Here is a 55,710-nt window from a genome sequence, read left to right on the forward strand (position 1 = left end):
CGGGCCTTCGACATCGTCGTGCAGGCCCTGGCGGTCCCGATCAGAGGGCTCAGCGACGAGGCGGCCAGGAAGGCCGTCGGCGCGGAACTGGCCCGGCCGCGCAGCGGATGGCTCAGCCTGGTGCTGCAACTCGCCCAGATCGCGGCCGGGGTGGCCGGACTGCCGGCCGCGGTGGGCTACGTCCTGCAACTGCTGCCGCTCGCCGAGCAGAGCGGCGTGCTGGCGCGCACCAGGCTCGGGCTGTCGCCGGTCCTGCGCGGCCGTACCGCCGGGGCCGGGCTCGGCCTGCTCGTCGCCCTCAACCGCGCCTACCACGAGGGTCTGCCCGGCCAGCGGGGCTTCGCCGAGCAGTTCGCCTGCCGTGCCCTCATCGACGATCTGCGCCGCTGCTACCGCGGGAAGGACTGGGCCGTCCGCAGCCTCGTCCTCCTCGACAACGTCGACAACCGGCTCGGCCGCGACGTGCTGCGGCTGCTGCGCGAGGCCCGTACGTCGGACACCGATCCCCTGGTCGTGCTGGCCACGGCCGGCAGCTACCCGCAGGGACTGCCCGCCGTCCCCGTCGGCCCGCAGTCCGGCCCCGCCTTCACCCCGCAGCCGATCGACGAGGGGCTGATGGTGGGCCGGCTGCCCGATCTGACGCGGGCCGAGGTGGACCTCCAGGCCAGGGACATCATGGAGGAGGCGGGCGCGGTTCCCCCGCCCCGCGTCGAGAACGGCACCCGCTGGCTGGGCTGGGCCGTGTACGAACTGACCCGCGGCCAGCCGGAGGGCACCCGGCAGGTGCTGGCGGCACTCCTCGCATGCGACCGCTCCCTGCCCTGGGAGGTACGGCTGCGGCAGGTCTTCGCCCCCTCCGGCGGGCTCGCCGCCCGGCTGCTGGAACGACTGCTCCCCATCGGGCTCGATCACCAGGAGAGCGAGCTGTACCAGGCCCTGTTACGCGCCTCGGTCGTCCCCGACCTGGCCCAGGCCCAGGTGACCCCCGAACTGCTGGGGGCGGGCGTGGCCCTCCAACAGTCCTTCAACGCGTTCTGCACGGATCCCCTGCGCACCCTGCACCACGACACCGGTGACGAGGCCGCCGACGGCCCCGTCGAGACGCCCCACCCCCTGCTGCGCCGCCTTCTGCGGTCCGCGCTGGACGATCCGGCCGCGGTACACGCCGAACGGCGCGCGGAGGCCGAGGGGCTGGACGAGCCGCGAGCGGCCGCGTACCACGCTCTGGCCTGCGGCGACCTGCCCGCCGCGGCCACCTTCCTCGACGGGCTCATCGACCGGGTGGGCCCCCACGACTGGTACGCGGAACTGACCCGGCTGCGCAGGGCGCCGCTGCCCGCGTCCGTGGTGGGCGGCGAGGCGCCGGGCACCCTGACGGGGCCCTGGGGGCCGTTCGAGCGGTTCGTGCGGCACCTGGGCGACGAAGGCGTCGACCCGCGGCTGCGCACCGTCACCCGGCTCCTCGCGGCGAGCTGGATCGCTCCCGAGCCGCTGGAGCCGGACCGGGCGGGCGACCCCTACCGGGACCCGCTCGGCGACCCGTACGCGGAGCTCTACACCGAGGTCAACGCCCGGCTGCACACCCTGGTGACCGCCGACACCCATGTCCTGCCCGACCGGGTGGCCTGGGCCTCCGTGCTGCTGAACAAGGCGGGCCACTTCAGGGAGATGCCGTGGCAGTGAACCAGCGGGTGATCCGCCTCCCGAAGGAACCGCCCAACTGGGGCCTGCGGACCGCCGTCGTGCTCGTGGTGGCCGCCGCCCTGGTCTTCGGCGCGTCCCAGGTGTACCGGAACCGGACGCAGTGTGCCGACGGCGTGGCCAGGACGGGCGGCGGTGAGTGCGTCGGCGTCAGCGACGGCTCGTACGCCTTCCCGGGGCTGGCCGACATCAGCGCCCGCATCCACCAGGAGAACCGCAGGGTCGACGCGTCGGGCGAGCGGTCGGTGACCGTCGCCTACATGGAGTCCATGTCGGGCGGCGGTGAGGACCGCGGCCGCGAGACGACCCGCCAGGCGGTGACCGGCGCCCATCTCGCGCAGCTCGCCCTCAACGCCGACCGGGACACCCTGCCGCGTATCCGGCTGCTGCTGGTGAACACCGGCCGGGGCGACGCCCACGCCGAGAAGGCCGCCGCCATGCTGGTCGAACGCCGGGCCGAGGACCGGCTGGTCGCGGTCGCGGGGATAGGGCAGAGCAACGCGCACACCAAGCGGGCCGTCGAGCGGCTGCGGGCGGCGCAGATTCCCACCGTGGGCGCGACGGTGGCCGCCGACGCGCTCGCCACCACTCCGCCCGAGTTCTTCCGGGTGTCCTTTCCGGCCAGAATGCAAGCCGCCGCCGCGGTCCGGTATCTGAAGCAACTACAGGCCAAGGATCCCGGGTTCCGGGTCCAGGAGGTCCGGGACTGGAAGAAGGGCGACGAGTACAACTCCACCCTGGACGCCGGGTTCGACGCCGCCGCCGCCAAGGCCGGCCTGAAGGTCGAGGAGGAGGTCATCCCCTTCCGCTCCGGCGGCGACGGAGGCGCGGGCAACGCGCTGCTGGGGGTCGCCGACAAGATCTGCGACGCCGAGGACCCGCCCGACGCCGTGTTCTTCGCGGGCCGCGGCCGTGAGATCCGCAGGCTGATCGAGGCCGCGGGCCGGGGCGGCCGCCGCTGCCCCGTGATGGTGCTGTCCGGATCGAGCACCGTCGGCGTCTACTTCGACACCGACCTGGCCTCCGCGTCCGCCGCCGGCGGGCCGCCACCGGGCTCCGAGCTCCAGGAGCTGGACCGGCGCTGGCGGGACAGCGGACTGCGGGTGCGCTACACCGCGTACACCCATCCCCAGGTGCCGGCGCGGTTGTACGGGAAGGGCGGCAGCCCGTACGCCGCCTTCGCGGAGAGCTACCTCCGGGTGAACGGCGGTACGCCCAAGGACCTCGGTGACGGACAGGCGATGCTCGGCCATGACGCCGTCTACACCGTGGGCACCGCCGCCCGCCACGCCCTGGAGACCTACGGCAGGGACCGGGTGAACGCCGAGACCGTCCGCAACGAGCTGGGGCAGATCAACCGCGGCAACCCGGTACGCGGGGTCAGCGGCCCCATCGCGTTCGACCAGGCCACCGGCGAACCCGCCGGCCGCCCGATGGCGCTGGTGGAGCTGCGCGCCTGGGGCGCGGTCCGGCCCGCGGACGAGTGGGGCAGATACCACTTCGTGAAGCTGCTGGACTAGGGCGAGCCCCTGGGGGACGGCTCCGCCCCCTGGCGCTGTGCGGTGCCAGGGGGCGGGAGACGGGCCGGGCCGGGAGTCGTCAGCCGATGAGCTGCTCGTACGCCGGGAGGGTGAGGAAGTCCGCGTAGTCCTCGTCCAGCGAGACCTTCAGCAGCAGGTCGTGCGCCTGCTGCCAGCGGCCCGCGGTGAACGCCTCCTCGCCGATCTCGGCGCGGATCGCGGCCAGTTCCTCCGCCGCGACCTGGCGGGCCAGCTCGGGGGTGGCCTTCTCGCCGTTCTCGAAGACCACGCCCGCGTTGATCCACTGCCAGATCTGGGAGCGGGAGATCTCGGCCGTCGCCGCGTCCTCCATCAGGTTGAAGATGGCCACCGCGCCCAGACCGCGCAGCCAGGCCTCGATATAGCGGATGCCGACCTGGACGGCGTTGCGCAGGCCCTCGTAGGTCGGGCGGGCGTCCAGCGAGTCGATGGCGATCAGATCGGCGGCGGCCACCGAGACGTCCTCGCGCAGCCGGTCCTTCTGGTTCGGCTTGTCGCCGAGGACCGCGTCGAAGGAGGCCAGCGCGATCGGCACCAGGTCCGGGTGGGCCACCCAGGAGCCGTCGAAGCCGTCACCGGCCTCGCGGTCCTTGTCGGCCTTGACCTTCTCGAAGGCGACCTTGTTGACCTCGGCGTCCTTGCGGGACGGGATGAACGCCGCCATGCCGCCGATGGCGTGCGCGCCGCGCTTGTGGCAGGTGCGCACCAGCAGTTCGGTGTAGGCGCGCATGAACGGGGCGGTCATGGTCACCGCGTTGCGGTCCGGCAGCACGAAGCGGCGGCCGCCGTCGCGGAAGTTCTTGACGATGGAGAACAGGTAGTCCCAGCGGCCCGCGTTCAGCCCGGCGGCGTGGTCGCGCAGCTCGTAGAGGATCTCCTCCATCTCGTACGCGGCGGTGATCGTCTCGATCAGCACGGTGGCGCGCACGGTGCCCTGCGGGATGCCCACGTAGTCCTGGGCGAAGACGAAGATCTCGTTCCAGAGGCGGGCCTCCAGGTACGACTCGGTCTTCGGCAGGTAGAAGTACGGGCCCTTGCCCAGGTCGATCAGGCGCTGGGCGTTGTGGAAGAAGTAGAGCCCGAAGTCGACCAGGGCGCCCGGGACCGGGCGGCCGTCCACGGTGAGGTGGCGCTCCTCCAGGTGCCAGCCGCGCGGCCGCATCACCACCGTGGCCAGCTCGTCGGCGGCCTTGAGGGCGTAGGACTTGCCGCTGCGCGGGTCGGTGAAGTCGATCTTCCGCTCATAGGCGTCGATCAGGTTGAGCTGGCCGAGGACGACGTTCTCCCAGGTGGGCGCGGAGGCGTCCTCGAAGTCCGCGAGCCACACCTTGGCCCCGGAGTTGAGGGCGTTGATCGTCATCTTGCGGTCGGTCGGGCCGGTGATCTCCACCCGGCGGTCCGTGAGCGCGGCCGGCGCCGGGGCCACCTTCCAGCTGTCGTCCTCGCGGAGCTGTGCGGTCTCCGGGAGGAAGTCCAGGGTGCTGGTACGGGCGATCTCCGCGCGGCGTTCGGCCCGGCGGGCCAGCAGCTCGTCGCGCCGGGGGGTGAACCGCCGGTGCAGCTCGGCCACGAAGGCCAGGGCGTCGCCGTTGAGCACCTCCTCCTGCCGGGGCAGGTTCTCGGCGGCCTCGACGATCGCTGCCGGGGTCGGCGCTGGTGCGGACATGAGCTGTCACTTCCCTCTCAGCGGGGGCATGGGCGCGGCGCCGGGGGTGACCGCCGGATATCGCGTACGGCACTGAGTGCCGCACGCGCCGGGACGCGGCCACGGGCGCCTTCTGACGTTCAGACGCTTCTGATCAGTGGATACTAGTTTCCTTATGGTGGAAGTTCAAGAAGTGTTGATGTCGAGATTCTCCGGCTCGACAGAAGGTGGCTCTCGGTGCCACCGCCCTCACCCGCCGCCACCGGGTCCTGGGAAGGGCGGCCGTCAGGTGAGCCGCCGCAGGTCCTCGGGCGTGTCGATGTCATACGGCTCCGCCACATCCCCGCACTCCACCAGCGTGATCTCCGGCTCATGCGCCCGTAGATAGGCGCGTGCCCCGCGGTCGCCGGACGCACTCTCCGCCACCGCCGCCCAGCGGTCGGCGCCCAGCAGCACCGGATGGCCGCGCCTCCCTCCGTACGAGGCCGTCGCCAGTGCCCCGCGCGAGCGGTACGCGGCGGCCACCCGGGCCATCGCGGCCGGGCCGATCCCCGGCTGGTCCACCAGCGCCACCAGGGCCGCGTCCGTCTCCGTACCCGCCAGCGACTCCAGCCCGGCGCGCAGCGAGGAGCCCATGCCCTGCTCCCAGTCCGGGTTGTCCACCAGGACGCAGCCGGGCGGCAGTTCGGCGCGCTCCCGTACGGCCCCGGCCGCCGCGCCCAGCACCACCTGCACCCGTACGCAGCCGCCCGCCCGCAGCGCGGCCACCGCGTGCTCGACCAGCGGCCGCCCCCGGTGCTCCAGCAGCGCCTTGGGCCGTCCGCCCAGCCGCCGCCCGCCGCCCGCGGCCAGCAGCAGGCCCGCGATCCGCGGCGGTCCTTCCTTCCTCGTCCCAGTCATAGGGGACTGCATACCGCAGCCGCGCCGCCGGGTCGCCGAGAGAACAGCGCCGGACGGTGAACGGATGACTCCGGCTTGGATAGGGTGCGGTATCCGAACGTGAGAACGCACGACGCCGTACGGGGGCGAGAACGATGAGTGGTGGTCCGTCACGTCAGGGCACCGTCTTCCAGCCGTTGCAGGAGGACGACCCGCGTGCCGTCGCCGGATACCGGCTGGCCGCCCGGCTGGGCGCCGGCGGCATGGGCAAGGTGTACCTGTCGTACACACCGGGCGGCCGGCCCGTCGCCATCAAGGTGATCCGGCCCGACTTCGCCGAAGACGCCGAGTTCCGGCGGAGGTTCGCCCAGGAGGTGCAGTCCGCCCAGCGCGTCCAGGGCCTCTACACCGCGCCGGTCATCGACGCCGACACCGACGCCCGCCAGCCCTGGCTGGCCACCGCCTATGTCCCCGGCCCCTCACTCGCCGACGCCGTCCAGGCGCACGGCCGGCTCCCGCTGGACACCGTGCTGCTGCTGACCGCCGGGATCGCCGAGGCCCTCCAGGTCATCCACGGTGCCGGGATCGTGCACCGCGACCTCAAGCCGGCCAACGTCCTGCTGGCCGCCGACGGCCCCCGGGTCATCGACTTCGGCATCGCCCGGGCCGCCGACGCGACCTCGCTCACCGGCAGCGGCGTCACCATCGGCACCCCGTCCTTCATGGCGCCCGAGCAGGCGGCCGGGCAGTCCGTCACCCCGGCCACCGACATCTTCGCCCTCGGCCAGATCGCCGCCTACGCGGCCGTCGGCAGCCCGGCGTTCGGCGAGGGCACCTCGCACGGGGTGCTCTACCGGATCGTGCACGAGGAGCCCCGGCTCGACGGACTCCCCGGCGAACTGCGGGACCTGGTCACCCGCTGCCTCACCAAGGACCCCGCCGCCCGCCCCTCGGTCGCCGAGGTGCTGACCCTGTGCCAGACCGCCAACGGCGAGACAGCGCTGCGCCGCCCGGAGGAGTGGCTGCCCGGTGCGGTCGCCGCCGACATCACCACCCGCGCGGCCGCGCCCGCGCCCAAGGCGGCCACCACCCCTCCGCCGCCCGCCCACGCGCCGGCCCCGACCACCCCGCCGATGCCGAGCGCGCCCGCCCACGCACCCGCTCCGACCGCCCCGCCGGCCCAGGCCCCCACGGTCCCGCCGGCCGGTGCCCCGGCCACGCCGCAACCGACCGCCTACGCCGCACCGGCCACCCCGCCGCCCGGCTTCGGCCCGGCCCAGCAGTCCACCCCGCCGCCCGGCTTCGGTCCCGCGGCACAGACCACCCCGCCGCCGGGGCAGGGCCCCGCCCCGGCCACCCCGTTCCCCGGCTACGGGCCCGCTCCGCAGCAGGCCGGGCCGGCCGCCTACGGCTACCCCCACCCCGCACCCGCCCCCGCCGCCTACGGCTATCCGCACCATGCGTCCGCCGACCCCGGCCCGGGCCAGACGACGGGCACCGCCGCGGCGGCCACCGCCCCGCCCGCCAAGCGCCGCCGGCTCGGCCGCACCCTCGGGCTGGGGCTGGCCGGAGTGCTGACCGTCGCCGCACTCGCCGGTGGCGGCGTCTACTACCTGACCTCCGGCAAGGACACCGGCGACCAGGCGAAGGGCGGCGGCGGAAGCCCGGCCCCCAAGACCAGCGGTAAGGCCGCGCCCGCCGCGGGGGACTCCTCGGACGCGACGCCCTCGGCCGGGGCCCCGTCCACCGGGGGCGACGGAGCCGGTGACGACGAGGGCGGCGGGCAGCAGCCGGTCGCCGACCCGACGCCCGCCACGTACACCGGACTCGACCTGGTGGACGAGTACCACCTCACCCTCGGCGACGACCCGATCAAGCCGCTGTCCGGCGAGGCCGACGCCGATGTGGTCTACGACTGGAGCCTCGGCCGCATCGAGGTGCAAAACGGCCGGCTGATCCTGCTGCGCACCGGCCAGAGGGGCGACCTGGAGACCTGCCGCACCGAGACCCGGTACGCGGCCCAGGTGGACATGGACTCGCTCTCCAAGGGCTCGCAGTTCTGCGTGCTGACCGACTCCGGGCACATCGGCGTCGTCACCTACCGGGACATCTCCCCGGAGAGCGACCCGAGCCGGTACGTCACCCTGGATGTGACGGTCTGGCGCAACGCCATGGCGGCGACCGACGGCTCCACCTCCTAGAACCTCCTAGAACCTCCTAGAACCTCCTAGAGTCTCCGCCCGCGGCTCACGGCCGCCCACCGCCGTCCCGTACGGCGGTGGGCGGCCGTCTCCGTCCCCGGTCCCGTCGCCGTCCCCGGTCCCGGCCGAAGGGTGTCGTTTTTCCGCCAGGGGAGTGGCGCCGGACGGCCCCGATGGCGTTAAGTACAGGTGGCGTTGAGTGTGGGCACGACCGCAGAACGTGATGCGCGCGAGGGGCGGGAGCAGCTGTTGTCGCAGGGTACGGAGCGCAGGTGTGCGACGAGTACCGGTCAGGACCCGAGGGTGGCGGAGCTGAGCGCCGCCGTCGCCCGGCTCCGCCGCGAACTGGCGGGTCAGCCGCAGGGGTTCGCCGATCGGGGAATCGCCGAGGAGGAGTTGGCCGCGCTGGCCGCGATGGCCGTCGAAGGGGTGCCCGAGGTGCGCCGGCTGCGCCGCTCGCTGTTACTGGTCGCCGGGGCGGTCGGCTCGGTCAGCCGACTGGCCGCCGCGCTGTACGAGGTGCGGGCCGCGGTGGAGCTCTTCGGCGAGCCCACGCGGTAGCCGGGTGGCCGGTGGCGGCGCCGGTCGCCGGGTGCCGGGTGCCGTCCGGCGGCGGACGATGGTGGGGGAGGGGTCGACCGGACCGACCCGAGCAACCGGAGGTGGGCCGTGACCACGCTCCATATCGAGCACGCGGTGACCGACTACGCGGAGTGGAAGGCGGTGTTCGACCGCTTCGGCGACTTCCGCCGGGAGGGCGGGGTGCGCGGCTACCGCGTGCTGCGGCCGGTGGACGACCGGCGGTATGTGGTGATCGACGTGGACTTCGACGACGCCGCGACCGCGGAGGGCTTCCTCTCCCTGCTGCGGACCCGGGTCTGGGGCTCCGAGGAAGGGAACCAGGCGGTCGCGAGCACGCCCCGCACGGCCGTCCTCGACCAGGTGGACGCGGGCGGCCCGGGCGACTGAGCGGCCGACCAGAAGGTCGCATGATCCACCAGGCAGTGCCTAACCCTGGGTGGCCGACCCCGTGGTGCTGGCCAGGGCGGCGGAGAGTTCGCGGGCGACGCCCTGGAGGACGGGCACGATGGTCTCCTTGGCCGCCTCCGTCACCCGGCCCGCCGGGCCCGAGATGGAGATGGCGGCGGCGGTGGGGGAGTCCGGGATGGAGACCGCGATACAGCGCACCCCGATCTCCTGCTCGCTGTCGTCCATCGCGTAGCCGGCCGCGCGGACCTGCTCCAGGGCGCCCAGGAAGCCGTCCGGGGTGGTGATGGTCTTCTCGGTGGCCGCGGGCATCCCGGTACGGGTCAGCAGCGCCCGCACCTCCTCCGGCGGGACGTCCGCGAGCAGTGCCTTGCCCACGCCGGTGGAGTGCGGCAGCACCCGGCGGCCGACCTCGGTGAACATCCGCATCGAGTGCTTGGAGGGCACCTGGGCGACGTAGACGATCTCGTCCCCGTCCAGCAGCGCCATGTTGGCGGTCTCGCCGGTCTCCTCGACCAGCCGGGCCAGATAGGGCCGGGCCCAGGTGCCGAGCAGCCGGGAGGCGGACTCGCCGAGCCGGATCAGCCGGGGGCCCAGCGCGTAGCGGCGGTTGGACTGCTGGCGTACATAGCCGCAGGCGACCAGGGTCCGCATGAGCCGGTGGATGGTGGGCAGCGGCAGCCCGCTGCTGGCGGAGAGCTCGCTCAGCCCGACCTCGCCGCCGGCGTCGGCCATCCGCTCCAGGAGGTCGAAGGCGCGCTCCAGGGACTGGACGCCACCGGAGGCGGCGGGCTTGGCGGCGTCGGTGGTGCTGGCGCTGGACGTCGGCACGGCGGCGGGTCCTTTCGAGGCGGATGGGCAAGTCAGCAGCCTACCGGGCCGTCCGGCGGGGCATCCGGCCCGAGCTGGGGCGTCATGGCCGGTCGGCGGGCGGTCGCGGGGCGGTCGGGGGGTGTTTGTCCGGGTGTCCGCCGGGGGGCGGCCCGCCGCCGCCCCGGATGCCGCTGTGGGGACCTACGTTCCTCTTCGCGGAATTACACTTCCACTTCATGGAATCATCCAAGTCGCGTTCACGCCACCCCGATCCGGCCGGGCGACCCTTGACGGCTTGCCCTCAGGAGTGAAGACTCCTTCAACAGTTCGTTGAAGTTCGGATCGGCGGGGCGAGGAATCCGCTGGTACGGACGGTGGTAGTGGGAGGTTGCGTGGACGGCCGAGAGGATGGGGGCATGACGGTGGAGGACCGCTCGCGGGCCGCGGCGGAGGGCGCCGGGGCGCCCACCGCGGAGGTGACGCTGGTACTGCGCTCGACCCGGGTGGTCACCCCCGAGGGCACCCGGGCCGCGTCGGTCGCGGTCGCCGGCGAGCGGATCGCCGCGGTGCTCCCGTACGAGACCGAGGTGCCCGCCGGGGCCCGGCTGGAGGACGTCGGCGACCATGTCGTGCTGCCCGGCCTGGTCGACACCCACGTCCATGTCAACGATCCGGGCCGCACCGAGTGGGAGGGCTTCTGGACCGCCACCCGGGCCGCGGCCGCCGGCGGCATCACCACCCTGATCGACATGCCGCTCAACTCCCTGCCGCCCACCACCACGGTGGCCAACCTGCGGGTCAAGCAGGACACCGCCCGTCCCAAGGCCCATGTGGACACCGGCTTCTGGGGCGGGGCGCTGCCCGACAACGTGGCCGATCTGCGCCCGCTGCACGACGCCGGGGTCTTCGGCTTCAAGTGCTTCCTGTCGCCCTCCGGCGTGGACGAGTTCCCGCAGCTCGACCAGGAGCAGCTGACCGCCTCGCTCACCGAGATCGCCGGCTTCGGCGGGCTGATGATCGTGCACGCCGAGGACCCGCACCACCTGGACTCCGCCCCGCAGGTGAGCTCCCCGCACTACGCGGACTTCCTGGCCTCCCGCCCCCGGGACGCCGAGAACACCGCCATCGCCCAGCTGATCGACCAGGCCCGCCGGCTCGGCGCCCGGGTCCACGTACTGCATCTGTCCTCCAGCGACGCGCTGCCGCTGATCGCCGCCGCCCGCCGCGAGGGTGTGAAGGTCACCGTGGAGACCTGCCCGCACTTCCTCACCCTCACCGCCGAGGAAGTCCCCGACGGGGCCACCGAGTTCAAGTGCTGCCCGCCCATCCGCGAGGCCGCCAACCAGGACGCCCTGTGGGACGGCCTCGCCGACGGCACCATCGACGCCATCGTCTCCGACCACTCGCCGTCCACCGCCGATCTGAAGACCCCCGACTTCTCCACCGCCTGGGGCGGCATCTCCTCCCTCCAGCTCGGCCTGCCCGCCATCTGGACCGAGGCCCGCCGCCGCGGCCGCACCCTGGACGACGTCGCCCGCTGGATGTCCACCGCGCCCGCCGCGCTCGCCGGGCTGGACGCCAAGGGCGCCATCGAGGCCGGCCGCGACGCCGACTTCGCCGTCCTCGCGCCGGAGGAGACCTTCACCGTCGACCCCGCCGCCCTGCACCACCGCAACCAGGTCACCGCCTACGCGGGCAGGACCCTGCACGGGGTGGTGAAGTCCACCTGGCTGCGCGGTGTGCGCATCGCCGACCAGGGCGCCCCGGCCGAGCCCACCGGCCGCCTGCTCACCAGGACGACGTGACCGACCGAAGGAAGACGTGCCCGCCCGAAAGGAAGAAGTGACGCAGTGACCGCGCAGAACTCCGCGCAGGACCCCGTCCGCAACACCGCGCAGACCCCCGCCGTCCAGCCCGAGGCCGAGGCCCAGGCCCCGGCCGGGGCGGCCCCGGTCCGTTTCACCGGCGACGCCCGCCCGTACGGCGGCGGCGACCCCTACGCCGACTACCGGACCGCCGACTTCCCCTTCACCGGACTGGTGGACCTGGCCGACCGCCGGCTCGGTGCGGGCGTGATCGCCGCCAACGACGAGTTCTTCGCCGAGCGCGAGAACCTGCTCAAGCCCGAGCCCGCCGAGTTCGACCCCGAGCACTTCGGCCACAAGGGCAAGGTCATGGACGGCTGGGAGACCCGCCGCCGCCGCGGTACGGACGCCGGCACGCCCCACCCGGTGGACGAGGACCACGACTGGGCCCTGGTCCGCCTCGGCGCCCCCGGCGTCATCCGCGGCCTGGTCGTGGACACCGCCCACTTCCGCGGCAACTACCCGCAGGCCGTGTCGGTGGAGGCCGCCTCGGTGGCCGGCTCCCCGTCCCCCGAGGAGCTGCTCGCCGATGGCGTCGAGTGGACCGTGATCGTGCCGCGCACCGCGGTCGGCGGACACGCCGCCAACGGCTTCACCGTCGAGACCGGCAGGCGCTTCACCCATCTGCGGGTCAACCAGCACCCCGACGGCGGCATCGCCCGCCTCCGGGTCTACGGCGAGGTCGTCCCCGACCCGGTCTGGCTCGGGGTGCTCGGCGCCTTCGACGTGGCCGCCCTGGAGAACGGCGGCCTGGTCGAGGACGCCTCCGACCGGTTCTACTCGCCCGCCACCAACACCATCCAGCCGGGCCGCTCCCGCAAGATGGACGACGGCTGGGAGACCCGCCGCCGCCGCGACAAGGGCAACGACTGGATCCGCTACCGCCTGGTCGAGCAGTCCGCGATCCGCGCCGTGGAGATCGACACCGCGTACCTCAAGGGCAACAGCGCCGGCTGGGCCGCCCTCTCCGTACGCGACGGCGCCGACGGCGACGACTGGACCGAGATCCTGCCCCGCACCCGGCTCCAGCCCGACACCAACCACCGGTTCGTGCTGCCGGAGCCCGCCGTCGGCACCCATGTGCGGATCGACATCTACCCCGACGGCGGCATCTCCCGCCTGCGGCTGTTCGGCTCGCTGACGGACGAGGGCGCCAAGCGCCTGGCCGCCCGCCACGACGAGCTGAGCTGAGCCGGGGCCCGGCCGGGCCCCCAACTGCGGCCCGCCGACACGGGCCGCGCCCACCGGGGCGGGAACGACACCCGCCCGTACGCCGGGGGCGCACCGGAAGGACAGCACCGGTGCGCCCTCGGGCCTGCCCACCCCCGCGTGGCTACGCCGCGTGGCCGCCGTCCACCGAGAACTCGGCGCCCGTCACATACCCGGCCTCCTCGCCCGCCAGATACGCCACCAGCGAGGCCACCTCGTCCGCCGAGCCGAACCGGCCCAGCGCGGTGAGCCCGATCTGCCCCTCGGCCATCGGGCCGTCCGCCGGGTTCATATCGGTGTCGATTGGACCGGGGTGCACCACATTGGCGGTGATGCCCCGGCCGCCCAGTTCACGGGCGAGCGCCTTGTTCAGCCCGATCAGCGCCGACTTGCTCATGGCGTACAGCGTCCCGCCCGGCCCCGGCACCCGCTGGGTCATACAGCTGGCGATGGTGATGATCCGCCCGCCGCGCCCCATCAGCCCGGCCGCCGCCCGCGCGGCCACGTACACCCCGCGTACGTTCACGGCGAGCACCCGGTCCACATCGGGGAACGAGATCGTCTCGATCGGGCCGAGCACCCCCACCCCGGCGTTGTTGACCAGCACGTCCAGCCGCCCGCCCAGCGCCTCCGCGGCCCGCTCCACCGCGCCCGCAGCCTCGGCCGCGTCACCCGAGTCGGCCCGCAGCGCCACCCCGCGCCGCCCGGTCGACTCGATCTTCCGCACCACCTCCCGGGCCGCCTCCTCACCGTGGACGTAGGTGACGGCGACATCCGCCCCGTCCTGCGCCAGGCGCAGCGCCGTGGCCGCTCCGATACCCCGGCTCCCGCCCGTGACCAGCGCTGTCCTGCCCCGCCTGTCCATCCCCGTCATCTCCGTCATCTGTGCCATCTCCGTCATCTCCGTGGTCCTCGTCATCCGTCCCGCCCTGTCCGGCCGAGGACTCCATCCCACCGCCGGGCACCCCTGGACGCTGGCGGGGATCGGACACCGAGCCGGGGCGGGGATCGGCGCGTTCGGGGGCGTCCGGCCGATGAGTTACGGGCACGGGGGCGGTCTGCCCTGGTATACGTCCCCGAGGGGATCCGGACCCAGCGAGAGGCGGACCGCCATGGCCACGCTCACCTTGAACGCCTTCCTCACCCTCGACGGCGTGATGCAGGCGCCCGGCGGACCCGAGGAGGACCCGAGCGACGGGTTCACCGGCGGCGGCTGGCAGGCCCCGTTCGTCGACGAGGACCTGATCCGCTTCGTCACCGGATACCTCGGCCGCGCCGACGGCATCCTGCTCGGCCGCCGGACCTACCAGATCTTCGCCGGCTACTGGCCGAAGGTCACCGACGAGGACGACCGGATCGCCGGGATCCTCAACTCCCGTCCCAAGTACGTGGTCTCCTCCACCCTCACCTCCGCCGACTGGAAGCACACCACCCTGCTCGGCGGCGACCCGGTGGCGGCGGTGACCCGGCTGAAGGAGGAGGCCGAGGGGGAGATCCAGGTGCACGGCAGCACCCGGCTCGCCGGGACCCTCGTCGCACACGGCCTGCTGGACGAGCTGAACCTGCTGGTCCACCCGGTCTTTCTCGGCCAGGGCCGCCGGCTCTTCCCCGACGGCGGCGCCCCCGCCGCGTACGCCCTGACCGGGCAGAGCACCACCGGCGCCGGGGTCGTGGTCACCACCTACCGGCCCGAAGGACCGGCCCGCTTCGGCCTCGTCGGGGAGTGAGCGCGGGCCCGGGGGCGCCGCCGGACGGTCGCCGGCGTCGGATCGCCTCGCGGTCGCCGATCCGGATCGCTCGGCGACCGGCTCCGGACCGGTGGATTCCGGTCATCCCGGGATGCTTGGGCGCGCCGCGGCCGGGGGAGGATCCGGGACGCGCCGCCCGGTCGCCGGGCCGCGCTCGCCGACCGGGGACCAGTGGGGGCTGGGGGACAGGGGGGTCACATGGGGAAGACGACGCTGGGCGACGCCGCCGCCCGGGCGGTGGCGGAAAGCGCCCCGATGGTGGAGCGGTTGCGGACCATGACGGCCGAACTCACCGGACTGCTCGCGCCGGTGGAACGGGACGGTGCGGACCCCTCCGGGCTGCTGGCCGAGGAGCGCGCGCTGCGCGAGCGGCAGGTGACCGCCCTCAAGGAGCTGGCGGGCTCCCGGCTGGAGGCCATGGAAACCTTCAACGTCGTGCTGTTCGGCCGCACCGGCGCCGGCAAGAGCACCCTGGTCGAGGCGCTCACCGGCGGCGACGGCGCGCGGATCTCCACCGGGGACATCGACTACACCACCACCGTGGACGCCTTCGGCTGGGAGGGGCTGCGGGTCTACGACACCCCCGGCACCAACGGCTGGCGGGCCGGCGGGGCCAACCGGCATCTGGAGGAGGCGGCCCGCCAGGCCGTGCTGGTCGCGGATGTGGTGCTGCTCTGCTTCGACACCCTGCACCAGCTGGCCGGCGAGTTCGACAAGGTGGCCGAGTGGGTGCTCGCCTACGGCAAGCCCGCCGTCGCGGTGCTCAACGTACGGGCCCGCAACTGGCGCGACCCCGCGGCGGTCTCCTTCGGCGATCTGCGCGTCCAGTACTCCGCCAAGGTGGCCGAACACGCGGCCGCCATCCGCGAGAGCCTGGGGCGGCACGGGCTGACACGGGTACCGCTGGTCGCGGTCAGCGCCCAGCGGGCCGCCGCCGCCCGGGCCGCCGACGACTACCGGGGGCCCGACCGGGAGACCGTCGAGCTGCTGCGCGCCCACGGCCGGGACGCCCTGCGCCGGGGCGGCCGGGACCTTCCGTACCACGACAGCCGTGAACTGCTGCTCGCCTGGTCGAACTTACCCGCGCTGGAGGGGCTGCTGGCCGAGGCGGTCACCGGGGGAGCGCTGGACCTGCGGCTCGGCGCTCTCACCGGCCGGCTCACCGGAGCCCTCACCGAGGTGGCCGGCGAGCTGACCCGCACGCTGAGCGACCCGGCCCGCGACTTCACCGTGCAGCACGAGCAGGGCCTGGAGGAACTGCTCACCCTCCTCGGCCGGCCGCCGAAGGCCGCCCCGGAAGCATCCACCGGCGCCGGCTCCGTCCAGGACCGAGCGCTGGCCGGGCTGCGGGAGGAGCTGGCGGCACTGGAACGGCTCCGCGGCGCCTCTTTTGAGGCGGCCGACGCCGGCGAGGTGCGCGGCTACCTCAAGCACCGGCTGTCCGCCCGTCTCGTCCCGCTGCGGACGGCCGCGGAGAACCTGGCCGAGGAGCTGGTGGAGACCGCGTTCCGCGACCGCACGGAGCTGTCCGAGGAGGAGTTCGCCCGGCGGGTCTTCCCCACCAAGGCCATCGACACCGCCCTCGGCACGGCGGTGGAGGAGTTCGAGACCCACCTGCGCGACCGGCTCTCCCTCACCGCGGCCGACGCCCGGGCCGACCTCGAAGCGGTCGCCACCCGGCACGTCCGGGTGGCCGGCGACGCCGGCGGCGGACTGCGCCGGATGGGCTACTGGGCCGCCGGGGCCGGCGCGGCGGGCGGGGTGGTCGGAGGAGTCCTGTCCGTCGCCGCGACCACCCAGTTCTGGAATCCGGTCGGCTGGGTGGCGATCGGCGTGATGGCGGCCTCCTCGATCGTCTACGTCGGCGGACGGCTGCTCGGGCGCTTCGGCCTCGGCAAGGCGGCGAGGGAGCGCGAGGCAGCCCGGGTCCGGAGCCGGCAGGAGGCCCGTCAGGCCGTACGCGGCTACTACGACGAGCTGCACGCCCAGGCGATCGCCCACGGCGAGGCGCGGCTCCGCGAGGTGCTGCTGAGCGCGGTGGCGCCCCAGGTCACCCAGGCCCTGGCCCTGCGGCGGATCACCGACGACACCGACCGGCTCGCCGGGCGCCTCACCCGCGAGGCCGCCGGGCTGCCCGAGACCCGCGACCCGGCCACCGTGCTGGGCGAGGCCGTGGCACGGACCGAGCGGGACCAGGGCGCCGCCGGCCCGGCGGACCGCTACTGGCTTGGGGGCTCCTGGTGCGAGGACCCGTACAACCTGGCCGAACCGGCGTCCGAGCAGGTGCTCGGCGGCCGCTCCCGGGCCACCCCGCGCTTCACCGAGAGCCTCTTCGGGCGGCTGCGCTCCGCCTTCTCCGCCGGTGACCCGGTCCCGGCGTCCGGCAGTGCGCGGCGCTGGCTGTCGCTGCTCCACCGGGAGCTGGACGGCGCCCCCGAGGCCACCGGTCTCCTCGCCGAACTGGACGCGCTCGCCGGCGACCCCCGGCCGCGCATCGTCGTCGCCGGGGCCACCAGCTCCGGCAAGTCCGCCTTCATCCGCCGGCTGCTGGTCGAGTCCGGGCTGCCGGTGCCCGACACTCTGCGCAGCGCCGCCGGCCCCGAGACCAGGACCGTCACCGCCTACGAGTGGGAGGGGTTCCTGCTCGTCGACACCCCCGGCTTCCAGAGCGGCATCGAACCCCACACGGCCGCCGCCGTCGCCGCCCTGGCCGACGCCGCCGCCGTCTTCTACCTGGTCGGCCCGGACCTCCTCACCGGTGACCGGGCCGATCTGGCGCTGCTGCTGCGGGGCGACCCGGAGAGCGGGTGCGCCGCCAAGGCGGACCGGGTCCTCTTCGTGGTGAACAAGGTCGACCAGCTGGCCGCCGACCCCCGGCTCGGCGACGTGTTCCGGACCGCGGTGGCGAGGCGGGAGGATGCCCTGCGCGTCTATCTCGGCCAGTACGCGCCCGAGGAGCCCGGGCGCGCCCGGGGCCCCCGCCATCGGATCGTCTCCATGGCGGCGGCCCCGTACGAGCTCCGCTACGACACCGCCCGCGCCTACGACGACTTCCGCGCCTGGGACGGGTTCCGCGACTTCGCCGCCCAGGTCCGCGCACTCCGCTCCGACCTGCGCCGCAACGCCGTGGACGTCACCGTGCTGCACGGCGGCCTGGCCCGCCTCGGCGCCCTCGCGGACGCCGAACGCCGGTGGGAGGAGCAGCTGGGGCGGCGCATCACCCGCCTGGGGGAGCTGGCCGAGGAGGCGGAGGGCGGCGCCCGCACCGGCCGGGTCCTGGTCGCCGCCGCGCTGGAGGACGCCCGCCAGGCGGCCCGGGACTTCACCGCACGGCTGGTGGAGGAGGCGCTCGCCCCCGATCTGGACAAGCCGACCCGGAAGGTCCGCGGCGCACGGATCGAGCACTGGTCCGCCGACCCGGAGTTCACGGCGCGCTGGGAGGAGATCCGGACCGAGGCCGCCACCGCGGCCGAGGAGTGGTTCTCCGGCGTCCGGACCGCCCTGAAGCGCCGGGTGACGTCCCAGCGGTTCGCCCTCGCCTTCCCCGAAGGACTGCCGGCCGTCGACATCTCCGCCCTGGACTCCCTGGCGTCCGGAACCGGCCTGGCCGGAGCCGGAGCGGTCGGGGGTGGTCTGCTGCCCGACACCGCCGTCGCCGTCGGCCGCCTGGCCGATGTCGACCCGGACGCCCTGGCCACCACCCTCGGCGACCACTTCGGCGTGCTGATCGGCCACGACCAGGCCGTGCACGTCCTGGACACCCTGGCCGAAGGCGGCGCCTTTCTGAAGATCCTGAACTCCGTCAGCGTGATCGCCAAGCTGCTGAACGAGCCCGAACGAGAGCGGCAGGTCGAGGGTGCGCGCAAGGTCCTGCTGAAGACCGTCCGGGACTCCGCCGAGACCTGGGCGACCGGGGTCCGCGGCGGCCTCGCCGCGGTGGAGCAGGTCTGCGGCCGGCTCGACGACCTGGGCACCCGCTTCACCGACGAGCAGAACACCGCGCTGGACCAGCTCGCCGCGGTGCGGGGGCGCCGGCGGGCGTACGAGGCGGCCGCCGCGGACGCCACCGCCCGCCTCCGGGGCGCCGGGCCCCGGCCCCCGGCGCAGCGCTCGGCCCCTCCGTCCGGAGCCCCGCACTCCTCCTCCCGTAAGGACCCGCGATGACCGCGCAGAATCCAGCCCCCGAATCCGGTGACCGGTCCGCGGACGCCCCCGGCTCGGCGGCCGACGGCGGTGACTGGACCGACCGGATCCGGGCGGCGGTCCGGGCCGCCGTCGCCAAGGCCGACGCGGACACCGCGGACGCCGTCTGGGCGGAGGCCGCGGCCCGGACCACACCGGCGCTGGTGCTGTACGGCACCCAGAACTCCGGCAAGACCACCCTGCTGCGCCGCCTGCTGGTGGATGACGGGACCGATGTGCCCGACTGGGCGGTGGTGAGCGCGCGCAAGGAGACCTACCAGAACGCCGAGATCCAGTCGGGGCCGCTGCGCTATGTGGACACCCCGGGCATCGGCGCGGGAGACGACGGCCACGCCGCGCGGGCCGCGCGGGCGGTACTGACCGCCGACGCCCTGCTGCTGGTGCTCGACCAGGTGCCAGGCGGCACCGCCGAGGCCGACCTGCTGGCCCTGATCAGCGGGGAGTTCATCGACCCCGCCCGGCCCCAGCCGTTCCCCCCGGGCGCCCTGCTGATCGCCCTCAACAAGAGCGACGCCCGCGGTCCCGCCCCGGAGACCAAGGCCTTCGGCGCCCTGGGCCCCGAACTGCGGAAGTCGGTGCACGACAGGCTCCGTGCCGTCCGGTGCCCCGAGCCGCTGCCCGAGGTCCACTTCGTCACCGCCGATCCGGACGGGATGACCGCGGACCTGCCGGTGGACCGGCTCAGCCCCCGCCACTACGACTATGCGCGAGCCTGGGACGGCATCGCCGCGCTGCGGGAGGCGCTCGCGGAACTCCCGTCCCGAGCAGTGGAGTTGCGGGCGGCGGCGGGCGTTCGCTACTGGAGCGAACGGGGCCGCCGGGCGGTCGGCCAGGCACAGCTGGAGATCGGCGAGTGCGACACCGTCATCGGCGGTGGGGAGCGCCGGCGGCAGCGCTTCGCCCTGCTGGAGAGCGAGTTGGCGGCCCTGCGGGACGCCGCCGCCGCCGAGCTGCGCCAGCTGCTGGCCGACCGGCTGCGCACCCTGGGCCGGACCTTCCCCGCCGACGCGACCGACAAGACGCTGGAGACCACCGCCTTGGAGTACATCGCGCACACCGCCCGGCTGTGGGACAGCGACTGGACGGCGAAGCTCCGCCGGCTGGCCCAGCGGGTGGACAGTGCCCGGGAGACCGTCCGCACCCAGCCGGGGAGCCAGGCGTTCGCCGCCTACGCGGACCAGGTGGCCGAGGTGCTCGGCCTCGTCGCGGCCCAGCAGCCGGCCGGCCACCCGGCCGGCCGCACCGACCAAGCGGTCTGGCTGAACGTGATGTCCATCAACGCGGCGCTCCAGCAACTGGAGTTGCGGAAGGTGGAGCACGCCCACCAGGCGGACCTGCACGCCGCCCATGAGCAGCTGAAGGCGTTCCTGGCGACCCACCGGAAGACGGAGCCGGTGGCCGCTCCCGCCGCCCCGGCGGCGGACGCCCGGGACGGCGGCGGCCCGGACCGCGCCGCGGGCGCGGCCCCGGACGGTGAGGGGTACGGGGAGGCCGGGGACGGCGAGCGGAGTGACCCTGACCAGGATTCCGGGACCGGTGCCCCGGACGGCCCGGACGGCTCGGGCGCCCCGGACGGCTCGTACGGCTCGTATGGCCCGGCGGGCGCTGACGGCGGCTTCGGAGCCGGCGGCGGGAGCACCGGGGTCGACGGGGGGCCGGGAGCCGGTGGGGGCTCAGGTCTCGACGGAGGGCCGGGAGCCGGTGGGGGCGGCTCAGGCCTAGACGGGGCCCTGGGAGCCGCGCTCCCCGCCGACGGGCACCACCATCCGGCCGTCTCCTTGGCCGGTCCCGTACTCCAGGGCGCGGCGACCATCCAGCAGCTGTGGCGCACCTACCAGGACGAGCGGCGGGGCCGGGCCCGGGAGGCGGACGAGGCGAAGCTCCGCCGACGCGTGGCGGACCTGACCGAATCGCTCGCCACCGCCGCCGAGGGCGACTGGCTCCGCGACGCCGACGGGCTCGGCAAGGCCATCGCGGCCCAGCGGCCGCCGGACGCGCTGCTCGCCCCGGTCCGGGCCCGGCGGGACGAACTCGCCTCGGCTGTGAGCCGGTTGGAGGACCTTCTCGCCAGGGCGCCGCGATGACCCCGGACGGCTCCGCGTCCGCCCAGCCGCCCGGTGGCGGAGGCCCCGGCCCCGTACCGGAGTCCTCGCCTGGGGCCGCCGAACCGCCCGCGCCGCCCCGGGTCTTCCTCTGCTACGCCACCGCCGACCGGGACTTCGCCAGAAGCCTGGGACGGGGGCTGAGGAGAAACGGGGTGGCCGCCTGGGCGGACTTCTGGGAGGTCCGATACGGCGACAGCCTGGTGCGCAAGCTCTTTGTCGAGGGCATCGCGGGCGCCGACGCCTTCGTCCTCGTCCACTCGCCGCACTGGGCGGACGACCCCTTGCTCAAAGACCAGTTGGACAACATGGCGGTGCGCCGGATCGAGCAGGGCTGCCGGCTGGTGCCCGTACTGCTGGACGGGGTGGCCCCGCCGGCGCCGCTCGCCCACCTGCTCCCCCTCAAGACCGGCCGCTCGGAGCCCGAGGCGCTGCGGGCGGCGGTGGAGATCGCCCAGACGCTCTACGGGGTCGACGACCGGCCCCCGGTCGAGGCACCGCCCTGGCTCACCGCCCCCGGGACCCCCGGGCCGTCCGCCTTGCCCGCGCCCACGCCCGCGCCGGTCGGCTCCCCGCCGCGCCCCGCCTTCCCCGGGCTGCCCGAGACGGACCTCGTCCTGCTGCGCCGGCTGCTCCGCCAGGCGCTGGACACCGGCGAACTCGGGCCGCTCTTCTGGCCGGACGCCGCCCGGGCGGACGGTGACCCGTCACCCTCCGGCGGACCGGAACGGTCGCTCGACGCGCTGGAGGCGGCCGGACTGGTCTCCGTGGTCCGCCATCGTGGCCGGATCCGCTGGTGCGAACTGACCCCGCAGGGCTACCACCGGGCGGTGCCGGCCGTGGTGCCGGACCATGACGCGCTACGGCGCCGGGTGATCGAGGCGCTGGCCGGGCACCGGCCCACATCCACGCCCCTGCGCGACACCGAGCTGGCGGCGACCGCGGGCGCCTCCCTGCTGGTGGTCCGGCAGCAGCTGGAGGAGCTGGCCGCGGACCGGCGGGTCACCCTGCTCCGGCCCCGGGTGGGACTGCTGGTGAGGGAGGTCGATCCGGTGCTGCGGGACTGGCTGCCGTGAACCGCCCCGAACGCGCGACAGGTTGGCCGTAGGGTGATCGCGACCGAGCGGAGAGGGGACGGCACATGTCCGCGCACGCGGTGCCTGTGGTGATCAACCACACGGGCCAGGACCGGAGTTGGGCCGAGTGGGTCGCCTGGGAGTTGCGGCGGGCCGGCCACCGGGTGGTGTCCGCGCCCTGGGTCTGGTCCACCCGGCTAGCCACCGATCCCCTGGACGCCGACGCCGACCCGGACGCCGTGGTGGTGCTGCTGCTGTCCCCGGCGTTTCTGGAGAGCCGCTGGAGCACGGCGGGGTGGGCCGCCGCCGTCGGCCGGGCGGCGCGGCTGGTCCCGGTGGTCGTGGAGCCGATTCCGGACGGCCTGCTGCCACCCGCGCTACGGGCCCGGCAACTGCTGCGGCTGTACTCGGCGGGCGAGCGGGACGCCGCCCGGTCGCTGCGGGACGCGGTGGACGGAGCCGTAACCGGCCCCGCCCCCCAGCCCGGCCCCAGCCGCGCACGCGGCGTCGCGGGCCCGTCGGCGGACCCGGCGTCCGGCTCCCCGCCGCCGAGGCTGCCCGCGGCCTTCCCCTCCCGGGTGGCGGGGAACATGGAGGTGTCCTCGGCCCGGGTGACCGGCCGGGACGACCTGATCGGGATGCTCCGGCGGAAGCTGACCGACCGGCACGGTGCCCTGGTGGATGCCCCGGTGGGCGCGGACGGCGTCGGCGCGGAGGAGATCGCCCGGGAGTACGCCCAGACCTACGCCACCCAGTACGACCTGGTTTGGTGGCTGCCGGCGGCCGGTCTCGCGTCGCTGCGCGACGGATACGCCGTGCTCGCCGACTACCTCGATGTGCCCGCCGGGCCCGCCGGTGACCGGGCCGCGGACCTCCTCGGCCATCTGACCGGCCGCGGACGATGGCTGCTCGTCCTGTCCGGGGCGGCGGCGCCTGGGGAACTCGCCCCGCTGCTGCCGCCCCGGTCCGGGCACACCCTGGTCGTCTCGGCCGACCCCGACTGGGTGCGGGTCTACTCCGGCCGCGGCGGCCAGGCACCGGCCTCCCCGCCGCCCGCCGGCAAGCGCGTGCTGGCCGTGGCCACCGAGTGGTTCTCCCGCAGGGGCGGCCTGAGCACCTTCAACCGGCGACTGTGCCGGGGCCTCGCCCAGGCCGGCGCCTCCGTGTACTGCCTGGTCCCCGGCTACGACGAGGAGGAGCGCCAGGACGCCCGGAAGTCGGGTGTGACCCTGGTGGCCGCCGGCAGCGAGCGGGGACCGGCCTGGGCGGGGGAGTGGGGCCTGTACCGCAAACCGCCCGTGGAAGCGCTGCCGCTGGCCCCCCAGGTGGTCATCGGGCACGGCCGGGTCACCGGACGGGCCGCCCAGATCCTGGCCGAGGACCACTATCCGCACGCCGCCCGGGTGCACATCCTCCATATGGACCCCGACGCGCTCGAATGGCTCAAGGACCACCGCGACGGAGACGCCGCGAGGGTGGCCGAGGAACGCAACCGCCTGGAGGTGGACCTCGGCACCAGCGCCGACCATCCGTTCGCCGTCGGCCTGCGGCTGTACAACGACTACGCGGCCGACTTCGAGGACCCGCCCCTGGAGGAACTGCGGCCCGGCTTCGACGGCGCCGGACTGCCGCTCCCGCCCGGCGGAGGAGACCCGCCCTCGTCGCGCCGCCCGCCGAAGGGCCACCCGAGGGTGCTGGTGCTCGGACGCACCGAGGACGTCGGGGTCAAGGGCCTGGACACGGCGGCGACCGCCCTGGGGCTACTGGTGAAGCGGAGTGCTCCGCTGGCGGGGACCCGGTTGTTCATCCGGGGCGCACCCGCGGACGGGTCCGCCGACCGCCTCAAGCGCCGGCTGGAGGAGGCGACCGAAGCACCACTGGGCATCGTGGTCAGGGAGTACAGCGCCGACGCCCGCGAACGCGCCGCCGATCTCCGCGGGGCCAGCCTGCTGGTGATGCCCTCCCGCGCCGAGGCGTTCGGGCTGTCCGCCGTCGAGGCCATCACCGCGGGCATCCCGGTCCTGGTCAGCAGCGTCAGCGGAATCGCCGTACAGCTGAAGCAGCTCCTGGGGGAGGACCGCGCCGCGCGGTTCGTCGTGCCGACCGGTGACGACGACCGGAACACCGCACGGTGGAGCCAGGCCATGGAGGCGGTGCTGACCGACCGCGAGAAGGCCTTCCGACACGCCGCCGAACTGCGGGAGCAGCTCCAGCAGGCCTACTCCTGGGCGGGTACCGCCCGCAGGCTGCTGGCCGAACTCTCCTGAGCCGCCGCGCCTTCTCCATCGGGCGGAGCCGGCGGCGCCGTCCGGGCCGCCTCGGAGACGTCCGCCACCACCTCGCTCATATCCGCCCCGTACGCCGCCGGGTTGACCACCTTCAGCAGCAGGCAGAGGACGCCCCCCGAGCCGCGCCGGTGCAACTCCTCGTGGTGGGAGGCCAGATAGCGGGCGGCGGTCTGGTTGGTGATGGCGCTCTGGCCGCAGAGCAGGAACACCGGCCGGGCATGGGCCTCTGAGGCCAGCCGGACCAGCAGGACGTACTCCTCCTGGCCCTTGACCCTGCGGTAGGTCCGCCCGGCTATGTGGATCGCCCCCTGGTCCGGGCCGGGCTCGGGGGTGGTGGTGAACCGCACCCCGGGCAGCAGCGCGGCCAGATGTGCGGCGGTGCGCTGGTTGGACGCCGGGCCGCCGACGCAGAACTCGGCCCGGGTGCCGAACCCCTGGCGGGTCTCGTCATGGGCGGCGATCTGGACCTCGGCCCCGCAGTCCTTGACCAGCGCGGCCAGTTCGAGCAGCGCGAAGGCGTCCCGCTGGTGCACCGAGCGCTGCTCCCCGCCCATATGGCGGTTGACCACGAACAGGCACTCCGAGCCGTCCGGCAGCCCGAAGAACCGCTGCTTGCGCCGGAGTCGTCGCCGCCACAGATACGTCCGGGCGGACCAGCCAAGGCCCGCGCTGATCCCCGCGGCCACCACCCCGAGCACGACTTCCAGCACCCCGTCGGTCATGCCGGGACTCTAGCGGCCCCCTCCCGCGCGGTGCAGCCCCCGCTGCCGGGCTCCCGGGCTACGCCTTGCGGACGCCGTCCGCGATCATCAGCACCAGGAAGCCGAGCACCGCGATGACGATATGGGCGAACAGCTCCCACCCCTGGAGGAAGCCCACCTTCTCGATCAGCCAGTCGGTGAACCCCATGAGGCGGAACCACGGCCACACCTCCCGGACCACACCGCAGACGCCCGCGATCAGCAGGATTCCACCCACCAGCTCCAGCAGTTTCTTCATGGTGCCGATCCTCCGCCGGGCCGGGCCGCCGCCGCGTCCGGCCTCGGCAGCGTCCCGAGGGTCCGAAAGTATCGGCCCGCTCGACTTCGGTAGCCGCCCGCCCGCCGAGCCGCCCCTTCCGGCTCCCGGCCGCTTAGCGTGGAGGGCATGACGCGAGCGGAGTACCGCTGGCTGCTCCCCTCCGACCTGGCGGACGACCCGGCGGAGGAGGCGGCGGCCGCACCACGGCAGGCCCCGACCCCGGATGCCCCTGCCACCAGGCACGAGGGCACCCGGTGGTGGCGGCCGGGGCGGCGCCGGACGGTCCGCGACTGGGTGGTGGACACCGTCGCCTTCGCCTTCGCCGCCCTCCTCGGGGTGCTCGCCGCCGAGGCCTCCCGAGGGATGGACAACGCCGCCGCGGTGGTCGTCGCCGACCAGATCGTCGCGGCCGCCGCCTGCTGCGCCCTCTGGGTGCGCCGGCGGTGGTCGGTGCAGCTGACCGCCGTACTGAGCGTGGTCGGCGTCATCGCCCCGGGGGTCGGCGGCGCGCTGCTCGTCGCCCTGTTCACCGCCGCCGTCCGGGTGCCGTTCGGCCGGCTCGCCCCGCTGGGGCTGTTCGCCATGGCCTGCTCGATCGCCCAGGCGGTGGTCCGGCCCGACCCGTCGATGGGCCTGCTCGCCGGGATCATCGCCAGCGCGGTGCTCCTTCTGCTGGTCACCGGCTGGGGCATGCTGGTGCGCGCCCGCCGCCAGCTGGTGGTCGCCCTGCGCGAACGGGCCGCCCGCGCCGAGGCCGAGGCGGAGCTGCGCGCCGAGCAGGCCCAGCGCGCCGCCCGGGAGGCCATCGCCCGGGAGATGCACGATGTCCTCGCCCATCGGCTCACCCTGCTCAGCGTGCACGCCGGGGCCCTGGAGTTCCGGCCCGACGCGGCCCCCGCCGATGTGGCCCGGGCCGCCGGGGTGATCCGGGACAGCGCCCATGACGCCCTCCAGGACCTGCGCGAGATCATCGGGGTGCTGCGCGCCCCCGGCGAGGGCGACCCCGACCGGCCGCAGCCCACCCTGGCCACCCTGGACGAGCTGGCCGCCGAGTCCCGGCAGGCCGGGATGCGGGTCACCCTGGACAACGGCGTCCCCAACCCCTCGGGCGTCCCCGCCGCCACCGGCCGCGCCGTCTACCGGGTTGCCCAGGAGGGCCTGACCAACGCCCGCAAGCACGCCCCGGGCGCCGAGGTCACCGTGACCGTGCGCGGCCGCCCCGGCGACGGGCTCACCGTCGAGGTCCGCAACCCGGCCGCCGAAGACCGCGCGGCCGGAATGCCCGGCGCCGGGCAGGGGCTGATCGGGCTCACCGAGCGGGCCGTGCTGGCCGGCGGCCGGCTCGACCACGGGCCCCTCCCCGAGGGCGGGTTCGCCCTGCGGGCCTGGCTACCGTGGCCGGTATGACCATCCGGCTGCTCGTCGTCGACGACGACCCCCTCGTCCGCGCGGGACTCACCCTGATGCTCGGCGGCGCCGACATCGAGATCGTCGGCGAGGCCGCCGACGGCTCCGAGGTGCCCGCCCTGGTGGACCGGCTCACCCCCGACGTCGTCCTGATGGACATCCGGATGCCCCGGGTGGACGGGCTCACCGCCACCGAGCGGCTGCGCGCCCGCCCCGGCGCTCCCGAGGTCGTGGTCCTCACCACCTTCCACGCCGACGAGCAGGTGGTGCGGGCGCTGCGGGCCGGGGCCGCCGGGTTCGTCCTCAAGGACACCCCGCCGGCCGAGATCGTGGACGCGGTGCGGCGGGTCGCGGCCGGCGACCCGGTGCTCTCCCCGGCGGTCACCCGCCGGCTGATGGACCGGGTGGCGGACGCCCCGCCCGGCCCCGCCGACCGCCGGGCCGCGGCCACCGCGCGCCTCGCCGTCCTCGCCGAACGCGAACGGGAGGTGGCGCTCGCGGTCGGCGAGGGCCGCTCCAACGCCGAGATCGCCGCCGTGCTCTATATGAGCGTCCCCACCGTCAAGACCCATGTCTCCCGGGTGCTGGCCAAGCTCGGCCTCAACAACCGCGTCCAGATCGCCCTGCTCGTGCACGACGCCGGACTGCTGGACGGCGACGCCGCGCCCTAGCGGACCGGCGGGTGGGCCGGGTGCCGTACCGGGGCCCGGCCGGTGCCTACAGTGGGCCGATGGAGATCATCGAACTCGCCGCGCTCGCCGAGGACTTCACCGCCGACCCGTACCCGGTGTACGCCAGGCTGCGCGGCGCCGGTCCGGTGCACCGGGTGCGCACCCCGCAGGGCCACGAGGTGTGGCTGGTGGTCGGCCACACCGAGGCGCGGGCCGCGCTGGCCGACCCCCGGCTGTCGAAGTCGCCCGCCACCGTCGGCGGCACGATGCTGGACGAGCAGGTGGTCGGTTCCAATCTGCTGGTCCTGGACCCGCCCGACCACACCCGGCTGCGCCGACTGGTCACCCGGGAGTTCACCGGGCGCCGGGTGGAGGCGCTGCGCCCCCGCGTCCAGTCGATCACCGACGGCCTGCTGGACGCCATGGCAGGCGGCGGCGAGCGGCGGGCCGATCTGGTGGACGGGCTGGCCTTCCCGCTGCCCATCACCGTCATCTGCGAACTGCTCGGGGTGCCCGCCGCCGACCGGGACGCCTTCCGCGCCTGGACCGCCGAGATCGTCGCGCCCAGCGACGACGAGGCCGAGTCCGGCGCCGTCCACGCGCTCTCCGGCTACCTGGACGAGCTCATCGAGGACAAGCGGTGCTCCGGGCCCGCCGACGACCTGCTCTCCGGGCTGCTGCGCACCCGCGCCGAGGACGGTGACGCGCTCTCCGCGACCGAGCTGCGCGCCATGGCGTACCTGCTGCTGATCGCCGGGCACGAGACCACCGTCAACCTGATCGGCAACGGGATGCGGGCGCTGCTCTCGCACCCGGAGCAGCTGGCCGCGCTCCGGGCCGACCCGGGGCTGCTGGACGGGGCGGTGGAGGAGATGCTCCGCTTCGACGGGCCGGTGGAGACCGGCACGGTCCGCTTCGCCCGGGAGCCGGTGCCCTGCGGGGACGCGGTCATCCCGGCCGGTGCCTCGGTGCTGGTCGGGATCGCGGCGGGAGACCGGGACCCGGCCCGCTTCCCCGGTCCGGACCGCTTCGACATCCGCCGGGACACCTCCGGACACCTCGCCTTCGGCCACGGGCTGCACTACTGCCTGGGCGCCCCGCTGGCCCGGCTGGAGGGCCGGATCGCGGTACGGGGCCTGCTGGACCGCTTCCCCGGCCTCGCCCTCGACCCGGCCGCCGCCCCGGCGGACTGGCTGCCCGGCCTGCTCATCCGCGGGGTCCGCCGACTGCCCGTGACCTGGTGAAGCACGGCCTGCCGGCCTTTTCGAAGACCGGCCGGCCGTCAGGGCGCCCCGTCGATCTCCGCCAGCGGCACCGGGCGCCGCTCCCGCCGGGACCGCTCGCAGGCCTCGGCGACCCGGAGCGCGGCCAGCGCCTCCCGGCCGTCGCAGGGGTTGTCCCGCTCCCCGCGGGCCAGATGGACGAAGGCGTCCAGCTCGGCCTCGTACGCCGGGGCGAACCGCTCCAGGAACCCGGTCCAGGGCCGGGTGGCCGGCGGCGGGCCGAGCGGTTCGGTGGAGGCGAGCGGGGTGCGCTCGTCCAGGCCGACGGCCACCTGGTCGCGCTCCCCGGCCAGCTCCATCCGTACGTCGTAGCCCGCCCCGTTGCACCGGGTGGCGGTGGCGGTGGCCAGCGTCCCGTCGTCCAGGGTGAGCAGCGCCGCCGCGGTGTCCACGTCCCCGGCCTCCCGGAACATCGGCGGCCCGGCGTCCGACCCGGTCGCGTACACCTCCACCACCTCCCGCCCGGTCACCCAGCGCAGGATGTCGAAGTCATGCACCAGGCAGTCCCGGTAGAGCCCGCCGGAGAGCGGAAGGTACGCGGACGGCGGCGGCGCCGGGTCGGAGGTGATCGCCCGTACGGTGTGCAGCCGGCCCAGCCGACCGCTCCGTACCGCCCGGCGGGCGGCCCGGTACCCGGCGTCGAAGCGGCGCATGAAACCGAGCTGGAGCACCGAGCCGGCCGTCTCGACCGCCCGCAGCGCGGCCAGGGTGCCAGGCAGCTCCACGGCGATCGGCTTCTCGCAGAAGGCCGGCAGCCCGGCCCGCGCGGCCCGGGCGATCAGTTCGGCGTGGGACGCGGTGGCCGAGGTGATCACCACCGCGTCCACGCCCCAGGTGAACACCTCGTCCGCGCCGCCGGCCAGCGCGGCCCCGGTGGCCTCGGCGACTCGCGCCGCCCGCGTCCGGTCGGCGTCGGCGACGACCAGGCTCCCGACCTCCGGATGGCGGGCGAGCAGGCCCGCGTGGAAGGCGCCGATCCGCCCCGTGCCGATGACTCCGATGCGCATGGGCACGACGGTGGATCGGCCCCCGGCCGCTGTCAAGCGATCACCGGGCCCGACCGTGCGTGTTCTTGACCGCTGCCCCCGCCGCCCGTACAAACGCTCGAAGGCGGCCAAACGCCCGAGGACGGCGGAGACGGGGACGGACGGGGGTGGTGGCAGCCGATGACGGGGCCGATGACTGGGCGCCGGAGCACGATGACCCATACTTGGCCGGTCGGGACGGAGCGGTCGGTGTCCCGGCGGCGAGCGGTACGGCGAGAAGGGCACGGCGGCGTGGCAAGGGCAGGCAGAACAGGACACGGGCCGATGCGGGGTATCCCGCCGCGCACCCCGGTACGCGCGGTGGGCGCGGTGCTGGCGGTGGTGCTGGCGGTGGTCCTCAGCGGATGCAGCTCCACCGGCGGCAAGCGGGCCGAGGACGCCCGCAAGGCGGCCGCCGCCCAGGGCCGCTCGGCCGTGGACACCCCCCGGTGGACCTTCGCCATGGTCACCCACTCCGGGGACGGCGACACCTTCTGGGACATCGTCCAGAGCGGCGCCAAGCAGGCCGCCGTCAAGGACAACATCGACTTCCTCTACGCCAAGAGCGACGAGGGCCAGCAGCAGGCCCAGCTGATCGACTCCTATGTGGACAAGAAGGTCGACGGGCTGATCGTCACCCTGGCCAAGCCGGATGCGATGAAGGCCGCCGTGCAGCGGGCCGTCAAGGCCGGCATCCCGGTGATCACCGTCAACTCGGGCGCCGACCAGTCCAAGGCCTACGGGGCGCTCACCCATATCGGCCAGGACGAGGGCGTGGCCGGTCAGGCCGTCGGCACCGAGCTGGGCGAGCGGGGCCGAAAGAAGGCGCTGTGCATCCTGCACGAGCAGGGCAACGTCGGCCATGAGCAGCGCTGCGACGGGGTCCGCAAGACCTTCCCCGGCCAGGTGGAGAACCTCTACGTGGACGGCACCACCATGCCGGATGTGCAGGCGTCCATCGAGGCCAAGCTCCAGACCGACCGCGCCATCGACGCGGTGGTCACCCTGGGCGCCCCGTTCGCCGACGCCGCCGTGCAGGCCAAGCGCACCGCCGGCGCCAAGGCGGAGATCGACACCTTCGACCTCAACGCCAAGGTGGCCGCCGGGCTGAAGAGCGGCGACCTCGGCTTCGCCGTGGACCAGCAGCCCTATCTCCAGGGGTACCAGGCCGTGGACCTGCTCTGGCTCTACCGCTACAACGCCGACGTCCTCGGCGGCGGCCGCCCGGTCTTCACCGGACCGCAGGTGGTCACCAAGGAGGACGCCGCGCGGCTGGAGGAGTACACCAGGCGGGGCACCCGATGACCGCCGCCGCCGAGGAGGCCGCCCCGGCGGCCCGCACCACCACCCGGCCCCCGCTGGCCCGCCGGCTGCTGGGCCGCCCCGAGCTGGGCTCGGTGGTCGGCGCGCTGGCCGTCTTCCTCTTCTTCGCGGTCGCCGCCGACGGCTTCCTGCGCCCCGCCAGTTTGGGCACGGTGCTCTACGCGGCCTCCACCATCGGGATCATGGCGGTGCCGGTGGCGCTGCTGATGATCGGCGGCGAGTTCGACCTGTCGGCCGGGGTGCTGGTCACCACCTCGGCGCTGGTCTCCTCCATGGTCAGCTTCCAGTTCACCGCCAACGTCTGGGTCGGCGCCGCCGTCTCGCTGCTGGTCACCCTGGCCATCGGCGTCTTCAACGGGGTGATGCTCACCCGGACCCGACTCCCCAGCTTCATCATCACGCTGGGCACCTTCCTGATGCTGACCGGGCTCAACCTGGGCGTCACCAAGCTGGTCGGTGGCACCGTCTCCACCAAGACCATCGCCGACATGGAGGGCTTCTCCTCCGCCCGGGCGCTCTTCGCCTCCACCTTCACCATCGGCGGCGTCGGCATCAAGGTCACCGTCCTGTGGTGGCTCGCCCTGGTGGCGCTGGCCACCTGGATCCTGCTGCGCACCCGCTTCGGCAACCATGTCTACGCGGTCGGCGGCAACGCGGAGGCGGCCCGCGCCGTCGGTGTGCCGGTGCGCGCCACCAAGACCGCCCTCTACGCGGGGGTGGCCTTCGGCGCCTGGGTCTCCGGGCAGCATCTGCTGTTCTCGTTCGACGTGGTCCAGTCCGGCGAGGGCGTCGGCAACGAGCTGATCTACATCATCGCCGCGGTCATCGGCGGCTGCCTGATCACCGGCGGCTACGGCTCCGCCGTGGGCGCGGCCGTCGGCGCGCTGATCTTCGGTATGACCAGCAAGGGCATCGTGTACGCGGAGTGGAACCCGGACTGGTTCAAGTTCTTCCTCGGCGCGATGCTGCTCCTGGCGACCCTGCTGAACGCCTGGGTCCGCAAGCGCGCGGAGGCCGCCCGATGAGCCCCGAGACCACCCCTCTGATCGAACTGGAAGGCGTCGGCAAGCAGTACGGCGCCGTGCGCGCCCTGGACGGCATCGACCTCCAGGTCCGCGCCGGGCAGATCACCTGCGTGCTGGGCGACAACGGCGCCGGCAAGTCCACCCTGATCAAGATCATCGCCGGGTTGCACCCCCATGACGCCGGCACCCTGCGCATCGACGGCGAGGAGACCCGCCTCGGCTCCCCGCGCGAGGCCCTGGACCGGGGCATCGCCACCGTCTACCAGGATCTCGCCGTGGTGCCGCTGATGCCGGTGTGGCGGAACTTCTTCCTCGGCTCCGAGCCCACCACCGGCCGCGGGCCGCTGCGTCGGCTGGACACCGCCGCCATGCGCGAGACCACCCGCTCCGCGCTCCTCCGGATGGGCATCGACCTGCGCGACGTGGACCAGCCCATCGGTACCCTCTCCGGCGGCGAGCGCCAGTGCGTGGCCATCGCCCGGGCCGTCCACTTCGGCGCCAAGGTGCTGGTGCTGGACGAGCCCACGGCCGCGCTCGGCGTCAAGCAGTCCGGCGTCGTCCTGAAGTACGTGGCCGCCGCCCGCGACGCCGGGCTCGGCGTGGTCCTCATCACCCACAACCCGCACCACGCCTACCTCGTCGGCGACCGCTTCGTGCTCCTCAAGCGCGGTGCCATGGCCGCCGCCCACACCCGCGAGGCGGTCACCCTCGACGAGCTGACCAGGCAGATGGCGGGCGGCAGCGAACTGGACGACCTCCGCCACGAACTGGAGCGCGACCCCGGAAAGTGATCCGCGCCGCCGGGCCGCCGCAACCCCGCGCCCCGGCCGCCCGGCCACCCGCACCTGGCAGAATCGGTCCCGGCGGGCGCCGTCCGCCGCCGGTGCGCCCCGTCCCGCCGGCCCCACCGACACCACCCACGCGAGGACCGTTGAGCACGTACCGAGACGTCGCCCACCGGGGCTCCGCCCGCGCCACCGTGCTGCGGACCGTCGGGACCCGGGAGCGCCGCTCGCATCTGAGCGCCCCCCGCGTCCCCACCGTGGGCATCGACATCGGCGGCACCAAGGTGATGGCGGGCGTCGTGGACGCCGACGGCCAGATCCTGGAGCGGATCAAGACCGAGACGCCTGACAAGTCCAAGAGCGCCAAGGTGGTCGAGGACACCATCACCGAGCTGGTCCTCGACCTCTCCGACCGGCACGATGTGCACGCCGTCGGCATCGGCGCGGCCGGCTGGGTGGACGCCGACCGCAGCCGGGTGCTGTTCGCCCCCCATCTGGCTTGGCGCAACGAACCCCTCCGCGACGCCCTGGAGGCCCGGCTCGCCGTCCCCGTCATGGTGGACAACGACGCCAACACCGCCGCCTGGGCCGAGTGGCGCTTCGGCGCCGGCCGCGGCGAGGACCATCTGGTGATGATCACCCTGGGCACCGGCATCGGCGGCGCCATCCTGGAGGACGGCCAGGTCAAACGGGGCAAGTACGGGGTGGCCGGCGAGTTCGGCCATATGCAGGTGGTCCCCGGCGGGCACCGCTGCCCGTGCGGCAACCGCGGCTGCTGGGAGCAGTACAGCTCCGGCAACGCCCTGGTCCGCGAGGCCCGCGAGCTGGCCGCCGCCGACTCCCCGGTCGCGTACAGCATCATCGAACGGGTCAAGGGCAGCGTCCCCGACATCACCGGCCCGCTGATCACCGAGCTGGCCCGCGAGGGCGACGCCATGTGCGTGGAGCTGCTCCAGGACATCGGCCAGTGGCTCGGCGTCGGCATCGCCAACCTGGCCGCCGCCCTGGACCCCTCCTGCTTCGTCATCGGCGGCGGCGTCTCGGCCGCCGACGACCTCCTCATCAGCCCCGCCCGGGACGCCTTCAAGCGCCACCTCACCGGCCGCGGCTACCGCCCCGAGGCCCGGATCGCCAAGGCCCAGCTCGGCCCCGAGGCCGGTATGGTCGGCGCCGCCGACCTCGCCCGGCTGGTCGCCCGCCGCTTCCGCCGCGCCAACCGCCGCCGCGTCGAGCGCCATGAGCGCTACGAGCGGTACGCCCAGGCCATCCGTACCGGCACCCTGCCCTTCAGCGGCGCGGCGGCCGACGGTACGGAAACCGAACCCACCCCTCGGGAACCGTAGCCATGTCCGTCCTGCACCAGCCCGCCACCGCCGACGAGCGCCGCCGGATGATCCGCCGCCGGGTGATCACCGCGCTGGTCATCGTGCTGCTCATCGGCATCCCGGCCGGCTACCTCGTGATCTCCGCGCAGCAGAGCCGGGACAGCGGCCGCGACAAGGCCGCCGAGTCCTCGGTGGCCGGCCTCCAGGACCAGTGGCCCTCCAAGATGAAGCGCCGGGTCTTCGAGGTGCCCATCCCGGGCGGCGCCACCGAGGTCGCCTACTTCGAGACCAGCAACTGGAAGACCAGCCGGCTGTACGTGGAGTTCACCACCAGCGGCTCCGGCCTGGACACCTTCCTGGAACGGGTCGGCACCAGCCGCTCCGCCCTGGACACCGGCAAGGTGAGCGTCGGCCACCGGGACGCCGCGACCGTCGGCTGGACCTTCCCCGGCCGCCGCGACTGGGCCGCCACCACCCACCACCTGCCCACCCCCCGCCCCGACCGGGACATCACCGTCGACCTCACCGACCCGGCCGCCCCCCGGGTCTACGTGGTCTCCACCACCACCCCCTGACGTCGGGCCCGGGTCAGTAGTCCCGGCCGTTCAGCGCCCGGTAGAGGAAGCGGGTGCCGGCCTCCACGGCCTCCTCCTCGGAGAGCTCGGGCCAGAGCCCGGCCAGCCCCTCCAGCACGGTCGTCATCAGCGCCAGACTGGTCCCGGGCGAGGCCGGCAGCCGCTCCACCGGCGCCAGATGCCCGGCCAGGTCCCCGCTCTGGTCCCGCCGGAAGCGGTCGAGCACGGCCGCGAACTCCTCGCTCACCAGCGCTGCCTGGCGCAGCGCCGCCATGGTCGGGGCGTGCGCGCGGTGGACCCGCCAGTAGGCGGAGACATGGTGGCGGACCGCCTCGGGGTCGGAGAAGTCCGCGCGGTGCGCCTCGTCCGCCGCCCAGGCGTCGCTCGCCGCGGCCACCTCCCCGAGCAGCGCCTCCAGCAACTGCTCCTTGCCTGTGAAGTGGTTGTAGAAGGAGCCCGCCGAGCGTCCGGCCTCGGCCGTGATGTCGGTGATCTTGGTGTTGAGGTACCCCTTCGCGGCGAACACCCGCTCGGCCGCCGCCAGCAGTGCCGCCCTGGTGTCGGCCGCCTGCTTCTCCCGACTCGCCCGCACGTCCGTTCCTCCTCGCCGCTTGACGAGGCACGCTAGCAGCGCGCATGCTGAATCCACATTCACTGAATTCCAATTCAGCAAATGCTCACGCCCGCCCACCGAACGGAGAACCCCATGCGCGTCCTCGTCATCGGCGCCGGACCCACCGGACTCACCCTCGGCATCGACCTCGCCCGGCGCGGAGTGGAGGTGCGGGTGATCGACAAGGCCGGATCCTTCTTCGCCGGCTCGCGCGGCGACGGCCTCCAGCCGCGCACCCTGGAGGTCTTCGACGACCTCGGCGTCCTGGACGCCGTACACCAGGCGGGCGCGCCGACCGCGCCCTTCCGGGTCCATCTCGACGGCGCGTACGCGGGGGAGCGGCGGATGGTCGAACCGGCCGCGCCCACCCCGGCCGTGCCCTACCCCGACCCCTGGGTGCTGGGCCAGTCGCAGACCGAGGCGATCCTGCGGGCCCGGCTCGCCGGGTACGGGGTGAAGGTCGAGCTCGGCACCGCGCTGACCGCCCTGGAGCAGGACCCCGACGGAGTCACCGCCCACCTGTCCACCGGCGAACGGCCCCGCGTCGACTACCTGGTCGGGGCGGACGGCGGCGCCAGCCTGGTCCGCAAGGCGATCGGGGTGGCGTTCCCGGGGACCACCGACGAGTCCTTCCGGGTCCTGGTCGGCGATGTCACCGCACCCGGTCTCGACCTCGCCCTCGGCCACTGGTTCGCCCGGGCGGAGGACCCGGTGCACGGGGTCGCCCTCACCCCGCTGCCCGGCACCGGGGCGTTCCAGTTCATCAGCCCCCTCGGCGAGGGCGACGACGCCTCCCTGGCCACCATGCAGGCCCTGCTGGACCGGTGCCGGGCCGGAGTGCGGCTGACCGGCCACGGCTGGGCGACCGTCTGGCGGCCCAACGTACGGCTGGCCGAGCGCTACCGGGTCGGCCGGGTCTTCCTCGCCGGGGACGCCGCCCATGTCCACCCGCCCACCGGCGGCCAGGGCCTCAACACCGGTGTGCAGGACGCCTACAACCTGGGCTGGAAGCTGGCGGGGGAGACCGCGCTCGACAGCTACGAGACCGAGCGGCGCACGGTCGCCGCCCGCGTCCTCGGCGCCAGCACCGCCCTGCTCGACCGGTACACCGAGGGCCGCGAGGACGCCCACCGGCGCGGCCCGGACGGCTACGGCCTGGACATCAGCTACCGCGCCCCGGACGCCGAAGGCCCCCTGGCCACCGGCGACCGCGCCCCGGACGCCCCGCTGCTGGACGCCGCCGGCCGGCCCGTACGCCTCTTCGACCTCTTCCGCGGCCCGCATGCCACCCGCCTGTACTTCGGCACCCCCGCCCCCGACGAGCCGCACGCCTACGCCGTCCTGCGCCCCGGCACCACCCCGCCCGCCCGCGGCCGCCATGTCACCGACCCCGACGGCCACGCCTTCGCCGCCTACGCCGCCGAGCCCGGCGCCGCTTTCCGTATCCGCCCGGACGGCTACCTGGGCTGACCGCCGGTGAGACACCTGGGCCCGTGACGCCCGGACCGCGATCGGTTCCGGCCCTGACTGGACTCCGTCCGGCAACTGAGCGACAGTGTCGAGGGGTGTGCGACCGGGAACACGCTGTGTCGCAGGCACCGGATCCCCCGACGTCATCGAGTACCACCGCGAACGGGACGTCTGCTCCCCGACCCGACCAGCGAAGTGCGGACGAGAACCCGTGAGTAAAAGAATCAGCACGCGGCGTGACAGCCGCCGCTTCGTCCGCGACCTCGGCCTACCGCCGGCGGACAGCATCCGGGACCTGCTGCCCCACGTGGAGAAGCGGTCGGGCCACCCGATCCGCGTCGTGCCCAACCCCCTCGGCGGTACGCAGGGCGTGTGCGGCGTGTGGATACGGACCGGGGCGGGCGTCGACTACATCTTCGTGGACGAGAAGACCAGCCGCGCCCACCAGGACCACATCATCGCGCACGAGTTGGCCCACATCCTGTGCGACCACCACGGGGCTCTCACTCCTGCGCCGGCCGTGGTGATGACCGACCAGCTCATCACCACGCTCGCTCCGGAGACGGTGCGGACCATGCTGGGGCGCAGCGACTACACGTACCAGGACGAGCGGGAGGCCGAGCTGATCGGCTCCCACCTCCAGCGCCATGTGCACGGTCCCGGCCGGCAGGTCGGAGCGCACGACCGGGTGGCGGAGACGCTGCTGCGCACCAGGAGGTAGCAGGCTCGTGCAGCAACTCCTCCATCCCGTATCCGCGATCCTCGCCTCGGCCGGATTCCTGCTGCTGCTCTGGCCGCCGCGGCACCTGCGCAAGGACCGGTCGCTGGCCGCGCTCGCCGGTGTCTACGGCTTCTGCGCCCTGTCCTTCCTGGTGTCCCTGGAGCCGGTCTGGGTGCTCCTGGGCGACTCCACCGGGCTCCCCGCCATCGGGATCCTCGCAGCGTTCACCACCGTGACGGTCCAGGTGTCCCTCCAGCCGGTCGCCCTCGCCTACTGGGTGCTCCCGCCGGGGAAGGCCGCACAGCGGGCCCGGCTGTGCCTGGGCGCCGGGGCGGTCGCCGTCCTGGGTCTGGTGGTGCTGTTCCTCCAGCTCCCCTCGTCCGGCCGGACCACTCCGCAGACCATCACCGCCCAGTACATCCACTTCGGGGCGTACCAGGCCTATCTGTCCTTGTACATCGTCACCTACACCGTCGGCCAGACCGCTCTCGCCGTGGGCTGCTGGACCGCCGCGCGCCGTACGGACCAGGCATGGGTCGCCCGCGGTCTGCGTCTCGTCGGGGCCGGCGCGGTGCTGACCCTCGGCTACAGCGCCATCCGGCTCGCCGGGATCGCCACCCGGCTGTTCGACCAGCACCCCCTGCCGCCCGCCGTGGAGGGCCTGGCGTGGATCTGCGCCGACGGCGGCAACACGCTCGTCCTGATCGGCTTCTTCATCCCGACCCTGGCGGTGCACGTCGTCCCCCGGGTACGGGCCTGGACGCGTGCGCAACGCGACTACCGGAGACTGGCGTCACTGTGGGAGGCGGTCCACCGCACCGTACCCGGCGTCGCGCTGCAACCGGCCCGCACCGTCGCCCGGCTGTACGTCTGGGACCCCGCCTGGCACCTGTACCGCCGCACGGTGGAGATCCGCGACGGCCAATGGGCCCTGCGGCACCACCTGGACGAGTCGGTACGGAGCTCGGCCGAGCGGCACCATCGGGCCGCCGGCCTCACCGGCGCCGAACTCGCCTCCGCCGTCACCGCCGACCAGCTCCGCGCGGCGCTTGGCGCCTACCGCCGCGACGAACCCCCGCGGACCCCGGCCGAGTACGCCGACGCCGGCACCCGCGAGCTCGTGCGCACCCCGGACGACGACGTCCGCGAACTGCTCCGCATCGCCGCCCACTACGACACCTCGCCGACCCGCCAGGAAGTCGCGACCCCGGGGAGCTGACGCACCACGTGGCCGACGGCCGTACGCACCGCGGAGGCCGCTCCCACCGCGGTGACCTGCCCCGAGGCGCCCTCGGCGGAACCGGGGGCGAAACGTCCCAAGGCAGCTTCCTGCACCTCCCATTGTCCTCATACCGCAAGTGGGCTGGTATGTGTGGGAATTCAAGGCGATTCCGGCGGTACGGAGCAGGAGCTGTCTTGAACTCGCTTGTGTTCACCAAGAGACAGGGGGAGTGATGCACGAGCGTGAGTTCCGGGCCTTTGTATCCGTGGCCGAAACCGGACGCATGGATCAGGCCGCGAAGGTGCTCGGCTATTCGCAACCGGCCATCAGCTACCAGATCAAGTGCCTGGAGCAGATGCTGGGCACCAAACTCTTCACCCGAGACTCCACCGGCGCGAAGCTCACCAGGGAGGGCCGCATGATACTGCCCTCCGCCCGGGCCGTACTCGTCCTGATCGACAGTATGAAGGGCGTCTGCGCCCCGGTGTGACCCCGGTGGCTTCGGTCCCCAGCACCATCCAGGCCCGGAGCCGGGTCACCCCCCACCTGCTCCAGCTGTAGTGGCAGTCAGCTGCAACTTCATGCCACCTCCGTCGCCGGGCCGCCACCCCGCGGCTGCCCATCCGGGCGCCTCGTCTACGCCGGGCGGAGGAGGTGATCCATACCTGCGCAGGAGTGCGGGGGAGGCACCGCCGCGAATAGTGTGCAGAGGACCTCCCCCCTGCTGTCGCAGAAGGAACAGCCATGACTGCCACCGACGCCCGTCCCCCCGCTGCTCTGCCGCAACCCGTCCCGCGCTGGGCCGAGTTGGCGGCCAGAGCCGTTCCCTGGTGCGTCCTGCCCTCGGGGCTGTGGCGGGTGGCCGTCATCATCGGCGTGGCCTTCGGTTGGCTGGAGGGCGGGACGAGCATCGCCGAAGAGGCGTACATGCTCGCCCTGACGGTCGTCTCCGAACTGCTCGCGCTGCTCACCCTCGGCCTGGTCCGGCCCTGGGGCGAGATCCTGCCGCGCGGGCTTCCGTTCGTGGGCGGCCGGCGGGTGCCGGTGGCCGCGGCGGTCGTCCCCGCCGCGCTGGGAGCGTTCGCCGTCACCGCCGTCTGCGTCTACTTCGTGCTGAACACCTTCATCTTCCACTTCCACCCCGAACCGGTGATCGGCACCGGCGACAAGGACCCGTCGGGCGTGATGAGCACCGGATGGGTGCTGGCCGTCTCCTACGGACCGCTGCTCGCCTGGGGGCCGCTGCTGGGCGCGGTCACCTACTCCTACTACCGCCGCCGCACGTACGCGGCGCGCACCACCGCCTGACGGCCGGCCCGGTCGCGGTGACGAGAAATCTTCGATGCCCGCGGCGTGGCCCTGGGTGACCGCGGATACCTGAAGAGTGATCACCGCACCGGCCCGCCGGCCTTGTACCCGCCGGCCGCCGGGGCTTCTCGGTGGATGCCGGCCGATGCGGCCGCCGACCGGGGCGGCGGAGGCGCCGCGCAACACCTCATTGAATTCTCCTCATTGCGAACTCTCGAACGCAGGGGTGAAGCGGTCACCGGAAAGTCTTGTCGTCCCCATTCTCGGATGCTTAAGGTTGAGCCGAATTCGGTGAGAGTTCCGGGAAGGAGAAAGCTCCATGGCCAATCCATTCGAGGATGACAGTGCCGAGTACTATGTGCTCGTGAACGACGAGGGCCAGTATTCGATCTGGCCCGTTTTCGCGGAGATTCCGGCGGGCTGGGAATCCGTGTACGGCGCGGCTCCGCGCCAGGAGTGCCTCGACCAGGTGAACGAGCGGTGGACCGACATGCGCCCGCGCAGCCTCGTCAAGGCGATGGCCGCCCAGTCGTCCTGAACGGGCCGGAAATTCCCCGCGAAACCGCATCGACCGACCGTCGAGGAGAAGGCGAATCATGTCCAACGCTGCCAGTGATCACCGCTCGGCCATCAAGGAAATAGTCTGTGACATTCTCGAAATCGAAGAGGGCGAGGTGACGGACACCAGCCTCTTCATCGAGGAGCACGGTGCCGACTCTCTGCGGGCCATCGAAATCCTGGCCGCCCTGGAGAAGGAATTCGGCATCACCATCGACCAGTCCGAGTTGGCCCAGATGATCAATCTGGAGGCGGTCTACAAGGTGGTTGCCGAGGCCCCCGTCCGCTGACCCCTGCCCAGCAGCTCTGCCGATGCAAGACCTGAAGGGGAAACAGTATGTCCTCAGTGAGCCCCGGCGCCGGAACCGGGAAACGCCGAGTGGTCCTCACCGGCTTCGGAGTGATCTCCAGTATTGGCATCGGGGCCGAGGAATTCACCGGCAGTCTGCGGGCCGGCCGTAGCGGTGTCAGCCCCATATCGGTCTTCGACGTCGAAGGCTTCGCCCATGTCAACGGCTGCGAGGTCACGGGGTTCGAACCCGAGGAGTGGATCTCCCGCATCCCCGTGCGGGAGCTGGGACGCGCCAGCCGCTTCGCCGTGGCGGCGGCGCGGATGGCGGTGCGGGACGCCGGACTGGACCCCGTGGAACTCGCCGGCCGACGGGGACTGATCTCCGTCGGCACCACGGACGGCGAGTCCTACGAGTTGGACCAGTTGGTGGCCGCCGAACTCGCCGACGGCCCTCGGAACATGGACCCCGAGGTCGTCAGGCGGGTCTCGGCGGCCCGGCTCTCCACTGCCATCGCGCAGGAGCTGGAGCTCACCGACATCGAGGCCCCCACCATCGCGACCGCCTGCTCCGCCGGCAACTACGCCATCGGCTACGGCTTCGACGCGGTGAGTTCGGGAGAGGTGGAGTTCGCCCTGTGCGGCGGCGCCGACGCGATGTGCCGCAAGACCTTCACCGGTTTCTACCGCCTCGGCACCATCGCCCCCGAGCACTGCCAGCCTTTCGATGCCGACCGCAAGGGCATTCTCACCGGCGAGGGAGCCGGGGTACTGCTCCTGGAGAGCCTGGACTCCGCGCTGGCCCGCGGTGCCACGATCTACGCCGAAGTGCTCGGCTACGGCCTCAACTGCGACGCGTACCACCAGGTCGCGCCCAACGGGGACAGCGTCGCCGAATGCATCGCGATCGCCCTGGAGAACGCCGGAGTGAAGCCCGAGGAGGTCGATCTGATCTCGGCCCACGGCACCGGCACCAAGGCCAACGACATCACCGAAGCCGGAGCGATCCGCAAGGTGTTCGGCGCCGCCACCCCCCGCACGATCTCCCTGAAGTCGATGCTCGGCCACACCATGGGCGCCGCGAGCGCACTCGGGGCGATCGCCTGCGGACTCGCCATCACCCACGGCTTCATCCCACCGACCATCAACCACCACCGGACCGACCCGGAGTGCGAGATCGACTGCGTGCCCAACCAGGCCGTCGACGCCGATCTGCGGGTCGTCCAGAACAACGGACTGGCCTTCGGCGGCAACAACGCCATCGTGGTGCTGGGCAAGTACGGGGCGGACGAGGAACTGCGATGACGTACCCGATCCTGGGAACCGGCGCCGTCGCCAGTATCGGAGCCGACCCGGTGGAGATCTTCGACAGTCTCCGCGGCGGCCGCAGCGGACTGGCACCGCTGCGCGCCTTCGACCGCTCCCGCTTCAACGCCGGGCAGCTCTTCGAGATCGACGACCGGGCGGACGGCGTCGACGAGCCGGGCCGGGCCGGCCGCCTCCTCGTCGAGGCGGTGAGGCAGGCCGTGCTGGACTCGGGGCTGTCCGAGGACCTGGCCGGAATCCCGGTCCTCGTCGGCACCGGTCTGCGCGAGCTCCGCTCCCTGGAGTTGTGGTGGCGTGACGGCATCCCGTTCGACGCCGACGGCCTGCACTTCGAGGAGGCGCTCAGGCGCCGGTTCGGCGCCGTGGACACCCACACCTACGCGGGAGCCTGCTCGGCCTCCCTCTACGCCCTCGCGCTCGTCTGGGACATGCTGGAACTCGGCGAGGCGGAGACGGTCGTCGTGGCCGGCTGCGACGTGGTGACGGAGAGCATGTTCGGCCAGGCCGACCGGGTCCAGTTCGATCCGCCGTCCTCGGTACGTCCCTTCGACAAGGACCGCCAAGGCACGATCCTCGGGGAAGGCGCGGCGGCCGTCGTCCTGAGCCGCTCCGCACCCGCGGACCGCCCGGTCCGCGGCTGGCTGCGCTCGGTGGCCGTCAACTGCGACGCCCACCACCAGACCGCTCCCGACCCGGCCGGGGTCGAGAGCGCCATCCGCCAGGCCCACGAGCGGGCCGGCGTCACGCCCGCCGAGATCGACCTGGTGGTGCTGCACGCCACCGGCACCCTGCTCAACGACCGTACGGAGGCCGCCGTGACCAGCCGGGTCTTCGACGGCCACGGCCCGGCCCTCACCGGCATCAAGTCGCTGACCGGCCACACCTCCGGCTCGGCCGGTCTGCTCAGCCTGATCGTGGCACTGCGCTGCCTGGACCAGGGGATCGTGCCGCCCATCGCGGGACTGGCCGACCCCCTGCCCGAAGGCGCGGGGCTGCGGCTGGTGGCGGGCGAGAGCCTGCACACGTCGTTGGAGCTGGCGCAGGTCAACAGCTTCGGGTTCGGCGGCGTCAACGCCGTCGCCATCGTCGGAGGTGCCGTATGACGCTCGCCGTCACCGGGGTCGCGGTGGCCCTGCCCGGCGCGGCCGATCCCCGCGCCCTGCTCGAACCCGCCCGCCCCGGGGCCGACCCGGTCGACCCGGCCGCCCTGATCGGGAAGAAGGGACTGCGCTTCAAGGACCGGGCCACCCGGCTCGGACTGGCCCTCGCCCATGCGGCGCTCACCGATGCCGGGATTCTGCGGGAGGGCGAGCGAACCGTCCCCGGGGACCGGGTGGGCACCGTGGTCAGCTCCAACCTGGGCAACGCGGACACCGTGTGCCGGGCCGTCGAGACGATAGCCAAGGAGTCCACCGGCGCCCTCAGCCCGATGGACACCCCCAACGCCTCCAGCAACATCATCGCGTCCGAGACCGCGATCCGCTACGGCCTGCGCGGCCCCAACCTCACGGTGTGCAACGGCCGTACCTCCGGTCTTGACGCGATGCGCTGGGCGGCCCTGATGCTCCGGGCCGGCCGCGCCGACCACATCCTGGTCACGGGCGTCGAACCGGACAACGAGGTGACCCGTCGGCTCGTCGGCGGCCCGGTGGCCGACGGCGGCGCCGCCGTGGTCCTCAGCCGCCACCCCACCACCCCGGCGAAGGCCCTGCTCGGACCGGTGGTCCGCACCGCCCGGCAGGCCGACACCGTCGACGAGCTGAAGCGGCGGGCGCCCGGCGCCGACCTCTGGCTCGGCACCGAGGACCACGTGCCCGACTCCGCCCGAGGCCTCGCGCTCTCCGGCTGGGGTGAGCTCTCCGGCGCACTCGGCGTCGTGCAGTGCGCCGCCGCGGCCGGCTGGTTCGCCCAGGGGGGAAGCGGCCCTGTGCATGCCCTGGCCGGCACCGCCGGAGCGGTGCTGTTCGCTCCGGAGCGCACCGGATGAAGAACGTCGTACTGCTGCACGGGCTGGCGAACAACGAGGCGATCTGGGGGTCGCTGTCCGGGCGATGGCAGCCGGGATTACGGATCCACGCGCCCCGACTGCCCTGGCACGGCGGCGGCATCGCCGACTGGAGGCACGAGGCCGACTCCGCGGCCCGGCTCCAGGACGTGCTCGACGCGGTTCCCGGCGGCCCGGACCTGGTGGTCGCCCACTCGTTCAGTTCGGTGGTGCTCCTCGAACTGCTCTGCCGCCGGGCAGCCGCCGCGGACCCGCTGAACGTACCGGCCGTCGTGCTCGTCAACCCCTTCTACCAGAGTGACGCGGACAGCTTCCACTGGGACATGATCGCCCCCACCCTGGACGACTTCCCGCGCACCATGGCCGAGTCCATCAGGCTGCGAACGCCCGGCCACCGCATCGAAGCGGAGCGCCTCGCGGACATGGCCCGGCGCATGACCGAGTGGATCGGCCCCTACGGCTGGCTCCGGTTCTTCGACACCTATCTGCGCACCCCGCTGTTCCGGGTCGACCTGGTCGACACCCCGGCCCTGGTGATCGGGGGCGCGGCCGACCGGTCCGCGCCCGCGGAGCAAGCCCGCCACCTGGCCTCCCGGCTGCCCGCCGGCCGGTCGGTGACCGTACCCGGCTGCGGTCACTTCCCGATGCTCGAACGGCCCGCCTGGTTCACCGGCACCGTGCACCGGTTCCTGGAGCAGGCTCCGGACCGCGCCCGGCCCCTGGCCGGCGCCTGATCCCGGCGCACACGGTTCCGCTCGACCCGATACGTCCCGACACGAAGGAGTCCGCCATGGGCCCGACGCCCCATCCTGCTGTCACGGCCCTGCTGGAGGCGCCGACCACAGGGAGGCTGCGCCCTCTGTTCGAAGGCAACAACATCAGCTACGCCATCGGCTTCAAGCACATCAACTACCTCGCCGAGGCAGCGGTCCTGAACCACTTCCGCGAGGCGGGGCTGCCGGCCGGCGCCCTCTACCGCCGGTTCGGGCTCGGGTTCGACGTCATCGACATCCGATCCCGGCTCGGCGCCCTGCTCGCCGTCGACGACGAGGTGGAGGCGGTGGTCACCCCGGCCGTCAAGGGCGGCTCGGACCGGCTCCGCTTCACGGTCGAGCTGTTCGTCGAGCGCGATGGCCGGCGGGTCAGGTGCGCCGGCTCCACGATCCTCGTGGCGCTGCGCGTCGACGGCCACGTCAAGGCCGCCGAGCCGTGGCCGGCCGGCCTGGAGCGCTTCACCACCGCGCGCCTGGGCACCGGGGAGCGCCTGGAGATCGCCGCCACCCCGCGGCCGTACGGCGAGTTCACGGCCGGGCGCGGCACCAGCGCCGACCCGGTCCTGAGCGAGCTCATCGGTGAGACCAACGCCTTCGGCTGGCGCTGGCGGATGGGCTACTTCTACTGCCACTTCAACGAGCGCGTCCAGATGTCCGGCTTCCTCCGGGTGATGGAGGAGGTGGAGGACCTCTTCCTCGCCGACCGGGGCCTGGCCATCAAGGAGGTCCTGGACAGCCGGGGCTGGATCCCCGTGGTCACCCAGTCCCGCATCGAGCTGCTCGACGAGACCGTGATGGAGGAGGAGCTCTACACGGTGTACACCGTCGAGAGCGTCTTCAAGACACTGCTCTACAGCACCCGCATGGACTGCTACGTGCTGCGCGACGGGCAGTTGGTGAAGACCGCCACCGGCACCATCACCCATGGCTACCTCCACGAGGCGGCCCCCAACCAGTGGGAGATGGCCGAGTTCGACGAGTCCACGGTCACCGCCCTCACCACGCCCCGCAAGGCGGCGGCATGAGTACCGCCGTGGCGCACCGCGCGGTGATCACCGGCTGGTCGGCCGTGTCCCCGCTCGGCATCGGCGCCGAGGCCCTGTCCGAGGGCCTGCGCACCGGCCGGTCCACGGACGCGCCGGTGGACACCGCACAGTGGAAGGTGCCCGCCACGCGGGCGCACCTCGTCCCCGGCTTCGAGACCCGCGAGGTGCTCGGCAGGAAGGGCACCCGCTCCATGGACCGGGTCACCGGCCTCGCCGTCGCGGCCGTCGGCTCCCTGCTCGATCAGCCCGGATCCGTACGGGAGACGGAGTCCGGCAAGAGGGCGGCCCTGGTGCTCGCGACCACCACCGGCAGTGCCGCGAGCATGATGGACTTCACCCGCAGCTCGCTGGAGGGCGCCCGGCCCTACGACGTCGACCCCGCCGTGATGCCCAACGCCGTGATGAACTGCGCGGCCGGGCAGTGTGCCATCTGGTACGGCATCAAGGGCCCCAACACCACGCTCGCCGGAGGCCGCGCGGCCGGTCTGCTCTCCCTCAACTACGCGATCAGACTGCTGTCCTCGGGCCGCGCCGACACCGTGCTGTGCGCCGCGGCCGAGGAGTACTCGGCCGCCCGCTACTGGCTGGAACGGCACAGCCGCGGAGCCGCGGCGCCGGACGTCGCACTCGGCGAGGGCGCCGCCGTGCTGCTGGTCCAGCCCGCCTCCGCGGTCACCCCCGCACGGCCCGCGCTCGCCGAAGTCCTCGCGGTGCGGACCCGGGTGGCCACCGGCGAGCAGGCCGGCCCGGCCCTGGAGGCCTGCGTACGCTCCGCCCTGGAGGCCGCGGGGACATCCGGCGACGATGTGTGGGCCGCGAGCTCGTCGGACGCGCCGGGTCGCCTCGGCCACCTGGAGCGCGAGATCCTCGGCCGCGTCTGCGGGAGCCGTGCGGTGGACCGGGTACCGGCCGTCGGCCGGCTCGGCGACGTCTCCGCCGCCTCCGGCTCGTTCCAGATCGCCATGGCCCTCGCGACCGCCGCCGGCGATCCCGCGGCCGCCGGGCGCATCGTCCTGGTGACCTCCGCCGACCGCGACGGCTCCCTCGCCTGTGCGGTCCTGAAGCTCTCGGAGGCCTCATGAGCGCCGCGCGGCCCGTGAGTCCCGTCGCCGCCGACGTACGGGTGGAGACCCGGACCGAGGAAGGGCTGACGGCCACCGCCCGTGCCGCCATCGGGCCGGGCGAGCCGGTGTTCACCGGCCACTACCCCGACTTCCCCATCTTCCCCGGGGTCTGCGTGCTGGAGTGCGTCCGGCGTGCGGCCACCGACGGGAGTGCCGCTCCCCACCCCGCCCGACTCGCCGCCGTCGAGTCGGCGCGGTTCGCCGGAGCCGTCTACCCCGGCGACACCCTCAGCCTCAGCCTCACCTGGCGCCGCACCGCCGGCGGCCTGCGCTGCGACGCCACCGCCGCCACCGAACGGGGCAGGACCGCCACCGTACGGTTGCGCTTCGCGTACCCGGGAGACACCCGATGACCGTACCCGCACCCGCCCTGCCGCTGGTCACCGATCTGCTGCCGCACCGCTATCCGACGCTGCTGGTGGACCGGGTGACCGAACTCGTTCCCGGCGAGCGGATCCGCACCGTCAAGGCGGTCACCCTCAACGAGCCCTGGTACGAGGGAATCTCCTCGGACACGGTGCTCGACTACCCGCCGGCGCTGCTCATCGAGTCCTGGGGGCAGTCCGCCGGGCTCCTCGCCTCGGCGGCCGCCGAGGCCCCGACCGGGCAGATCATGCTGTTCGGCTCGGTGGCCGACGCCGCGTTCCACCTGCCCGTACGACCGGGCGACGTGATCGAGCACCGGGTCCGCGTCGCACGGGCCCTCGTCGACTCGGTGGTCTTCGAGGGGAGCAGCCACCGCGGGAGCGAGACGGTGATGACCGTCGGGCGCATGGTGATGGCCTTCCGCCCGGCGGAGCTGCTCCGCCCCTCTGAACCCGCCCCTACGACCCCATCGCCCGCACCCGCCGGAAGAGAGAGCGCCCGATGACCGACACCCGACCCGTGGCCCTGATCAGCGGAGGCTCCCGGGGCATCGGCCGGGCCACCGTGCTGAAGCTCGCGGCGGACGGCTACGACGTCAGCTTCTGCTACCACTCGCGGCAGGACGCCGCGGAGATCCTGGCCAAGGAGGCCGAGGCACTCGGAGCACGGGTGCTGCACCGCCGTGTGGACGTGGCCGCCGCGGCCGCCGTACGCGACTGGACAGCCGCGACCGAGAAGGACCTCGGCCCCATCGAGACCGCCGTCACCTCGGCCGGTATCACCCGCGACAAGGCTCTGGTGATGATGTCCGACGACGAGTGGTCGTCGGTCGTCTCCACCAACCTCGACGGCGTCTTCCACGTCTGCCGCGTGGTCGCCTTCGCCATGATGAAGCGCCGTCGCGGCAGCATCGTCAACATCTCGTCGGTGGCCGGCGTCCACGGCAACGCCACCCAGACGAACTACGCGGCCTCCAAGGCCGGGATCATCGGGTTCTCCCGGTCCCTCGCCAAGGAGATCGGCCGCTACGGCATCCGCGTCAACTCGGTGGCACCCGGCTTCGTCGACACGGACATGGCGGCCGCCGTCTCCGAGCGCGTCCGGGGCGAAGCCCTCGCCAACGTCGCGCTCGGCCGGATGGGCACCGCCGACGAGGTGGCCGAGCTGGTCGCCTTCCTCGCCTCCGAGCGGGCCGGCTACATCACCGGATCGGTGTTCCAGATCGACGGAGGGATCGCCCTGTGAGCAGCGTCCACCGCAGGAAGAAGCACCCGAGGTGGTACTTCTCGCTGCGCAGCCCCTACTCGTGGTTCGCCTACCGGGACCTCAGCGAGAAGTACCCGGACGTCCTCGACCGGATCGAGTGGATTCCCTACTGGGAGCCGGACGAGGAACTCACCCGGCTGCTCGCCGAGGCAGGGGTCACCCTCCCGGTGATGCCCATGCACCGCTCCAAGAACTTCTACATCCTGCGCGACGCACGCCGCTGGGCGCACGCCCGCGGCTGGCAGGTGACCTGGCCGGTCGACCGGGCGCCGCACTGGGAGGTGTCCCACCTCGCCTATCTCGCGGCCGAGGAGCAGGGGCTCGGACGGCAGTTCGTCGACCTCGCCTACCGGGCGCGCTGGAACAAGGGCCTGGACCTCTCGGAGCGCGCCACCATCGGCGGCATCGCGCACGAGCTCGGCCTCGACCCGGCGATCGCCGATTCGGTCGACGACCCCGGACTGCGGAAGAGGGGGGTGGACTGCCTGGTGGCCGCCTACCACGACGATGCCTTCGGGGTCCCGTTCTTCCTGCACGGCCGCGAGGCGTACTGGGGCGCCGAGCGGGTCGGGGCGTTCGTGGCCGCCGTCCGCGGCGAGGTGTGGGACGGGGCCAGCGACGCGCCGTTCCACGCGTCCTCCTTCACGGCCATCCCGGAAGACGGCCGCACGGCGTGACGGGAGAGCGATGACCAGCGCAGGAACCCGCCGGCGGAACATGCCGCACCGGACACCCGCCGGCGCCGGCTCCGCGGGCCCCGGACCCGCGTCCGCCGGGAGCTCCCCGGTCCGCGGCCGAGGACGGGAACGCGCCGGATGAGCGCCCATGACTGGCTGATGGACCAACTGGAGCGGAACCAGGCACGCTTCCGGGTCATCCACCACGCCGCGGAGGGGCGCACGGGACCCGCGAGCGTCCTCCGCCGGCACGCCGTCGCCCAGGCGGCCAAGTGCCTGGTGATCCGCGTCGCCACGGGGCGGCGCTCCCGGCGCTACGTCCTCGCGGTCGTGCCGGGTGACCGCAGGGTGGACCTTGACGGGCTCCGGGCCATGTACGAGGGTGTGGAGGCCTCCTTCGCGGCGCGTGACGTGGCCGAGCGGTTGGCGGGCAGTGTCAGCGGCTCGGTGATGCCCTTCGCCCGGCACCCCGATCTGGACCTGGTGGTGGACCCGGACCTGCTCCTCCACGACGAGATCTTCTTCAACGCGGCCCGGCTCGACAGGTCGGTGGCCCTCGCCACGGACGACTATGTGGCGCTGGCCCGGCCACGGGTGGAGCCCATCGCCCAACAGCCCCTCACCAGCGGATGACAGCCCGGAGGATCGCAGCATGAACGTCGGAGCCCACCGCACCGCACCGCCGGCAGCCGTGGACGGCGACCGGTGGTTCCGCCGGTACCGACCGGCGGCGGTGCCTCGCCGCAGGCTGCTCGTCCTGCCGCACGCGGGAGGTTCGGCGAGCTTCTTCCACGCCTGGGGTACCGCGTTCGACCACGGCACGGAGGTGCTGGTCGCGAGGTATCCCGGGCGGCACGACCGGCTGACCGACCCGTGCGTCCACTCCATGGAGGAGCTCGCCGACCGGGTGACCGCGGCGATCACCCCCCTGCTCGACGTCCCGCTCACCCTCTTCGGGCACAGCATGGGTGCCTCACTCGCCCATGAGGTGGCGCTGAGGTTGTGGCGCGAGCACGGCGTGTCCCCCGCGGCGCTCCATGTGTCCAGCCGCAAGCCCCCGCACCGGCTGACCCCGCACCAGGTGTACAAGGAGGGCGACGAGGCCCTGATTGAGGAGGTCCTCCGACTCGGCGGCACCGACGAGGCCCTGCTGGCCGACCCGGACCTCCGGGAGGTGGTCCTGCCGGCGATCCGCGCCGACTTCACGATCGTCGGAACCTACGGCCCCCGCCCGGCCGACCCGGTCCGCTGCCCGGTGTACGCCTATATCGGGGACCAGGACCCGTCCCTGTCCGCGGCCGACATGAGTGACTGGAGCGAGGTCACGGCGGAGGAGTTCCGCCTGGACGTGCTGCCCGGGGGCCACTTCTACCTGCTCGACCAGCACGAGAACCTGATCCGGAGGATCGCGCGGCGCCTCTCGGCCGGCGACTGACCGCGCCTCAGGAGCCGCCCCGCATCGCTGTGTAGAGGGCCCTGAGCATGAGGATCGCACTCACCGCCAGAAAGTGGTATCCGATCAGCGGGTACAGCTCCAGCTGCTGCGAGACCCGCGGACCACGGCCCGAACCGAACACCATCAGCATCACGCCCATCAGACCGGTGCAGGTCGCCAGCAGGGTGACCGTCACCTGGTGGATCAGACCGGAGATGAACCGGCGCTCCCGCTGGTCCGCGAGCACCCGGACGCGTACCCCCAGCCTGCCCTCCTCCAGCGAGGCGCTGATCCGCTCGGCCCGCCGCGGCAGTCTGCGAAGCATCGGCAGGACCGCCAGCACCTCCCCGGCCACCGCGTGCAGCGCGGACGTGGCGGCCGGCGCCGGTCCCGCGCCCGTCGCGCCGCCGCCGCCACCACCGGCGCCACCGCGCCCCGTCAGCCGGGAGGTCAGCCTGTTCGTGCGCAGCCCGAGGGCGTAACCCCGCGCCTCCTCGACGAGGTTGAAGCCGGGAGCCAGCCGGGTGAGCGTGCCCTCGATGGTGGCCAGCGCCCGGAACACCGCGGCGACCTCGGGGGGTACCGCCAGGCCGAACTGGGCGAACATGCGGAACAGCGCGGTGAACATCTCCGTGTCGGCCTGGGCGGTCACTCCCAGGTGCCGGGCCATGAAGCGGCCCAACTCCCTCTCCAGCAGCAGAGGGTCCGGCATGAGCTCCTCGTGTGTGGTGGCCCGGGTGCCGAGGAGGCTGATCAGCGCGTCGTGCAGGCCGGCCGGATCCCCCCGGTCCACCGACAGCAGCAGTTCCTGGATGGCCATCCGCACCGACGGGTCGATGCGTCCGACCGACCCGAAGTCGATCAGCCCGACCCGCCCGTCCTCCAGCAGCAGCATGTTGCCCGGGTGGGGATCGGCGTGGAAGACGCCGACCTCCAGGATCTGGTGGAGTATCGAGTCGAACGCGGTGCGGGCCAGCGCGTCGCGGTCCAGGCCGGTCTGGTCGGCGACCTTGGCGGCCCGGTCGAGGGTGACGCCCTCCAACCACTCCTGCACCAGGACGCGTGGTGAGGTGCACTCGTAGTGCACGTGGGGGATCCGCACGGGCGCGTCGAGCTCCAACCCGCCGGTTGCCTTGGCCACCGCGCTTGAGTTCCGCGCCTCGATGCGGAAGTCGAGCTCCTCCCGCACGGACTGCACGAAGCCGTCGCCCAGTTCGCTCAGGCCCAGCGCCTGGGCGGAGCGGATCCCGCTCTGCGCGCTGCGGCTGATGGCGAGCACGATGCCCAGGTCCCGTTCGACCGCTTCCCGGATGCCGGGACGCTGGACCTTCACCACGACCGTGGGTCCCCCGCGCAGCCGGGCCCGATGGACCTGGGCGATGGAGGCGGCGGCCAGCGGCACGTGTTCGATCCACTCGAAGACCTGCGAGACCGGCTTGCCCAGCTCCTTGTGGAGCACCGCCTCCACCTCGGGCCAGGGCGCCGGGGGCGCGTTGCTCTGCAGCCGGCTCAGCTCGTCGATGAAGTGGGGCGGCAGGAGGTCGCGCCGGGTGGAGAGCACCTGACCGAGCTTGACGAGCACGCCGCCGCATTCCTCCAGGGCCAGCCGGGCCGACCGCGCGCACTGCTCGCCGTACGGCCCGGGCTGCATGGCGCGGTGCCAGCCGCCCCGTCCGCGCAGCATGCGGCCCAGTCCGTGCCGTACGAAGATCCGGCTGATCTGGGAGTAGCGGTGCGCCCGGCGCAACCGGTCGCCGAGGCCCCGCACCGCCTGCAGCGGTCTGGCCCAGCTGCCGTAGGGGATGAAGACCTCAAGGAGCACCAGCGTGGTCATCGCGACGAACAGCGCCAGCGGGATCTGCATGGTGGAGAGGGCGCCGAGATCCTTCGCGCTGTCGTGCGTCACCTGCCCGTACACGGCGATGGCTGCCACCCCGGCCAGTCCGGCGCAGAGGGTGCGCAACGGGCCGACCTTGATGCCCAGCAGGCGGCGGGAGGCCACGGAGACGCCGAAGGCGACCGGGCCGAGCAGGATCGCGGCCGTCAGGGCGATCAGCAGGGCGAGGGGAACGCCGTCGATGACGCCGTTGGCCAGTGATGTGATCACATCGCTCCCTCGCTAGGTCGCTGGTCACCTTAGGCGGAAACGCGGCCCGGCCGGCGGGGTGTGGCAGCTTCATGCAGCGGGCTGCCGGAGGCCTGTACGGAATCTGTACACGGTCGCCCCGACCCCGCAGGGGGGCGCGGGGAATCGAGCAAGATTTCCGACAAGGCGATGGTGGACCCTGTCGCAGACCGGACGTCGAGATCCGGTGCGACAGAGGAGGCATCGTGAGCGAGGACCGGGGACATGCGACCCCCATCCAACATCCCCTGGAGTTCCTGGAAGAGGTCGAGAGCCGGGGGCAGCGGGAGACACAGGCGCGGCTTCTCGACAACCCGACTCCCTGGGCCAGCCTGCTCGCGGAGTACGCCGACGCGCTGAACGAACTCGTCGCCCAGGGGTACAGGTTCGACAACGCCCCCGAGATGCAGAGTTTCGACGAAGGCCACGCCGGCGGCTGCGGCTGACTCCCCGCGGGGCGTCGGAGCCGGCCGCGGTGGTGCGGCCGGCCCCGGCGCGGCGGAGCGGCGGGCATCAGCCGACGGCGACGATCCTGCGGCTCTGCTGCCGGGCGAAGAGCCGGACCAGGGGCAGGAAGCGGTAGCGGGGCCGGCCCCCGGCCTCGGCGTTCCCCAGGTCCAGCAGTGCGGCGTCGACCAGCTGTTCGAGGAGGTCCTCGGCGTCGTCGGTGCCGACGGCGAGGATCGCCGCCGCGTCATCGGCGGTCAACCGTGCGGGAGCGGCCACCGCCAGTGCGGTGAAGGCGCCGGCGAGACGCGGGGGCAGCTCACCCAGGAGGCGGCCCAGTCCCGCCTCGAAGTCAAGGCTGCCGAGCCGCAGTTCGCCCAGTCGGCGTTCCTCGGACTCCAGCCGGGCGGCGAACCGGGCGGCGGCCCCCGGCGGCCGGACGGCGAGCCGGGACGCCGCGATGCGCAGCGCGAGCGGAAGCCGGTCGCAGAACTCGGCGATACGCACGATGGCGTCGGCGTCCTCTCCCTTCCGGGTGGATCCCGCGGCTCCGGCGAGCAACCGCACGGCCTCACCCGGCTCCAAGGGGCCCAGCCGCACGAGTCGGGTCCCTTCGAGGGAGGCCAGCGGAGAGCGGACACCGGTGACGATGGTGCGGCTCGCCCCGTTGCCCGGGAGCAGCGGACGGACCTGCGCATCGTCGTGCGCGTTGTCGAGAAGGACCAGCACATGCCGTCCGTTGAGCAGCGTCCGGTAGAGCTGGACGCGTTCGTCGAGGGTCGCGGGCAGCCGGTCGGAGGGGGTGCCGAGGGCACGCAGGAACCAGCCGAGGACTTCCCCGGGGTCGCGCGCACCGGCCTCCTCGCGCAGGTCGGCGTAGAGCTGGCCCTGCGGGAAGCCGCCTCGGCAGTGCTCCGCGACGTGCAGGGCCAGTGCCGACTTGCCGGTCCCCGGGGCGCCGGTGACCACGACATCCTGGTGGGCGCCCAGCGCGCCGAGCAGTTCCGCCACCTCCGCGGCTCGGCCGACGAAGTCGTAGGGGGCGGCGGGGAGCAGCGCGGGAGTGAGGCCCGGCCAGCCGCTGTCCGTGGCCGGCACAGCCAGGACGGCCCGCGGGTTCTCCGCCTCGTTCGGAGCGTGGGGTACGCGGTGGAGGGCCGCCGGCACCGGGTGCCCGGAGGAGGCGCCGCGCTCGGCATCCCGCCCGGACGCCGTGGGCAGGGTGCCCGCAAGGATCTCCTGGTGCAGCGTGCGCAGCGCCGGGCCGGGGCGGATACCGAGCTCCTCGGCGAGGACGCGGCGCCCCTCCTCGTACACGGCGAGCGCGTCGGTCTGACGACCGCAGCCGTACAGCGCGGTCATCAGCAGGCCCCGCAGCCGCTCCCGTCCCGGGTGCAGCGCCACGTGGCGGGTCAGGCCCGAGACCGCCTCGGCATGGTGGCCCAGGGCCAGCGCGGCCTCGGCGTGGTGCTCCACGGCCAGGAGGCGGGCTTCCTCCAGCCGGTGGCCCTCGGTCTCGGCGAGCTGCCGGGTGACCCCGGTGAGGGCCGGGCCTTTCCAGAGAGCGAGGGCAGCCGCCAGCCGGCGCTGGGCGTCGGCGTACCGCCCTGCCCGGAGGTCGGCGTCGCCCGCCCGGGACAGCCGCCGGAAGGTCTCCCAGTCCAGGGTGGCGTCGCCGATGTCCAAGCGGTAGCCGGGACCGCTGCGTTCCAGGCGGATACCCGGACCGACGCGGGTGCGCAGCCTCGACGTGTAGGTGTAGAGCTGGCCCTTGCCGGTGGCCGGCGGGTCCCAGCCCCACACCAGTGCGGTGAGCCGCTCGTCCGTCATGACCTGGCCGCGGGCCAGCAGCAGGGCGGCGAGTACCGTGCGCTGCTTGGTCCCGTCGAGGACGACCGCACGGCCCTCCCGCTCGGCCGACACCGAGCCCAGGATCCTGAAGTCCATGGTGCTCTCCTCACTCCGCGGACACGCTCCGGATGCCGGGGCCCCGCCGCCGGACGCCTGTGCCCGCGGCGGGGGCTCGCGCACGGGGACCGCCGGTTCGCCGGGCGCCTCACGGTGCCGGCCCTCCGAACGCGGGCGGTCCGGGCGGAGCGCCGTGCGGTCCGGAAGCGGCCGCGGGGTCCCGACCTGAAGCACCGGCTGCCTCCCGAGGTGGCGGCCCGGCCCCAAGTGGGCCGTTCGCACCGCTTTTGTACTGGTTAGCAGGGTGGTCGGGTAC

General features: G+C 73.7%; 51 protein-coding genes, 1 tRNA gene and 1 pseudogene (1 of these 53 only partly in view). 41 read left to right on the forward strand and 12 right to left on the reverse strand.

Going from position 1 to position 55,710, the window contains the following annotated elements; genetic code table 11:
• Together ABZ945_RS12700 and ABZ945_RS12705 are read left to right on the forward strand one after the other, a co-directional pair.
• Positions 1 to 1,683: the 3' portion of an ATP-binding protein gene (locus ABZ945_RS12700; RefSeq protein ID WP_361267562.1), read on the forward strand. It extends 300 nt beyond the left edge of the window; 1,683 of the gene's 1,983 nt are visible here — the last part of the coding sequence; the start codon falls outside the window, past its left edge; its stop codon occupies positions 1,681 to 1,683.
• The gene (locus tag ABZ945_RS12705) at positions 1,674 to 3,221 is read left to right on the forward strand and encodes a hypothetical protein (RefSeq protein ID WP_361267564.1); all 1,548 of its coding nucleotides are present in this window, start codon (positions 1,674 to 1,676) and stop codon (positions 3,219 to 3,221) included. The genes ABZ945_RS12700 and ABZ945_RS12705 overlap by 10 nt, the downstream gene beginning before the upstream one ends.
• Positions 3,222 to 3,300: 79 nt before the next feature.
• On the opposite strand, the gene aceB is transcribed toward ABZ945_RS12705, so the two are convergent.
• Both aceB and ABZ945_RS12715 read right to left on the reverse strand, forming a co-directional pair.
• Entirely contained in the window at positions 3,301 to 4,926 is a 1,626-nt protein-coding gene (gene aceB, locus ABZ945_RS12710; protein WP_361267566.1) for a malate synthase A, read from the reverse strand.
• A 264-nt stretch (positions 4,927 to 5,190) separates the two neighbouring features.
• The gene (locus ABZ945_RS12715; RefSeq protein WP_361267568.1) at positions 5,191 to 5,805 is read right to left on the reverse strand and encodes a nucleotidyltransferase family protein; all 615 of its coding nucleotides are present in this window, start codon (positions 5,803 to 5,805) and stop codon (positions 5,191 to 5,193) included.
• 134 nt (positions 5,806 to 5,939) lie between these two features.
• On the opposite strand from ABZ945_RS12715, the gene ABZ945_RS12720 reads away from it, so the two are divergent.
• The 3 genes from ABZ945_RS12720 to ABZ945_RS12730 all read left to right on the forward strand — a co-directional run bounded on the left by ABZ945_RS12720 (position 5,940) and on the right by ABZ945_RS12730 (position 8,954).
• A complete protein-coding gene (locus ABZ945_RS12720; RefSeq protein ID WP_361267570.1) occupies positions 5,940 to 7,985 on the forward strand; it encodes a serine/threonine-protein kinase in 2,046 nt (681 codons plus the stop codon).
• A gap of 249 nt (positions 7,986 to 8,234) precedes the next feature.
• On the forward strand, positions 8,235 to 8,546 hold the full coding sequence (locus ABZ945_RS12725) for a DUF5955 family protein (protein WP_361267572.1): 312 nt from the start codon (positions 8,235 to 8,237) through the stop codon (positions 8,544 to 8,546).
• A 108-nt stretch (positions 8,547 to 8,654) separates the two neighbouring features.
• Positions 8,655 to 8,954 carry a hypothetical protein gene (locus ABZ945_RS12730; RefSeq protein ID WP_361267574.1) on the forward strand — a complete coding sequence of 100 codons (300 nt, stop codon included), beginning with the start codon at positions 8,655 to 8,657 and terminating at the stop codon, positions 8,952 to 8,954.
• A gap of 39 nt (positions 8,955 to 8,993) precedes the next feature.
• Here ABZ945_RS12730 and ABZ945_RS12735 read toward each other — a convergent pair whose 3' ends face one another.
• Positions 8,994 to 9,803: an IclR family transcriptional regulator gene (locus ABZ945_RS12735; RefSeq protein ID WP_361267576.1), complete on the reverse strand. Its 810-nt coding sequence runs from the start codon at positions 9,801 to 9,803 to the stop codon at positions 8,994 to 8,996.
• 398 nt (positions 9,804 to 10,201) lie between these two features.
• Between ABZ945_RS12735 and allB the strand changes: the two genes are divergently transcribed.
• Together allB and alc are read left to right on the forward strand one after the other, a co-directional pair.
• A complete protein-coding gene (allB, locus tag ABZ945_RS12740) occupies positions 10,202 to 11,590 on the forward strand; it encodes an allantoinase AllB (protein WP_361267578.1) in 1,389 nt (462 codons plus the stop codon).
• A gap of 45 nt (positions 11,591 to 11,635) precedes the next feature.
• Entirely contained in the window at positions 11,636 to 12,841 is a 1,206-nt protein-coding gene (gene alc, locus ABZ945_RS12745; RefSeq protein WP_361267580.1) for an allantoicase, read from the forward strand.
• 142 nt (positions 12,842 to 12,983) lie between these two features.
• Here alc and ABZ945_RS12750 read toward each other — a convergent pair whose 3' ends face one another.
• Positions 12,984 to 13,760 (reverse strand): SDR family oxidoreductase, encoded by a 777-nt coding sequence (locus ABZ945_RS12750; RefSeq protein WP_361267582.1) that lies wholly within the window; start codon positions 13,758 to 13,760, stop codon positions 12,984 to 12,986.
• A gap of 211 nt (positions 13,761 to 13,971) precedes the next feature.
• On the opposite strand from ABZ945_RS12750, the gene ABZ945_RS12755 reads away from it, so the two are divergent.
• The 5 genes from ABZ945_RS12755 to ABZ945_RS12775 all read left to right on the forward strand — a co-directional run bounded on the left by ABZ945_RS12755 (position 13,972) and on the right by ABZ945_RS12775 (position 24,255).
• Positions 13,972 to 14,586: a dihydrofolate reductase family protein gene (locus ABZ945_RS12755; protein ID WP_361267584.1), complete on the forward strand. Its 615-nt coding sequence runs from the start codon at positions 13,972 to 13,974 to the stop codon at positions 14,584 to 14,586.
• Positions 14,587 to 14,805: 219 nt separating this feature from the next.
• Positions 14,806 to 18,771, forward strand: coding sequence for a GTPase (locus ABZ945_RS12760; protein ID WP_361267586.1), 3,966 nt, complete (start codon positions 14,806 to 14,808; stop codon positions 18,769 to 18,771).
• Positions 18,768 to 20,894 (forward strand): GTPase domain-containing protein, encoded by a 2,127-nt coding sequence (locus ABZ945_RS12765; RefSeq protein ID WP_361267588.1) that lies wholly within the window; start codon positions 18,768 to 18,770, stop codon positions 20,892 to 20,894. Before ABZ945_RS12760 ends, ABZ945_RS12765 begins: the two co-directional genes overlap by 4 nt.
• The gene (locus tag ABZ945_RS12770; RefSeq protein ID WP_361267590.1) at positions 20,891 to 21,988 is read left to right on the forward strand and encodes a TIR domain-containing protein; all 1,098 of its coding nucleotides are present in this window, start codon (positions 20,891 to 20,893) and stop codon (positions 21,986 to 21,988) included. Before ABZ945_RS12765 ends, ABZ945_RS12770 begins: the two co-directional genes overlap by 4 nt.
• A 65-nt stretch (positions 21,989 to 22,053) precedes the next feature.
• Positions 22,054 to 24,255 (forward strand): TIR domain-containing protein, encoded by a 2,202-nt coding sequence (locus tag ABZ945_RS12775; protein WP_361267592.1) that lies wholly within the window; start codon positions 22,054 to 22,056, stop codon positions 24,253 to 24,255.
• Here the strand turns inward: ABZ945_RS12775 and ABZ945_RS12780 are convergent.
• Together ABZ945_RS12780 and ABZ945_RS12785 are read right to left on the reverse strand one after the other, a co-directional pair.
• Positions 24,207 to 24,998 (reverse strand): hypothetical protein, encoded by a 792-nt coding sequence (locus ABZ945_RS12780; RefSeq protein WP_361267594.1) that lies wholly within the window; start codon positions 24,996 to 24,998, stop codon positions 24,207 to 24,209. The genes ABZ945_RS12775 and ABZ945_RS12780 overlap by 49 nt on opposite strands.
• 58 nt (positions 24,999 to 25,056) lie before the next feature.
• Entirely contained in the window at positions 25,057 to 25,275 is a 219-nt protein-coding gene (locus ABZ945_RS12785) for a hypothetical protein (protein WP_361267596.1), read from the reverse strand.
• Positions 25,276 to 25,422: 147 nt separating this feature from the next.
• Here ABZ945_RS12785 and ABZ945_RS12790 point away from each other — a divergent pair, with 147 nt between their 5' ends.
• From ABZ945_RS12790 to ABZ945_RS12800, 3 genes are read left to right on the forward strand one after another with little or no spacing between them, the layout of a single operon-like run.
• Positions 25,423 to 26,703, forward strand: a complete 1,281-nt coding sequence (locus tag ABZ945_RS12790; protein ID WP_361267599.1) for a histidine kinase — start codon at positions 25,423 to 25,425, stop codon at positions 26,701 to 26,703.
• A complete protein-coding gene (locus ABZ945_RS12795) occupies positions 26,700 to 27,374 on the forward strand; it encodes a response regulator transcription factor (protein WP_361267601.1) in 675 nt (224 codons plus the stop codon). Before ABZ945_RS12790 ends, ABZ945_RS12795 begins: the two co-directional genes overlap by 4 nt.
• 59 nt (positions 27,375 to 27,433) lie before the next feature.
• Positions 27,434 to 28,618, forward strand: coding sequence for a cytochrome P450 (locus ABZ945_RS12800; RefSeq protein WP_361267603.1), 1,185 nt, complete (start codon positions 27,434 to 27,436; stop codon positions 28,616 to 28,618).
• Between the two features lie 38 nt (positions 28,619 to 28,656).
• Here ABZ945_RS12800 and ABZ945_RS12805 read toward each other — a convergent pair whose 3' ends face one another.
• Positions 28,657 to 29,664 (reverse strand): Gfo/Idh/MocA family oxidoreductase, encoded by a 1,008-nt coding sequence (locus tag ABZ945_RS12805; protein WP_361267605.1) that lies wholly within the window; start codon positions 29,662 to 29,664, stop codon positions 28,657 to 28,659.
• A gap of 303 nt (positions 29,665 to 29,967) precedes the next feature.
• On the opposite strand from ABZ945_RS12805, the gene ABZ945_RS12810 reads away from it, so the two are divergent.
• From ABZ945_RS12810 to ABZ945_RS12830, 5 genes are all read left to right on the forward strand, one after another.
• Complete coding sequence (locus ABZ945_RS12810; protein WP_361267607.1) at positions 29,968 to 30,987, forward strand: sugar ABC transporter substrate-binding protein; 1,020 nt, start codon at positions 29,968 to 29,970, stop codon at positions 30,985 to 30,987.
• Positions 30,984 to 32,030 (forward strand): ABC transporter permease, encoded by a 1,047-nt coding sequence (locus tag ABZ945_RS12815; RefSeq protein WP_361267609.1) that lies wholly within the window; start codon positions 30,984 to 30,986, stop codon positions 32,028 to 32,030. Before ABZ945_RS12810 ends, ABZ945_RS12815 begins: the two co-directional genes overlap by 4 nt.
• Positions 32,027 to 32,821: an ATP-binding cassette domain-containing protein gene (locus ABZ945_RS12820; RefSeq protein WP_361267611.1), complete on the forward strand. Its 795-nt coding sequence runs from the start codon at positions 32,027 to 32,029 to the stop codon at positions 32,819 to 32,821. The genes ABZ945_RS12815 and ABZ945_RS12820 overlap by 4 nt, the downstream gene beginning before the upstream one ends.
• A gap of 140 nt (positions 32,822 to 32,961) precedes the next feature.
• Positions 32,962 to 34,158 (forward strand): ROK family glucokinase, encoded by a 1,197-nt coding sequence (locus tag ABZ945_RS12825; RefSeq protein ID WP_361267613.1) that lies wholly within the window; start codon positions 32,962 to 32,964, stop codon positions 34,156 to 34,158.
• A 2-nt stretch (positions 34,159 to 34,160) separates the two neighbouring features.
• Complete coding sequence (locus tag ABZ945_RS12830) at positions 34,161 to 34,715, forward strand: hypothetical protein (protein WP_361267615.1); 555 nt, start codon at positions 34,161 to 34,163, stop codon at positions 34,713 to 34,715.
• A 13-nt stretch (positions 34,716 to 34,728) separates the two neighbouring features.
• Here ABZ945_RS12830 and ABZ945_RS12835 read toward each other — a convergent pair whose 3' ends face one another.
• The gene (locus ABZ945_RS12835; RefSeq protein ID WP_361267617.1) at positions 34,729 to 35,307 is read right to left on the reverse strand and encodes a TetR/AcrR family transcriptional regulator; all 579 of its coding nucleotides are present in this window, start codon (positions 35,305 to 35,307) and stop codon (positions 34,729 to 34,731) included.
• 114 nt (positions 35,308 to 35,421) lie between these two features.
• Between ABZ945_RS12835 and ABZ945_RS12840 the strand changes: the two genes are divergently transcribed.
• The 19 genes from ABZ945_RS12840 to ABZ945_RS12930 all read left to right on the forward strand — a co-directional run bounded on the left by ABZ945_RS12840 (position 35,422) and on the right by ABZ945_RS12930 (position 50,914).
• Positions 35,422 to 36,798: an FAD-dependent monooxygenase gene (locus tag ABZ945_RS12840; RefSeq protein WP_361267619.1), complete on the forward strand. Its 1,377-nt coding sequence runs from the start codon at positions 35,422 to 35,424 to the stop codon at positions 36,796 to 36,798.
• 211 nt (positions 36,799 to 37,009) lie between these two features.
• Complete coding sequence (locus tag ABZ945_RS12845) at positions 37,010 to 37,519, forward strand: hypothetical protein (RefSeq protein ID WP_361267621.1); 510 nt, start codon at positions 37,010 to 37,012, stop codon at positions 37,517 to 37,519.
• 7 nt (positions 37,520 to 37,526) lie between these two features.
• Entirely contained in the window at positions 37,527 to 38,738 is a 1,212-nt protein-coding gene (locus ABZ945_RS12850) for an MAB_1171c family putative transporter (RefSeq protein WP_361267623.1), read from the forward strand.
• A gap of 235 nt (positions 38,739 to 38,973) precedes the next feature.
• Positions 38,974 to 39,231, forward strand: coding sequence for a LysR family transcriptional regulator (locus ABZ945_RS12855; RefSeq protein ID WP_361267625.1), 258 nt, complete (start codon positions 38,974 to 38,976; stop codon positions 39,229 to 39,231).
• Between the two features lie 254 nt (positions 39,232 to 39,485).
• The gene (locus ABZ945_RS12860; protein WP_361267627.1) at positions 39,486 to 40,049 is read left to right on the forward strand and encodes a hypothetical protein; all 564 of its coding nucleotides are present in this window, start codon (positions 39,486 to 39,488) and stop codon (positions 40,047 to 40,049) included.
• Positions 40,050 to 40,368: 319 nt separating this feature from the next.
• The gene (locus tag ABZ945_RS12865) at positions 40,369 to 40,587 is read left to right on the forward strand and encodes an MbtH family protein (RefSeq protein ID WP_361267629.1); all 219 of its coding nucleotides are present in this window, start codon (positions 40,369 to 40,371) and stop codon (positions 40,585 to 40,587) included.
• Between the two features lie 58 nt (positions 40,588 to 40,645).
• Positions 40,646 to 40,897, forward strand: coding sequence for an acyl carrier protein (locus ABZ945_RS12870; RefSeq protein WP_361267631.1), 252 nt, complete (start codon positions 40,646 to 40,648; stop codon positions 40,895 to 40,897).
• A gap of 47 nt (positions 40,898 to 40,944) precedes the next feature.
• Positions 40,945 to 42,201, forward strand: coding sequence for a beta-ketoacyl-[acyl-carrier-protein] synthase family protein (locus ABZ945_RS12875; protein WP_361267633.1), 1,257 nt, complete (start codon positions 40,945 to 40,947; stop codon positions 42,199 to 42,201).
• Positions 42,198 to 43,325 carry a beta-ketoacyl synthase N-terminal-like domain-containing protein gene (locus ABZ945_RS12880; RefSeq protein WP_361267635.1) on the forward strand — a complete coding sequence of 376 codons (1,128 nt, stop codon included), beginning with the start codon at positions 42,198 to 42,200 and terminating at the stop codon, positions 43,323 to 43,325. The genes ABZ945_RS12875 and ABZ945_RS12880 overlap by 4 nt, the downstream gene beginning before the upstream one ends.
• On the forward strand, positions 43,322 to 44,209 hold the full coding sequence (locus ABZ945_RS12885; RefSeq protein ID WP_361267637.1) for a beta-ketoacyl synthase N-terminal-like domain-containing protein: 888 nt from the start codon (positions 43,322 to 43,324) through the stop codon (positions 44,207 to 44,209). Before ABZ945_RS12880 ends, ABZ945_RS12885 begins: the two co-directional genes overlap by 4 nt.
• Positions 44,206 to 44,961, forward strand: coding sequence for an alpha/beta hydrolase (locus ABZ945_RS12890; RefSeq protein ID WP_361267639.1), 756 nt, complete (start codon positions 44,206 to 44,208; stop codon positions 44,959 to 44,961). Before ABZ945_RS12885 ends, ABZ945_RS12890 begins: the two co-directional genes overlap by 4 nt.
• Positions 44,962 to 45,017: 56 nt before the next feature.
• Positions 45,018 to 46,025, forward strand: a complete 1,008-nt coding sequence (locus ABZ945_RS12895; RefSeq protein WP_361267641.1) for a hypothetical protein — start codon at positions 45,018 to 45,020, stop codon at positions 46,023 to 46,025.
• The gene (locus ABZ945_RS12900) at positions 46,022 to 47,128 is read left to right on the forward strand and encodes a beta-ketoacyl synthase N-terminal-like domain-containing protein (RefSeq protein WP_361267643.1); all 1,107 of its coding nucleotides are present in this window, start codon (positions 46,022 to 46,024) and stop codon (positions 47,126 to 47,128) included. The genes ABZ945_RS12895 and ABZ945_RS12900 overlap by 4 nt, the downstream gene beginning before the upstream one ends.
• On the forward strand, positions 47,125 to 47,523 hold the full coding sequence (locus ABZ945_RS12905; RefSeq protein WP_361267645.1) for a hypothetical protein: 399 nt from the start codon (positions 47,125 to 47,127) through the stop codon (positions 47,521 to 47,523). The genes ABZ945_RS12900 and ABZ945_RS12905 overlap by 4 nt, the downstream gene beginning before the upstream one ends.
• Positions 47,520 to 48,041, forward strand: coding sequence for a beta-hydroxyacyl-ACP dehydratase (locus ABZ945_RS12910; protein ID WP_361267647.1), 522 nt, complete (start codon positions 47,520 to 47,522; stop codon positions 48,039 to 48,041). The genes ABZ945_RS12905 and ABZ945_RS12910 overlap by 4 nt, the downstream gene beginning before the upstream one ends.
• Positions 48,038 to 48,781 carry a 3-oxoacyl-ACP reductase FabG gene (gene fabG, locus ABZ945_RS12915; RefSeq protein ID WP_361267649.1) on the forward strand — a complete coding sequence of 248 codons (744 nt, stop codon included), beginning with the start codon at positions 48,038 to 48,040 and terminating at the stop codon, positions 48,779 to 48,781. The genes ABZ945_RS12910 and fabG overlap by 4 nt, the downstream gene beginning before the upstream one ends.
• Positions 48,778 to 49,479 carry a DsbA family protein gene (locus tag ABZ945_RS12920; RefSeq protein WP_361267650.1) on the forward strand — a complete coding sequence of 234 codons (702 nt, stop codon included), beginning with the start codon at positions 48,778 to 48,780 and terminating at the stop codon, positions 49,477 to 49,479. Before fabG ends, ABZ945_RS12920 begins: the two co-directional genes overlap by 4 nt.
• A gap of 138 nt (positions 49,480 to 49,617) precedes the next feature.
• Entirely contained in the window at positions 49,618 to 50,112 is a 495-nt protein-coding gene (locus tag ABZ945_RS12925; RefSeq protein WP_361267652.1) for a YbaK/EbsC family protein, read from the forward strand.
• Positions 50,113 to 50,131: 19 nt separating this feature from the next.
• Positions 50,132 to 50,914, forward strand: a complete 783-nt coding sequence (locus tag ABZ945_RS12930; RefSeq protein WP_361267654.1) for an alpha/beta fold hydrolase — start codon at positions 50,132 to 50,134, stop codon at positions 50,912 to 50,914.
• A 7-nt stretch (positions 50,915 to 50,921) separates the two neighbouring features.
• On the opposite strand, the gene ABZ945_RS12935 is transcribed toward ABZ945_RS12930, so the two are convergent.
• From ABZ945_RS12935 to ABZ945_RS12945, 3 genes and pseudogenes are all read right to left on the reverse strand, one after another.
• Positions 50,922 to 51,110 carry a hypothetical protein gene (locus tag ABZ945_RS12935; RefSeq protein WP_361267656.1) on the reverse strand — a complete coding sequence of 63 codons (189 nt, stop codon included), beginning with the start codon at positions 51,108 to 51,110 and terminating at the stop codon, positions 50,922 to 50,924.
• A 1-nt stretch (position 51,111) separates the two neighbouring features.
• A tRNA-OTHER gene (locus tag ABZ945_RS12940) sits at positions 51,112 to 51,208 on the reverse strand.
• Positions 51,209 to 51,746: 538 nt separating this feature from the next.
• A pseudogene (locus ABZ945_RS12945) lies at positions 51,747 to 52,382 on the reverse strand (AarF/ABC1/UbiB kinase family protein); the annotation flags it as partial.
• Between ABZ945_RS12945 and ABZ945_RS12950 the strand changes: the two are divergent.
• Positions 52,281 to 53,012 (forward strand): hypothetical protein, encoded by a 732-nt coding sequence (locus tag ABZ945_RS12950; RefSeq protein ID WP_361267658.1) that lies wholly within the window; start codon positions 52,281 to 52,283, stop codon positions 53,010 to 53,012. The pseudogene ABZ945_RS12945 and the gene ABZ945_RS12950 overlap by 102 nt on opposite strands.
• Before the next feature lie 233 nt (positions 53,013 to 53,245).
• Positions 53,246 to 53,485, forward strand: coding sequence for a DUF6269 family protein (locus tag ABZ945_RS12955; protein WP_361267660.1), 240 nt, complete (start codon positions 53,246 to 53,248; stop codon positions 53,483 to 53,485).
• 67 nt (positions 53,486 to 53,552) lie between these two features.
• Here ABZ945_RS12955 and ABZ945_RS12960 read toward each other — a convergent pair whose 3' ends face one another.
• Entirely contained in the window at positions 53,553 to 55,433 is a 1,881-nt protein-coding gene (locus ABZ945_RS12960) for a BTAD domain-containing putative transcriptional regulator (protein ID WP_361267662.1), read from the reverse strand.
• Positions 55,434 to 55,710: the final 277 nt, after the last annotated feature.

The sequence above is a fragment of the Streptomyces sp. NPDC046887 genome (assembly GCF_040644755.1).
In the GTDB taxonomy this organism is placed as follows: domain Bacteria; phylum Actinomycetota; class Actinomycetes; order Streptomycetales; family Streptomycetaceae; genus Streptomyces; species Streptomyces lichenis.

What these genes read in the sequence shown, in the direction of transcription:
- ABZ945_RS12840 (WP_361267619.1), top strand. Translation starts at nt 35,422, where the DNA reads ATGCGCGTCCTCGTCATCGGCGCCGGACCCACCGGACTCACCCTCGGC.
- ABZ945_RS12930 (WP_361267654.1), top strand. Translation starts at nt 50,132, where the DNA reads ATGAACGTCGGAGCCCACCGCACCGCACCGCCGGCAGCCGTGGACGGC.
- ABZ945_RS12890 (WP_361267639.1), top strand. Translation starts at nt 44,206, where the DNA reads ATGAAGAACGTCGTACTGCTGCACGGGCTGGCGAACAACGAGGCGATC.
- ABZ945_RS12885 (WP_361267637.1), top strand. Translation starts at nt 43,322, where the DNA reads ATGACGCTCGCCGTCACCGGGGTCGCGGTGGCCCTGCCCGGCGCGGCC.
- ABZ945_RS12790 (WP_361267599.1), top strand. Translation starts at nt 25,423, where the DNA reads ATGACGCGAGCGGAGTACCGCTGGCTGCTCCCCTCCGACCTGGCGGAC.
- ABZ945_RS12775 (WP_361267592.1), top strand. Translation starts at nt 22,054, where the DNA reads ATGTCCGCGCACGCGGTGCCTGTGGTGATCAACCACACGGGCCAGGAC.
- allB (WP_361267578.1), top strand. Translation starts at nt 10,202, where the DNA reads ATGACGGTGGAGGACCGCTCGCGGGCCGCGGCGGAGGGCGCCGGGGCG.
- ABZ945_RS12765 (WP_361267588.1), top strand. Translation starts at nt 18,768, where the DNA reads ATGACCGCGCAGAATCCAGCCCCCGAATCCGGTGACCGGTCCGCGGAC.
- ABZ945_RS12880 (WP_361267635.1), top strand. Translation starts at nt 42,198, where the DNA reads ATGACGTACCCGATCCTGGGAACCGGCGCCGTCGCCAGTATCGGAGCC.
- ABZ945_RS12865 (WP_361267629.1), top strand. Translation starts at nt 40,369, where the DNA reads ATGGCCAATCCATTCGAGGATGACAGTGCCGAGTACTATGTGCTCGTG.
- ABZ945_RS12875 (WP_361267633.1), top strand. Translation starts at nt 40,945, where the DNA reads ATGTCCTCAGTGAGCCCCGGCGCCGGAACCGGGAAACGCCGAGTGGTC.
- ABZ945_RS12715 (WP_361267568.1), bottom strand. Translation starts at nt 5,805, where the DNA reads ATGACTGGGACGAGGAAGGAAGGACCGCCGCGGATCGCGGGCCTGCTG.
- ABZ945_RS12855 (WP_361267625.1), top strand. Translation starts at nt 38,974, where the DNA reads ATGCACGAGCGTGAGTTCCGGGCCTTTGTATCCGTGGCCGAAACCGGA.
- ABZ945_RS12810 (WP_361267607.1), top strand. Translation starts at nt 29,968, where the DNA reads ATGCGGGGTATCCCGCCGCGCACCCCGGTACGCGCGGTGGGCGCGGTG.
- aceB (WP_361267566.1), bottom strand. Translation starts at nt 4,926, where the DNA reads ATGTCCGCACCAGCGCCGACCCCGGCAGCGATCGTCGAGGCCGCCGAG.
- ABZ945_RS12905 (WP_361267645.1), top strand. Translation starts at nt 47,125, where the DNA reads ATGAGCGCCGCGCGGCCCGTGAGTCCCGTCGCCGCCGACGTACGGGTG.
- ABZ945_RS12805 (WP_361267605.1), bottom strand. Translation starts at nt 29,664, where the DNA reads ATGCGCATCGGAGTCATCGGCACGGGGCGGATCGGCGCCTTCCACGCG.
- ABZ945_RS12830 (WP_361267615.1), top strand. Translation starts at nt 34,161, where the DNA reads ATGTCCGTCCTGCACCAGCCCGCCACCGCCGACGAGCGCCGCCGGATG.
- ABZ945_RS12760 (WP_361267586.1), top strand. Translation starts at nt 14,806, where the DNA reads ATGGGGAAGACGACGCTGGGCGACGCCGCCGCCCGGGCGGTGGCGGAA.
- ABZ945_RS12960 (WP_361267662.1), bottom strand. Translation starts at nt 55,433, where the DNA reads ATGGACTTCAGGATCCTGGGCTCGGTGTCGGCCGAGCGGGAGGGCCGT.
- ABZ945_RS12820 (WP_361267611.1), top strand. Translation starts at nt 32,027, where the DNA reads ATGAGCCCCGAGACCACCCCTCTGATCGAACTGGAAGGCGTCGGCAAG.
- ABZ945_RS12860 (WP_361267627.1), top strand. Translation starts at nt 39,486, where the DNA reads ATGACTGCCACCGACGCCCGTCCCCCCGCTGCTCTGCCGCAACCCGTC.
- ABZ945_RS12785 (WP_361267596.1), bottom strand. Translation starts at nt 25,275, where the DNA reads ATGAAGAAACTGCTGGAGCTGGTGGGTGGAATCCTGCTGATCGCGGGC.
- ABZ945_RS12720 (WP_361267570.1), top strand. Translation starts at nt 5,940, where the DNA reads ATGAGTGGTGGTCCGTCACGTCAGGGCACCGTCTTCCAGCCGTTGCAG.
- ABZ945_RS12870 (WP_361267631.1), top strand. Translation starts at nt 40,646, where the DNA reads ATGTCCAACGCTGCCAGTGATCACCGCTCGGCCATCAAGGAAATAGTC.
- ABZ945_RS12750 (WP_361267582.1), bottom strand. Translation starts at nt 13,760, where the DNA reads ATGACGGAGATGGCACAGATGACGGAGATGACGGGGATGGACAGGCGG.
- fabG (WP_361267649.1), top strand. Translation starts at nt 48,038, where the DNA reads ATGACCGACACCCGACCCGTGGCCCTGATCAGCGGAGGCTCCCGGGGC.
- ABZ945_RS12815 (WP_361267609.1), top strand. Translation starts at nt 30,984, where the DNA reads ATGACCGCCGCCGCCGAGGAGGCCGCCCCGGCGGCCCGCACCACCACC.
- ABZ945_RS12910 (WP_361267647.1), top strand. Translation starts at nt 47,520, where the DNA reads ATGACCGTACCCGCACCCGCCCTGCCGCTGGTCACCGATCTGCTGCCG.
- ABZ945_RS12895 (WP_361267641.1), top strand. Translation starts at nt 45,018, where the DNA reads ATGGGCCCGACGCCCCATCCTGCTGTCACGGCCCTGCTGGAGGCGCCG.
- ABZ945_RS12770 (WP_361267590.1), top strand. Translation starts at nt 20,891, where the DNA reads ATGACCCCGGACGGCTCCGCGTCCGCCCAGCCGCCCGGTGGCGGAGGC.
- ABZ945_RS12925 (WP_361267652.1), top strand. Translation starts at nt 49,618, where the DNA reads ATGAGCGCCCATGACTGGCTGATGGACCAACTGGAGCGGAACCAGGCA.
- ABZ945_RS12755 (WP_361267584.1), top strand. Translation starts at nt 13,972, where the DNA reads ATGGCCACGCTCACCTTGAACGCCTTCCTCACCCTCGACGGCGTGATG.
- ABZ945_RS12800 (WP_361267603.1), top strand. Translation starts at nt 27,434, where the DNA reads ATGGAGATCATCGAACTCGCCGCGCTCGCCGAGGACTTCACCGCCGAC.
- ABZ945_RS12795 (WP_361267601.1), top strand. Translation starts at nt 26,700, where the DNA reads ATGACCATCCGGCTGCTCGTCGTCGACGACGACCCCCTCGTCCGCGCG.
- ABZ945_RS12780 (WP_361267594.1), bottom strand. Translation starts at nt 24,998, where the DNA reads ATGACCGACGGGGTGCTGGAAGTCGTGCTCGGGGTGGTGGCCGCGGGG.
- ABZ945_RS12950 (WP_361267658.1), top strand. Translation starts at nt 52,281, where the DNA reads ATGGACCTGGGCGATGGAGGCGGCGGCCAGCGGCACGTGTTCGATCCA.
- ABZ945_RS12900 (WP_361267643.1), top strand. Translation starts at nt 46,022, where the DNA reads ATGAGTACCGCCGTGGCGCACCGCGCGGTGATCACCGGCTGGTCGGCC.